We start from the raw sequence: 57,671 nt of genomic DNA, 5'->3' as shown, positions 1-57,671 counted from the left end.
ACATTTCCTGGCAACGAAATACGGTAAAGTCGCAGTCGTAGAGATGAGTGTTAAAGCCAATGCCTTCAGCCGCATTCAGGACATTGCCGAAGGGGGGCAGGGAGGGACTAGCCGAACGTTTGAGCTGAACGGCATAGATTTCTGGCGACAAACCTCCAGGGGCGAAGTGATCCGAGTGCTCGGAGGGTGCTATGAAGCGGTCGTGCTGGATTTGGGAGCCTACCGGGATAGCGAGCGGCTGGAGGAGTTTCTTCGCGCGGATTTGCCGATCGTAATCGGCTCGGGGGCGGAGTGGAGGCAGCATGACTTAGTGACCTTGGCCCGGATGCTGTCCAGACATCCTCAGCCGCATCGGATCTACGCGCTGCCGCTTGCAGGTGAGGATTCCGTTTATCGGGTGAAGCGTGCGCTCGAAACGGAGAAGGTGGTCGCGCTTCCGCTACAGCTGGACCCTTTCGAAATGCTGGAGGATAGCGAGCGTACATACGCCGGAATTTGCCGGGATTTTATACCAACAACCGGGCGGAAACGCAAATTTCTCTTCCGCAAGAAATGACCGGATTATCGAGAAGGAGATGAAGCAATGCCGATAATTAGACGGCGCAGCCGTAAGCTGATCGCAGCGGGACTGGCGGGGGCGGCTGTGATGGGGGCGGTAGGTGGCGGCACTATGATGTATTTTGTAGAAGACATGAAAGAGAAGCAGGGTATGGAGCGCTCCAAATACGAGCAGCGGATCACCGAGCTCGAACAGTCCCAGCTGCTGCATTTGAACACGATGAAGACGGCTTGGGTTCCACTGAAGGATATCCCGCCCGGACATCGGATTGAAGCGAAGGACCTAAAGGAGGTTCGCCTTCCAGCCGACGCTGCACCAGCGAATTTAGCGTCGCTTAAGGATGAGGTCGAAGGCAAGGGAGCCAAGATCGGCCTGCTGAAAGGAACACCCATTACCCGATCGATGCTGTTCGAAGAAGCGCCGACGCCGGACGATCTCAGACACCGCGAGATGAAAGCCGTGTACCTGCCAAGCAATTTAATCAAAGGGGACGTTGTTGATATCAGGGTCCAATTCCCGACGGGCCAGGATTACATTGTTTTATCCAAGAAGAAAATTGATAAGCTGCAGACTCCTGCCTTCTGGACGACCTTGAGCGAGCAAGAGATTCTACTTCTATCGAGCGCGCTGGTGGATGCATACCTGCACCAGGCCACCATCTATGCGCTGACTTATGTCGAGCCTGAGCTGCAGGCGAAGGCAATTCCGACCTATCCACCGAATGAGGAGGTGGCGAAGCTGATCGCAAGCGACCCGAATATCGTCCAGAGGGCCGAGAAGCAGCTGGAGACAGCGGTACGGAGATTACTAGAGGAGGATTTACGCGAAAGGAATACGGAACAGCAGGTTCAAATGAGCGAGATTCACGATGTACCGGCTTTGGCCGGAACGGCGAGGAGTCCTGATTCCTGGAGCCCAGCAAGCAGCGGCGGGCAGACCACTAGCGACAGGAGCACTGGATCTTTTCCAGCCGGCGGGAGCGAGGAGGTGAATGAGCCTCGTGTCGAGAGGGACGTTGAGGCCGAGCAAATATTGGGAGGCTATGGATTGGAGACTTCCGCATCGACAGCGGCTGAAGGCACCCAAGATGATGAGCTGATATTTTCCTCTCCGTAATCTGGTGGAGTGAACGAGTAATATGAAGGGGGCAGCATGCGTGAAAAAGTGGATATTTACGGGGATATGCGACAAAAGCGACCTGCTATTGTATATGTGCAAAATACTAACTCATGGCGACAAAAGGGTTCTGCTTGTGGATGCCGCGCTGGATGCAAAGTATAGGTACTGTATCGGATACCAGCACCCGCAGCTTCCTGTTACGGAGTTCGCCGGGTTCGACGTGGCCGGAGGGTTCGCTACACTTTCCAGTCTTGAGCAACATTTGCTCAATGAGGACGAAAAGGACTACGACTACATCCTTATGGATGTGGAGAGAGCCGATTTTCTACATCCTGGCGATTGGCTGGACGCCGATGCTTGTATCTGGGTTAGCGGATTCGATCTGACGGGTCTGAAGAGAAGCGCGTCTCTGCTGGAGGAATTAAGTGGACAGTGGTCGGATCAAGTCTCCCCCTCGTTTCACCGTGTGTATTTGAATGTGATCGAGGATATGACGGATGAAGCCTATATTGAAGGCTATCTGAATCCGGGCAGGATGGCCTGGCTGGGCCAGCCGGTAAAAATGCCGTGGGACGAGCTGTTCTTTGGCTTGAAAATTCAAAATGAGCATGCGGGGAGATTGGTTCTGAAGCCTCTGTCCAGGCATTACAAGCGCTCCTTGATCGAGCTGATTCTTCAACTGTCCGAATGGGATCGCAGGCATGTTCGACGAGCCATGAGGCATGCGGAGAGGAGACGCGCATGAGTCTAGTTGCTGTTTGGAGTCCGTTGAATGGCGGTACCGGGAGCACAATGCTGGCCGCCGCGCTGCCAATCGTGCTAGCAATGGAATATCAGACGCGAGTCCTGCTGACCCATGGCGGACATGCCGGCGAACGGGTCGAGTTGGCATTTTCCGATCGTAAGGAAATGATGGACAATGCGCTTTCGTTCCACGATAACGGCATGGATGCTCTGGAGCGTCTTAGCACAAGCGGCAGACTGAATCCGGAAAATGTTCGTAATTATTCGGTTCCGCTTATCGCCGGGCGTCTGGATCTGCTGGGTGGGTCCCGGGTATTGAGGACAGACTTAAGTGCGAATGAGCAGGGGGCTACCTTGATGTCGAGGGTTCTGGAGGCATCCCGGCATAGCCATGATGTTACGGTAGCCGACGCAGGCAATGGTGCTCCAGGCGCTGCCGACCGGGCAATCTTAAATGCCGCCGACCTTGTTGTCATCGGTATGAATCAGAACCTGCATCTATTGGAGACGGTTCTTTCCAAGGGAGGATTGCCGGATGAAGTTAAGGAGAAGCCTTGCTTCTACAGCATCGGCCGATATGACCGGGAATGCAGTGCAACCTTGCAGAATATCAAGCGGCGTTTTGGCCTGAAAGGATATGCGGCTGGGGTGCCTTACTGCTCCGGAATGACGGATGCGTGGAATACGAGAAACGTATTAATGTACATGCAGCGCAGCCGCGGAGGATACGGACGAAAAAGATGGAATTCACTGTACTTGGCCATGCAGGGATTGGCACAAGGGATTGCGGAGGAGTGCGGACTCCCAGCCGTTCCGGCGAAAGCGAGGGCTATGCATGCTCTTGGGTAGCGCGATGAATATGGTGTGGATCATCGTTATCCTCCTATTTTTGCTGCTGCTGGTCTATTTGCGGTATCTGGAGAGAAAAGGGGCTCCTTCAGCGGTAGTCCATGACACCGATCCATACTCTATACCGGCGATGACAGCATTCGTGAAAGAAACGCTCCATCAGCTGACCCACAGTCAATTATCCGACCTGGGCTTGCATGAGGAGGAATACCGCCGGAGGTTGAATAAGCGAAGCGAGCTGCGGCGGGCGCTTAAGGGATGCGTAACCGGGGACGTGCTGGATAAAGCCTACGTGAAGGATTTCATGAAGGAGCTGCTCGTGAACAATCTGGGCGTGAACGAAACCAATATCGATCAGGCAATCCCTTTTGAGCACCCAGCCATCCTAACTCCGCAGGACCAGTTTGAGATTATCCTGTATTTGTATAAACAGAATCATGGGCAGGACGCTTTGTCCATGCTGCTCGAGACCTATGATCTTGCACGCCCGCGTGTATTGCCTGGCTATGGCAACGACAGTGTCTATGCCGTCACAGCCGATGATATTGCCTATATCTATGAGTCGGAGCAGCGCCCGCTTCGGTTTCAGGAGAAGCTGGACATTGTGGTGCAGCGTATTTACCAGGAGTATAAGGGCTTTTCCGTCATCGATGAACTCCGGGACCAGCGCATAGACGGGGTCAGCGGAGGGGTCAGCGGCGTACTCGAAGACAGCCGTATGGAAGCATTTCCTTACGGGCACGATGGGTTCGGATGGGGGAGGGGGAACTTGGAACAGGAACAGCAGGCCACCGGCTGTGAAAGCGTCTGGGTGTTCTACCGCGGGATTTCCTTGCATTTATCCTTCCTGTCTTTCGGGAGCATGTTGGAGCTGAAACGGGTCTGCCAAAATATTTATAAATATAACCATCCCGGCCAATTATCGGAGGCAAGCGGGTATAAGGTGAACGAAATGAAGGACGGATCGAGGGTTGTGGTGGTTAGACCTCCTTTTGCAGAATCGTGGGCTTTTTTTGTCCGTAAATTCGATCTGCCCAAAGCCTCGCTGGATCAGCTGATAACAGGAGACGGGTCGGAGCTCGCGGTCGGACTGCTTCAATATTTAATGAAGGGAAGCCGGATCACAGCGATTACAGGTGCGCAAGGCTCCGGCAAAACGACCCTTCTAATGGCAATGGTTGGGCATATCTATGCTACCTACACCCTTCGGGTTCAAGAGATGGCATTTGAGCTTCATTTGCGCAAAATTTACAGCAGACGGAACATTCTCAGCTTTAGGGAAACGGAGCATATAACCGGGCAAGCAGGTCTTGATCTCCAGAAAAAAACGGACGGAACGGTCAATATCCTGGGGGAAGTCGCCAGTGATGAGGTTGCGGCATGGATGATCCAGATGTCGCAGGTAGCCAGCCTATTCACCGTATTTACCCATCATGCCAAGACTTTCAAAGACCTGGTTCAATCTCTTCGCAACTCGCTATTGAAGAGCGGGGTGTTTAGGCAGGAACGAATTGCTGAGGAACAAGTTGCCGGTGTCATAAACTTTGATATTCATCTTAAGCGCGATGCTTTCGGCAATCGATATATCGAACGGATTACCGAGTGCATTCCTCTGGATCGGGGGATTCATCGTAGCGGTCGCCTCACCGCTTCCCTCGATATCGAACAGGAAACGATGGAAGGTCAGCCGGAACCTGAGCTTCAGCTTGATGATGCGGGGGCTTGTTATATATCGCGCAACGTGATCGAGTATCGAAACGGGGCTTACGTACCAGCTGCGCGCTTGACGGATCGCAGCATTCGCGAAATGACCGAGCAGATGCAGTCGGAGGATGCAAGCCGGTTCAGAGCGTTCCTTGCGGCAGGTTGGGGGGAGTCAGTTGGCACTTAAACCTATTTTGATGATTGTGTTCTTGCTGTCGCTGGCCTGCTTCGCAATTGCTTTTGGGATATCGGCTTGGATCAGCCGCAGTAAGCGGCGATCACAGATTGGCCCTTCCAATACAAGCAAGGGCGAAGGCAAAACGCTGCGCGAGTTGTATCGGCAGTGGGCACAGCTTGCCTATCAATACGGGATAAAATTGCCGTTCATCAAATCTTACATCCAGCGCATCCGGCAGCGGATCGTCCTTATCCATCCATATGATGAAATTGCACTTCGCTACGAGACCATGAAGCTGACCTTGGCAATTACAGGAACGATCGGTTTGACGGCGCTGCTGCTTATATGGAGCCGTCCGGATTGGAGCTTTATCGTCATTGTCTTGATGGCTGCGGTCGTTATCAGCAATATGCTGGTTGAAATGTTTATCCTAAGGCTTGAACGGAAACTGTTAGGACAGGCCGTCGAATTGTTTTCTGTCGTCCGCCATCATTACCAGCAGCACGGCATGGTAGAAGAGGCACTGTACGAAGCGGCTGAGAGCGCCGGGCATGAAATCTCCCTGCATGCCAACCGGATCTACAATGCTCTAGTATCGCAAGATCCTGACGACGCGCTTGAGCGTTATTATGAAATTGCTCCGAACCGGTATCTGAAAGCATTTGCCGGGATCTCCCATCTTGTGATGGAGTTCGGAGATCAGGCACGAAAACAAGGCTCGATCTATTTGCAGGGATTGAGCGGATTGTCCAAGGAAATTCAGCTCGATATCTTGAGAAGGGATAAGCTCGACTACCTGATGAAGGGATTGCATGTTATTGCCCTGGCACCGGTTTTTTTTACCAAGCCGATTGAACGGTGGGCGAGAAGCAGCTTCCCCTCCATGGATGAATTTTATATGAGCAAGCTCGGCTTTGTGACGAAGATATCCATTTACGTCATTATCGTAATTTCCTATATCCTGCTCCAGAAGCTTCAGCAGCACCGGGAGACGGACTATCGTGCCGGATTGGAACGCCCTTCCTGGGAGGAGCGGTTATATCGAGTTCCTATTGTCAGAGCCCTTGTCCGCATGGCGGCCCCGGGAATCGGGACAAGCATCTTTCACCGCCAGCTGCGCTTATTGAAGGAAAGCAATGCGCGAATCAAATTCGAATGGCTGTATGTGAGGAGATTGATGCTGTTCTTTATGGTTTTCATCCTATCGTTGAGCTTGGCCATTGGTCTGCATGTGCAAGCAAGGCATCATTTGCTCTATACCCCGGTCCCTCCCCATCCATCTTTGTTTGGTCAGATGAACGAAGTGGAGCGCGTTCAAGCAGAGAAGACAGCAGAACAGGATCGGAACGTGATGAGAAGGATAGGCATGTCTCCTGATGCGACCCCTGAACAAGTACGGAATGGGATCAGCCAATCCGGACATACGGGATTATCCGCAGAGCAGATGGATGCCGCGGTGAAGCGCATATTGTCCAAGATTAGCCGATATGAAGGAGAGTATCTAAGATGGTGGGAGCTGCTGTTTTCACTGTGCTTGGGCTGGCTCGCCTATTGCTCGCCGCTGTGGCTGCTGTATTTTCACCGCAAAGTGCGCAATATGGAGATGCGGCATGAAGTATATCAATTCCAGACGGTTATTTCGATCCTTCGCGGAATGGAGCGTATCTCGGTTGAAGGAATCCTCGAATGGATCAACCGTTTTGCTGTCATATTTAAGGTTCCGATCCAGAAATGCCTGCTTCATTATGAGCATGGTGCCCAGATGGCGCTGGAGGAGTTGAAGGAGGACGTATGGTTTCCCGAATTTCAACGATTGGTGGACAAGCTTCTGCTCGCCATGGACAAAGTGCCGATCAAAGACGTGTTTGATGATCTTGAGGGGGAGATGATCTTCAGCTTTGAGCAGCGCAAGCAGCAATATGAGGCCATGATCGACACCAAGGCTGCATGGGCAAGGATGATCGGTTTTACCCCGATGTATGCTCTGATCTTTATGTATCTCGTCATTCCATTAATCGGGATGAGCTTCACCCAGATGGAAGTTTATTATGAACAGATTCAACGGCTTTGAACGAGGGATGGAACGGAGCTCGCAAATGGCTGTCTCAACAAAAGTATAAAAATATGTAAAGAAATGAGGAGAATCAAATGAATAACGCTTCGTCTGCTTTAAAAGTCGCTGCCGGAATTTTTCTGACCATTGCCTTGATCACGATCGTAGTCATCCTGTTTATTTCTGCACAAGAAGCTACCAAAACGGCGCAAAACAACTTCTCGGACATTCAGACCGAGCTGTCGCAAGCCGCATTCACCGTATATGACGGCACGACGATTAGCGGCTCGCAAGTGACAAACGCGCTGCGCAAGTATAAGGATAAAGATCAATTCGGCATATTTATCGCTACTGGCAAGAATAGAGCGGGACAATGGTACGGGAATGTGCTGGATAACAGCGGGATGATTCTGAATCCGGATTCGAGGCAGGGCAATATCAGCTTGACCATGAACGAGAAGAGCGCGGAGTATGTAAATCCAAGCGGGAAGTTTCAGGCGAGTATCGTAAAGGATGATTCCAACGTGATCCGGGGGATCAAATTTATTCAGTAGATTGGGATAGAGGGTGATAGGATTGCGCGAGCAAACGATCCGTGCGATAGAGCTCGCAGCCGGGCTGGGTCTTTTTTTGAGCGCCTGCTTGTATGCCATGACCATGCTGTCCGTACTTGACTCCGGATTGACGGCGGCAGCCGCGATGACGGAGGAGCAAAATGTCGGGGTATCTTCGTTTTCAGCCGTATCTGAATCAATTGAACCATATTTTACGGGCAGTGAGGTGCTGTTTACGCTTCGCGAAGTACAGTCAGGGCAGCTTGAAGCGGTTATAGACGGGTTGCGGTTCGCTCCAGGGACCGAGCTCGAATCGATGGATCTCTCGGTTATCGATTTGGATGGCCGTTATGCGGCGGACTACCACCGGGAAAGCAACGGGGCGGTGGACTTAATTCGGTTTGTTAAAGTGAGGTAGGGCGAAGTGTCGAACTCGGTATCGAAATGGTTTGCAGCTTTTCTCGCACTGCTGCTTTTGTACATCGTCCCTGCAGGGGAGCTGGCCAGAAGGCAGGATGACCTATCTCGGATCGTCGTTTACCAGGCGGTGACCAAATTTGTGGATAGTGTCCGTACGAAAGGGTATATCACGCCGACCATGTATCAGGATTTTCTACAAGAGCTTGCAGCGACAGGCAATGAATATGACGTCCAGATGGAGCATCGCCATAAGAAATACCAGCCGGAGTATGCGGATCCCGCCGACCCGGACACATTTCTTAACCGGTATGTCGTTGTATATGATGCTTACTATCAGGAAGACCTCGCAGCCTATCTGTTTCCGCAGACGGATATGCCAAGGGATGACGAACGGCGGGTGTATCGTCTGACAGCCGGGGACTTGTTTCAAGTCCGGGTACAGAGCCTAAACAGAACGCCGGGGATGCTGATCATGGATGCGTTAACCGGGACGGATTCGAGTGGAAAAGCAGCCATCGTTTTTCCTTACGGAGGGCTTGTGCTTAATGAAGATTACTGACCTGGCGATCGTGTTCACAGCCATATTCTTTCCGCTTCTTCTCATCCTTGGCTTCCGTTACGAAAGCCTGGAGGATATCCGCTATGTTGAAATGAAATATACCGCCGCACTGCGATCCGCTGTGCAGGACGGCAGTACAAATTTAAACAGGAACGAAACCCAGTCTTTCGAAGCAGCCTATGATTCGAAGAAATTCATGCGGGCAGATAAAGATCAGGCAATGAAGGCGTTTGCCCAAACATTGTACATGAATATGGGCATAGAAGACGGCGATTCGGCGTCACAGGCTGCTCTATGGTGGTATATCCCCGCTCTCGTCGTATTGGACTATGACGGGTATTTCATCTACGCCTTACAGAGCTATACCAATGCAACCGGTGAAGAGGAGATGCGCCACCAATGGACTCCGAAGCTGCCGTATGCATGGTCGGATGGCGAGGGCAATAGCGTGCAGTTCACTTTGGATTCGTTTGTTCGCGTCTATGAATCAAGCTCTTCCCGCTGGTACGCCGGGTGGCGGCATGAATTGGCCGGTCAATCGGGCGTGTCCCTGCTCCAGAATGAGGAGACGTTTGAACATATTCGGCGAATCACGATCGTGAACGCCGTTCAGGATCGGCTGGCGTATTACATACAGCGTCATAATGAATCGGCTCTGCGCAACGGCATGACCTACATCTTTACGCTACCCGTCATCTCGCAGGAGGAGTGGGTGAATACGATCGATGATGTCGGCATGCTGGCCTTTGTTCAGGGAATTCCGCTGGGGGATCGCTATTATAACAACTATGCAATTGGCGGGGCAAGACTGGTTAAGTCCCCGGTATATTTCGGTGGTGTTGACGAGCGGGGGCTGAAATATTATTTCCGGGATGACTGTTCGTTTCCTTTCCAGGTAGAAGAGACGTTTTCCCATCCGAAAGAGGCGGCCGCAGCAGGTTATCGAGAGCGGAGCTGCCGTAATCCGGGGGTTCTGGCCCCCTGAAAGTTGTAGTTTCAGGGGAGAGGCTTGGTGTGATACAATAAATTCTTGACTGTGTACTTTTCGCTAACTACCAAGAAAGAATTTCATATTATACAGACAGGAGTTACTATAGCCATGAGTTTATTGACTGTAGAGAACGTATCGCATAACTTCGGGGACAGGACTCTTTTCAAAAATGTGTCCTTCCGCTTGCTGGCTGGAGAGCATGTCGGTCTTGTCGGAGCCAACGGGGTTGGCAAATCGACATTGATGAATATTTTAACCGGACAGCTGTTAAAGGACAGCGGCAAGGTAGAGTGGACGCCAAAGGTGCGCTACGGCTATCTGGACCAGCATACGAAGCTTACGCCGGGCAAGACCGTGCGTGATGTTCTTAAGGATGCGTTTCTTCCTCTGCTAGAGCTGGAGAAGGAAATGATGGAAATTACGAACAAGATGGCTGATGCCTCTCCCGAGGAGCTTGAACTGCTGCTTGAGCAAATGGGCGAGATTCAGGAGCAGCTGGATATGGGGGATTTTTATCTGCTGGACGTGAAGGTAGAAGAGATGGCCAATGGACTGGGCCTGTCTGCCATTGGACTCGACCGCGACGTCGCGACGCTGAGCGGCGGACAGCGGACGAAGGTGCTGCTCGCGAAGCTATTGCTGGAGAAGCCGAATGTGCTTCTGTTAGACGAACCGACGAACTATTTGGATGTGGAGCATATTGAGTGGCTGACGCAATATTTAAAGCAGTATCCCTATGCTTTCATCCTGATTTCACACGATACGGAATTTATGAATCAAGTCGTGGATGTCATCTATCATTTGGAATTTGCTAAATTGACCCGTTATACCGCCAACTATGAGAAATTTCTCGAGATGGCGGATATTAACAAGAACCAGCATATCGATGCGTACGAGAAGCAGCAGGAGTTTATTAAGAAGCAAGAGGATTTCATTCAACGGAACAAAGCCCGGTATTCCACTTCAGGGCGGGCCAAAAGCCGGGAGAAGCAGCTTGAGCGTCTTGAGCGGATTGACCGGCCGGAGGAAGCGGCCAAACCGGTCTTCAATTTCAAAGAGGCTCGTGCCAGCGGCAAAACCGTATTCGAAGGAATCGAGTTTGAGATTGGCTATGACCGCCCGCTGCTGCCAAAAATGAGCATGACCATTGAGCGCGGAGAGAAAATTGCGATCGTGGGCTGCAACGGCGTCGGTAAATCGACCCTGCTGAAAACGATTTTGGGCAAGCTTGAGCCTTTCAGCGGCAAAACGTATCAAGGGGATTTCCTGTATCCGGCTTATTTCGAGCAGGAGGTGCGCCCAGGCAACTTGACGCCGATCGATGACGTTTGGAACGAGTTCCCGCATTTGAACCAGCACGAGGTACGAGCCCATCTTGCGCGCTGCGGCCTGAAGAATGAGCATATTACCCGTCCGTTAAAGGCGCTCAGCGGCGGCGAGCAGGCCAAGGTGCGTTTGTGCAAGCTGCTGATGCGTGAAAGCAATTGGATATTGTTTGACGAACCGACAAACCACCTGGACGTAGCTGCAAAGGATGAGCTGAAGCGGGCTTTGAAGGAGTATAAGGGAACGATCCTGCTCGTCTCCCACGAGCCGGACTTTTACGAGGATTGGGTCACGAAAATCTGGAACGTCGAGGACTGGTCCAACCAGCAGGCTTAATCACCGCGTTCTTACATGAAACATTCAGGAGCGTAAAATTGCCGATCTTGAGAGGGAAAATCCCCAATGGGGTGTCTCGCTTGAAGGATGGACCAGTAGATTAACAATCCATGATTTCAACATAGAAGTAGGCGGTGCTAAGGATCTCGATGTCCCTGCACCGCTTTTTCTTGTTCTCATTATTAATGAGCAAGTGTTTGATCCGATGAAATCGCTGAGATTAATGTGTGATGGATCATGTCGTACCTTCACGCAGTTTGTGATATGCTAAAGTCAATTTAACGAAGAACGGAGGGATCGTGCATGGAAGAGTTGGATCCATGTTGGGGGCTGTCATCATTATGGGGGGTTCCGCATTACTAGCCCCTGCCAGACCGTGCGGATATCCCCGCCGAAAGGGGAATGACCTTGGAATCGAATAAGAATGGAAATGATGGAGAGAACGTCCTCCTTTCCGAGGAGAAGTCGGTGGTCCTTCGCGGTGGCGTGGTCTACCGGCCGGCGGGTCCGTGGACACCCAGTATACATGCCTTGCTAAGGTATTTGCGGGCGGCGGGCTTCGAATCGCTGCCGACTGTCATTGGTGCCGGCACCAATGAGGAAGGACAAGAAATGGTAAGCTATATTGAAGGAGAATTCATCCATCCCGGACCTTGGAGCGATGATGCGATCGTGGAGGTGGGCCGAATGGTTCGAAGGCTCCATGATGCTTCGGCTTCATGGAGCCCGGGTCCGCATGCGTTGTGGAAGCCCTGGTTTCTAAGGAGACTCGGGGGATCCAACCTGGTCTACAGCCATGGGGATATTGCACCGTGGAACATGGTAACGAAGGATAGTCTGCCTGCCGCCTTGATCGATTGGGAATACGCGGGGCCGGTCGATCCGCTGGTTGAGCTTGCCCGCGTGTGCTGGCTGTTTCCGCAGCTGCATGACGATGACGTCGCTATGATGAACGGACTGCCTTCACCGGAAGCGCGTGCAAGACAGGTTCGGCTGCTCGTGGACGCTTACGGTCTGGAGCCTGACGGTAGAGCGGCTTTGCTTGATATGATCGTTGCCGTCGTCGTCACGGAAACGGCAGAGGAAGCGATTGAAATGAAGGTCACGCCCGATAGTCTGGGGCCTCTTTGGGGGCTGGCTTGGAGAGCGAGAAGCGCAGCCTGGATATTGCGTCATCGCCGTTTGATCGAGCAAGCGCTCGAGTCAGGCGGATAAGCTCGGAACAGTCGAATGGAATCTACGGTTTAGGGATGCTTGAGAAATTGCAGGAGGGGTCTACTTGAACGGTGCGGATGAGAACAACGGAACAGTTCAGAGCAGCAAGGATATAGAGGTGGAGGGCGAAAAAGACAAGGAATATCCGGGTTCGGATCACAGCCAGCGGTATTCAAGGCAGGAACGGTTTGCTCCTTTCGGCAGAGAGGGGCAGAAGCAGCTCCTAGCCAGCCATGTTCTGGTCGTTGGAGCAGGAGCCCTTGGCAGCGCCGTGTCGGAAACGCTCGTTCGTGCGGGTGTGGGACGCGTTACGATCGCCGATCGCGATTATGTGGAGTGGAGCAATCTGCAGCGTCAGCAGCTGTTTACCGAGCAGGATGCCGAGGAACGCCTGCCTAAAGCTATCGCGGCACAAAGGCGTCTTTCCCGGATCAACTCCGGTGTCGAGGTGATCGGGAAGGTAACCGACGTTCGGGCTCAGGAATTATCGGAGCTTTCCCAAGGTGTTCATGTGATCATGGATGCTACCGATAACTTTGAGACACGGCTGATCATAAACGACATCGCTTATAAACGCGGAATCCCATGGATCTATGGCGGCTGTGTGGGAAGCTCCGGCATGAGCTTTACATTCTTGCCGGAGGAGACACCTTGCTTGAACTGCCTGCTCGGAACGATTCCAATGGGTGGCGATACATGCGACGTTCATGGCGTTCTTCCACAAGCGGTCCAGATGGTAGCTGCACATCAGACGATGGAGGCGATGAAGCTGCTGGCCGGGCAGCGTCACGTCCTCCGAAAAAAGATGCTCTCTTTTGACGTGTGGCGCAACGAGCGCGTGGAATTCGGTGTGGAGCGGGCAAGGAGGACGGATTGTCCCACTTGCGGCGAGCAACCGGAATATCCGTATTTGTCGGCAGCCAATGTTGAAAAAAGCGAAGTGTTGTGCGGGAGAGATACCGTTCAAATCCGGCCGGCCAGACCGAAGCGGCTTGCCCTTCGACAGCTGGCGGAGCGGCTGAACAGTCTTCGGGAAGGCAACGCGACAGCGACTCCTTATATGGTCATGTATCGGGTTAACGGGCACCGCCTAGTTATTTTTGAAGACGGGCGAACCTTAATACACGGCACATCCGATATAGCCGCAGCCAGAACGCTGTACAATAAATATGTCGGAGGCTAAGGGCCGGCAGGGGTTTGCTTGCAGAAAGGTGCAACAGTCGGGTGTAGTGGCAAGTTTGCTGGCAGAACAGTGGAACAGTCGGATGTGGTGGTAAGCTAGCTTGCGGAACAGTGCAACAGTTGGGTGTAGCGGTAGGTTTGCTTGTGGCGTTTTGGCATATCGCATGTGTTGAGGATACATGTCGTCGCTGCGACCGCATGCAGAACAGTGCAACGGTCGAGTGTAGTGGTCGTGGTAAGTTTGCCTTCAAAAGGGTCAAGAGCCGCGTGTACCAGTAATCTGCTGAATAGAATTGCTGCGCATACGTATCCTAGGCCTATGATTGATAAGGAAGTGGAGTGTTCAAGGTCGTTGGACCTTTGGGCACTCCTTTTTCGTTTTGGGTGAAATTAAAGCCGCCTCAACGCCATGCCATAGAGTAGAGAGCCTGGCAGCATAGCCATTCATGAGTGAAAACGGCGGAAATCAGACATACTTACTGTATGAAGCAGGGAACGAGTGGGAGGAGGAATTGTGGAAATATTGATCCTTATTGCGGCAGATCCATCGGATCGCTCCCGGGCGGTGTCCGGAATGCTTGAAGAGGCGGGATACCAGATCGCATTCGCTCATCATTATTCCGAAGTGGTCTCTGCCATCGAGCGCATGGACCCGGACATTCTGCTAATCGACAGCAAGCTGCCGGGGATGAGCCGGTTTAATCTGGTGGAACGGTTGACGGGGAATGGGAAGGCTGTTCCGATTATGGTGTTAGGGAATGACGGACCGGAAGAGGCGGTGCAAGCACTGGAGGCCGGCGCCCATGATTACATCCCGCAAGAATGGGATCCAAAAGAGATGCTCGCGCGCATCGCGAATTTGCTCCGCATCTTCCAGCCGGTTCAACGCGAAAATAACGAGGCAATCCAGATCGGCGATCTTGCAATCGACCCGTTAAAAAGGAGCGTTGTCCGGGGAGAGGAGCCCGTCGAGCTGACGCAGCGCGAATTCGACCTGCTGCTTTTTTTGGCTAAGCGGGCGGGACAGGTCTGTACACGTGAAGATATTTTGCGGTATGTTTGGGACTATGATTTCCATACCGGAACGAATGTGGTAGATGTATATATTCTCCATTTAAGAGAAAAGGTCGACAAAGGAAGGAAATTAAAACTGCTGCGAACGATTCGGGGCGCAGGCTATAAGCTGATGGCTCAGGATGAGATTGAAGAGACCGCAAAAAACCGCCTTCCTTGATTAGGAAGACGGTCGGTCGCTTGCTATTCAGCTATATTAAAGTACGCGGCGTGCTTTCAGGTAAGTCTTCTTCCAGTTGCCCGAGTTCAGGTTAGAAATCGTAACGCCCGGCTTGCCATAGGTGTGCAGGATTTTACCATTGCCCATGTATACGGCCACATGCGTTACGTTTCTGCCGTTAGCGCGGCTTCCGCTGGAGAAGAATACCAAATCGCCGGCTTTCAGGTTGGACTTGGAAACAGCTTTACCTACTTTGGACTGTGCAGCAGATGTCCGCGGCAGATTTACGCCATACTTCTTAAAGATATGCTTCATGAAAGAAGAGCAGTCAAACACTCTTGTTGTGGATGTGGATGCGCCGAATTTGTAAGGTGTTCCCATATATTGTTTGCCGTAGTTGACGACATGACTTCCCTTGCTGACGGATGCGGCTTCTACAGGAGCCGGTGGAGCAACGGTAAGCACCGCCCCTACGCCCAAAGTTGCGCTCAAGCTAACGACTACAGCTTTCTTAATCCAATTCTGTCGATTCATGTTGTATAGTACCTCCATGCGTTTTTGTTTTTTGCGATGAACCGAGTATAGCAGATTTGAAACCGACTAAAATGTGGATAATCGGCGCAATCGCTTGGTGCGCATGGAATGAAAGCGAATTATTAAAAAACGATTAAAAGTTACAAAAAATTAAGAAATAGCAGTTGGGCCAAGCTGAAAAATTAAGAAAAACCCTTGCGGGGCAAGGGTTTTATCGATTGTTACGAATGGGTTAAATCCACCGAATAAAGATGACAAAAAAGTAACGATTACTGATCTTTGCTCTGGATGATGAGAAGCAGCCCGCCTTCGATATGCACGATGCCTTTTTCCTGGGACAGCCGGTTGCTGACCCCGAGTGATTGTCCCATGCGAAGCGAAGCGTTATGAAGCGGATATTCAAAGCCTTCCAGTTCGATGCCTGTGACCTCGGTGGTGAGGGGGAGCAGAGAGACGTACTTAAACCCGCGATCCTCCACAACGCAGCTTGAGCCTGTTAAGGTGATGTAATTGTTCTTATCTAATATGGAGCATGGAATGTGGTGCTGCAGCCCGCGGATCAGCATATGGATGTTAGCCAACGTATGATCCAGCCGGGTGCCGCTTGCTCCCATGATCAAGATGGATTCAGGCGACTGTTCGAGCGCCAGGTCAAAGGCAAGTTCGGTATCGGTTAGGTTTTTATCGATCGGATCGCATTCGATGATTTTTCCGCTCATCGCTTGAACCTTCGCCATTTCTTCGGGGGTGATGGAATCGAAATCCCCGACCGACAAATCCGGTTTGATCCCGTGCTCGATTAAAAACAAAGCGCCGCGATCTGCGCCGATAATGAAATCCCCGCTTCGGATCTCCTCTAAAAATTGTGCAGACAACTCCCCTCCGGTAAAGATCAGAGCGCGTGCAGGCAACATGTCATTTCCTCCTTTATTAAGAGAATTGCCATTTCATCTAGTATATAGCAGGATTCATACTTGCACAATTTAATAGGCGTGACTACAATGTAGTAGGTAATTTTTCGCGGAGCGGGGGAATCGGGAATTGTGGACATGCATGTGTTTGATGTATTCAGTATTATTGGGACGATAGCGTTCGCCATGTCCGGAGCCGTTGTGGCAATGGAAGAGGATTATGATATTCTGGGAGTTGTGGTCCTTGGTCTCGTAACCGCCTTCGGCGGAGGCATCATTAGAAACGTGCTGATCGGGGTTCCCGTGACGACCCTGTGGGGCCAAAGCGATCTGATTATACTGGCCTTGATTTCGGTATTTTGCGCGTTCGTGCTTCCTCTCGGATGGCTCCACCATTGGAAGAGAACCGAAGCGTTATTCGATGCGATCGGATTGTCCGCCTTCGCGATTCAAGGGGCGCTCTATGCGACGCAAATGAATCACCCGCTAAGCGCAGTTCTTGTCGCAGCCGTGCTGACAGGAAGCGGGGGCGGCATGGTTCGCGATCTGCTTGCCGGGCGCAAGCCGCTTGTCCTGCGGGACGAGATCTATGCAGTCTGGGCGATGGCGGCAGGAGCGGCCGTCGGTCTCGGCGCTGCGACGACGACGTGGCAGTTGTTGACGTTGTTCGTGGTCGTCATTGTATTCCGAATGCTGTCCGTTCATTATAAATGGAGACTGCCCAGAAGATCGCTTTCGCATGGAGGCGCATCGGGCGGCGGCATGAGTGCCGGCAGCTGAGAATCACTCGGGTGACAACTTTGGAGAATGATCGAATATCATCCGTTTAAACGATGTTTTTAAGGTATGATTGATGACGAGGAGGTGGAAGCGATGGTATCCGTCTTGTTTGTATGCTTGGGCAATATTTGCCGCTCGCCGATGGCGGAAGCGGTGCTTCGACACAAGATCGCTGCAAAGGGCTTGCAGGATAAAGTTAAGGTGGATTCGGCAGGCACCGGAGACTGGCATGTCGGCAAAATCCCCCATGAAGGGACACGCAAGCTGCTGGACAGCTGGAACATCAGCTATGAGGGGATGACGGCACGGCAGGTGATGAGCAAGGACTTGGAGGCGTTCGATTACGTGATCGGGATGGACGACTCCAATGTAGCTAATATGCGGAAGCTGCCAGGCGGCGGTGATGCAAGCATCATGAAGTTTATGGATTTGCTGCCTGACGAAAAGCTGAGAGAGGTGCCGGATCCTTATTTCACAGGGAATTTCGAAGAAGTGTACCGTCTCATCGATGCCGGATGCGACATCCTGCTGGACAAGATCATCCAAGAAAAGCTATAATCGATTCGAATAAAGCGGTCTGTTTTCTAAGCCGCTTATTCAACGAACCGGATTGAAAGCGTAACCAAGAAGGATGTTCCATAAGATGAACAATGCACATTCCATAATAATGCGCGGTTGTTCATCTTTTTTTACAGACGAAAGCGAGGGTAAGATGCGGCAGGACCTCCCTAAATTTTTTGCCGGAATGAATCAGTCACAACAGCCATGCAGAACGTAAAATGGCCCGACTCCCTGTAGAAGGGATCAGGCCATAGCCGCAAAGCGTAACGAATCCTTATGGATAGTCTGTACCTCTTAAGGAACGACCATCATGTCAGCCCGAATTAGCCCAAAAAGTACATAAGGGCAGCAGGCAGCTCTTTTTGCCAGAAGCCCCAAAGGTGACGCCCGTCTTTCTCATAATAGGCTACTTTAGCCCCGCGATCTTCGAGCAAAGCCTTGGTCTGGCGATTCAATTCTACGAAATTGTAGACGCCCGTATCGGTAGCGTAATTGTCTTCTTGCAGACCTACGATCATATAGATGTCGAGCCATGACAAATCCTGCTCCTGCTTGATGATGCTCTGGGACATCTCGTAGAAGGCACCGGACAAGCTGATCACTCGCGTGAACAGATGCGGGTAGCGGAGCGCCAGATGCACGGATACGCTGCCGCCAAGGGAGTCGCCTGCAAGCAGCCGCTCGCCAGCTTCTCTTCGAACAGGATAATTCTGTTCAATGAAGGGAATAATCTCTTCGGCGAAGCAGGATACGTAGGCATCGAACCGGTTGCCGAACGGTGCGTATTCTTCGGTACGGACTTTGGTATTCACTTCGACTCCGACGATAATAAAAGGTTCAACCCCTTCGTCAAGGATCAGCTGGTTAGCCCAGGTTGCAATCCGGCCGAAGTTGAAAAATTCCTCGCCGTCCTGGCAGTAGACAACAGGATAGCTGAGAATTTCGTTATAGCCGGGTGGAAGGTAGATGCGCAGCGTCCGTGATTCTTGAAGAAACCGGCTTTCAATCGTTTCCTTCACAATGGTTCGCTTCAATAGTCGTTCATTCGTCATCACTCGTCACCTTTTTCGGGTTAGTTTTTGAAATGGAGTACACAATAAGTTAAAATTACCCTATTCGTACATTCCTGTCTGCTGTACTATGATGTTTGTCATACTGTTATAGTGTTATACACCCGCTGTTATACATACAAACGTTAAGAAATCTGAAATTTTATGAGGTATTTCTTTGACGAATGGAGTAAAACAGGTGTATAATAATTCTATAACAGCGGAACTTGATATTCAAATATTTATTGAGGTGAAAAAAATGACCAAGGTTCCTTATGAAGTATATACCGAGGAAGTGGATACTCTATCTGTACTTTCCCCGGATGGCGAAATCGTAAACCAGGATCTTCTGCCAGAACTGTCGGACGATCAACTGAAAGAAATTATGTACCGCATGGTGTTTACCCGTACTTGGGACGATCGTGCCGTTAACCTCGGCCGCCAAGGTCGCCTCGGCTTCTACGCGCCGGTTTCCGGTCAAGAAGCAACGATGGTCGGCAGTGAATTTGCAATCGAGAAAGACGATTTCATCTGCCCGGGCTACCGTGATATGCCGCAGATCGTATGGCATGGTCTTCCGCTTTACCAAGCGTTCTTGTATTCCCGTGGACATCAGCATGGCGGACAAATTCCGGAAGGCGTTAACGTCCTGATGCCGCAAATCATCATCGGTGCGCAAATTTTGCACGCGATGGGTATTGCTATGGGTTATAAATTGAAGAAGCAAAAGCAAGTTGTTATTACTTACACCGGTGATGGCGGTTCGTCCGAAGGTGATTTCTATGAAGGCTTGAACTTCGCTGGCGTTTACAAGCTGCCTGTCATCTTCTTCGTACAGAACAACGGCTACGCGATTACGACTCCGTTCTCCAAGCAAACAGCAGCGCTGTCCATCGCGCACAAAGCGGTAGCTGCCGGCATCAAGGGCGTTAGAATTGACGGCATGGACGTGTTCGCGGTTATCAAAGCGGTTCGTGACGCTGCTGAGCGCGCTCGCAACGGCGAAGGCGCAACGCTGATTGAAGCCGTAACCTACCGTTTCCGTCCGCATTCCCTTTCCGACGATGCAACCAAATACCGCACGAAGGAAGAAGAGGGCGAATGGAGCGAGAAGGATCCGATCGCGCGTCTTGCGAAATATCTGGAGAAGAAGGGTCTTTGGACAGAAGAAGATACGGCTCGCGTGAAAGAAGAAGCGAAAGCGAAAGTCAACGAGCAGATCAAGAAAGCAGAACAAACGGAGAAAATGACGGTCCCAGGATTGATCGACAGCATGTTCGAGCAAACTCCGAAGCATCTTGAAGAGCAAAAAGCCGATTTCCAATAAGGAAGCTTAACCGATAATTGTTCACGGCCAATGAACGGACAATTATTCGGTTTTGTCATGGGTGCAAAGGATCAGGGATTGAATATAGCGTAAACGGCGCCTAAGTCGCTGGAATAGTGAACTGTAACACTTAAGGAGGAAATCAAGCAATGGCACAAATGAACATGAAAGAAGCGATTCGCGACGCCATGCGCGTTGAATTGAGCCGCGATCCGAACGTTGTCATCTTCGGTGAAGACGTGGGTAATGTCGGCGGTGTGTTCCGGGTAACAGAAGGCCTTCAGAAGGAGTTTGGCGAGGAACGCGTATTTGATACGCCGCTTGCCGAATCCGCGATCGGCGGTCTTGCGGTAGGTCTGGGTATTCAAGGCTTCCGTCCGATTGCCGAGATTCAATTCGTCGGTTTTATTTTCGAAGCGCTGGACCAAATCGCCGTACAGGCTGCCCGTATGCGTTACCGTTCCGGCGGACGCTACAATTCTCCAATCGTATTCCGCACACCGTTCGGCGGCGGGGTTAAAGCGGCTGAGCTGCATACCGACGCTTTGGAAGGTTTGCTTGCACAAACACCGGGTATTAAAGTTGTAGTTCCTTCCAATCCTTATGATGCAAAAGGACTTATGATCGCAGCGATCCGCGACAACGATCCTGTATTCTTCATGGAGCACTTGAACCTGTATCATGCGTTCCGCGCTGAAGTTCCGGAAGGCGAGTATACGGTCGAGCTCGGTAAAGCGAATGTGGTTCGCGAAGGCTCCGACGTAACGATTATTGCGTACGGTTTGATGGTTCACACCGCAACGAAGGCGGCTGAAGAGCTCGAGAAGAACGGAATCAAAGCGGAAATCATCGACCTGCGCACCATCGCGCCGATCGACATCGACACGGTGATTGCTTCGGTTAAGAAGACCAACCGCGCGATCGTCGTGCAGGAAGCTCAAAAATCCGCCGGCGTGGCAGCAGAAGTCATTGCACAGATCAATGAAAAGGCAATTTTGCACCTGGAAGCTCCAGTTCTGCGTGTAGCACCTCCGGACACCGTGTATCCGTTCGCTCAGATCGAGGATGCTTGGCTCCCTACCCCTGCGCGGATTGTAGATGCCGTTAATAAAGTCATGAATTTCTAATTGCAGCAAATATTTAGGGAGGTTTTTCAGTTGGCAAAATTTGAATATCGTTTTCCAGAGCTGGGCGAAGGTTTGCATGAAGGTGAAATCATCAAAATGCATATCAAGCCGGGCGACAAAGTAACAGACGACGACATCATCATGGAAGTGCAGAACGACAAAGCGGTCGTAGAAGTTCCTTGTCCCGTGAACGGTACGGTTCAAGAAGTTTTTGCCAAGGACGGCCAGGTTTGCCGCGTCGGTGAAGTGGTTGCGATCATCGATGCCGAAGGCGACATTCCTGAGCAAGCAGGCGGCCATGCGGAAGAGCAGTCCGCTCAAGAAGCTGATGCTGCAAAAGGAAGCGCGGATACCACTTCCTCGCCTGCACAAGACGCTCCGGCTGATGCGAAGCAGGGCGGAAACGGCAGCGCTAGCGCGCCTGCAGCTCCGAACCGCGAAGTGCTTGCAACGCCTAGCGTGCGCAAGTTCGCTCGTGAGCAAGGTGTGGATATTACACAAGTGCAAGGCTCCGGCAACAATGGCAAAGTGACCCGCGAAGATGTGGAAGCCTTCAAGAACGGCGGCGGTCAAGCGGCAGCAGCTCCTGCACAAGAAGCGGCTTCCGAGACGAAAGCAGCTCCTGCAGCAGCATCCGCAGCAGTGGATCCACGTGCCGAAGAAGAGCGCGTACCATTTAAAGGCATCCGCAAAGCGATCTCGAATGCCATGGTTAAATCGGCTTACACTGCTCCGCACGTAACAATCATGGACGAAGTGGACGTAACCGAGCTTGTGGCATTCCGTACCCGCATGAAGCCGATTGCCGAGAAGAAAGGCACGAAAGTTACGTATCTGCCGTTCATCGTGAAGGCTCTTGTTGCGGCTTGCCGCCAGTTCCCTGCCTTGAACGCGATGATCGACGAAGAAGCGAACGAAATTGTGTACAAAAAGTACTACAACATCGGTATTGCAACCGACACCGATAACGGCTTGATCGTACCGGTTATCAAGGATGCCGACCGTAAGAGCATCTGGATGATCGCCGACAGCATCCGTGATCTGGCGGCACGCGGCCGCGAAGGCAAGCTGGCTCCTAACGAAATGAAAGGCAGCACGATTTCCATCACGAACATCGGTTCCGCAGGCGGCATGTTCTTTACGCCGATCATCAACTTCCCAGAAGTTGCGATCCTCGGTACCGGCCGCATCAGCGAAAAAGCGGTCGTGAAGAACGGTGAAATTGTAGCGGCACCTGTCATGGCGCTGTCCCTCAGCTTTGACCACCGCATCATCGACGGCGCTACGGCTCAAAACTTTATGAACTATATTAAACAACTGCTCGCTAACCCTGAGCTGCTTGTTATGGAGGTGTAACTAATGGTAGTTGGAGATGCTTCTTTGGATATTGATACATTAGTCATTGGTGCAGGACCTGGCGGTTACGTGGCGGCGATTCGCGCCGCCCAGCTGGGCCAGAAAGTTCTGATCGTGGATAAGTCCGAGCTCGGCGGCGTCTGCTTGAACCGCGGCTGTATCCCTTCGAAAGCGCTGATCTCTGCTGCTCATCAGTATGAGGCTGCCAAGCATGCCGATGCATTCGGTATTTCCGTGGAGAACGTAAAGGTTGACTTCGCGAAAACCCAAGAGTTCAAAAACGGCGTCGTTAAAAAAATGACCGGCGGCGTTGCCGGCTTGCTGAAAGGCAACAAGGTCGAAGTATTTAACGGCGAGTGCATGTTCATCAACGAGAACGAAGCGCGAGTATTCAACGATCATGAATCTCCGCGTTACCGTTTCAAAAACTGCATCATCGCTACCGGCTCCCGTCCGATCGAGCTGAAGCCATTCCCATTCGGCGGCCGCATCCTGTCGTCCACCGAAGCGCTGAACCTGCAAGAAGTGCCTAAGAGCCTGATCGTTATCGGCGGCGGCTACATCGGCGCAGAGCTTGGCCAAATGTACTCCAAATTCGGTGCGAAGGTAACGATTATCGAAGGTATGGACAGCGTCCTTGCCGGATTCGATAAGGATATGACGAGCCTCGTAACGAAAAACATGAAGAAAACCGGCATTGAGATCATCACCGGTGCAAAAGCTGAAAGTGCGGAGCAAAACGATAAAGAAGTTACCGTTAAATACTCCGTAAACGGCGAAACCAAAGAAGTAACGGCTGAGTACCTGCTCGTAACGGTTGGACGTCGTCCAAACACCGATGGCGAGCTTGGTCTTGACCTCATCGGACTTGAGCTTGACGAGCGCGGCTTCGTGAAAGTTGACCATCAAGGCCGCACCAGCATTCCGCATATCTTCGCAATCGGCGATATTGTTGCCGGACCTGCGCTTGCCCACAAAGCTTCCTATGAAGGCAAAGTGGCTGCCGAAGTTATCTCCGGAATGCCATCGGTTGTCGATTACAAGTGCATCCCTGCCGTTGTATTTACGGATCCTGAGTGCTCCAGCGTAGGTTACACCGAAGCCCAAGCGAAGGAAAAAGGCCACAAAGTGAAGGCCGGTAAATTCCCTTACGCTGGCAACGGACGTTCCGTATCCCTGAACCACCCTGAAGGCTTCGTGAAGATCGTTGCCGAAGAAGGAACAGGACTTGTACTCGGCGCGCAAATCGTAGGTCTGGAAGCTTCCAACCTGATTGCCGAGCTTGGCCTTGCGATCGAGATGGGTGCTACGCTTGAGGATCTGGCATTGACGATCCATGCACACCCAACGCTTGGCGAAATCGTAATGGAAGCTGCGGAAGTTGTTATGGGTCATCCGATCCACATTATCTCCCGCTAATCCGTTCGAATTTTAACGGGTCATCATATATTTGCCAAGGAGGCAGAGAACGCTATAAAGGCGCGATCTGCCTCCTTTTTTAGATAACAGAAAGTATAAACCTCGGAGGAGCGGGAGGAATTTTCGTCTGCCCAACCTGCCATGAACATGATAGACTATGCATATGAGATACCAGAGAGGTGAGTTTGAAGATGAAGCAATATTTGGAGCTGCTGCAGGACATTCTGGAGCATGGAGTAGAAAAGGAAGACCGGACGGGAACAGGGACGTTGTCCGTCTTTGGAAGGCAGCTGAGGTTCGACCTGTCGCAGGGCTTTCCTCTCGTCACAACGAAACGGATCCATCTAAAATCGGTCATTCACGAGCTGCTGTGGTTTTTGAGCGGCGAAACGAATATCCGGTATTTAAAAGAAAACGGCGTGCGGATCTGGGACGAATGGGCGGATGAGAACGGTGATTTGGGTCCGGTATACGGCTCGCAATGGCGTGCGTGGAAAGCGCCGGATGGCCGCCGAATCGATCAGATCGCGAACGTCATCGAATCAATCAAGACGAATCCGGATTCGCGCCGGCATATCGTCAACGCCTGGAATGTGGCGGAAATCGACAACATGAAGCTGCCGCCGTGCCACTTCGTATTTCAATTTTACGTGGCGGGAGGCAAGCTCTCCTGCATGCTGACGATGCGCTCGGTAGACAGCTTCCTCGGCCTGCCGTTCAATATTGCGAGCTATGCGCTGCTCACGCATATGGTAGCCCAGCAGTGTGACTTGGAGCCAGGCGAATTCATCTGGTCCGGCGGGGACGTCCATATTTATTCGAATCATTTGGAGCAGGTTAAAACCCAGCTGCAGCGGGAGCCGTACGATCTTCCGAAGCTGATTATCAAACGCAAACCGGAGAGCATCTTCGACTATACCTTCGATGATTTCGAATTTGAAGGCTACCGGCATCATCCAACGATTAAAGCGACGGTTGCGGTCTAGTGGATTAGCCGGGCATCCAGTTGCCGGAAATGCAGGACAGACCGGAGGAATGGACAGTATTGCATCGGAGGGGGCAAGCATTGGGCCCCCGAAGAAAGGGGGATGGCTGACATGATTTCGATGATATGGGCCATGGGCAAGGATCAGGTGATCGGACGCAATGGAACGATGCCTTGGCATTTACCGAGGGACCTTGCCTTTTTCAAGGAGAAGACGCTTGGCAAGCCGATCGTTATGGGAAGGAAAACATGGGATTCATTCGGAAGCAAGCCGCTTCCGAAACGAACGAATATCGTACTGACCCGGGATGAGAGCTTCGCGCTTCCGCCGGAGCAGGGGATCGTCATTCACGATCTGCAGGACGCGTTGCCCTATGCCCGGGAGCAGGAGCTGATGGTGATCGGGGGCTCCCAGATATACGAGCAGATGCTGCCGCTGGCCGATCGCTTATACTGTACTTTTATCGACGAAGAGTTTGAAGGCGACACCTTTTTCCCGGAAATTGACTGGGAGCAGTGGCAGGTTGTTGAGGAAACGCCGGGAATTACGGATGAGAAGAACCCGTACGCGTACCGATTCGTCATTTATGACCGTAAGCGATAAGCGATAATCGATCATATAGATATCCTATTCTCTCCCATCTATTACCCTTGTTCGATTATGGCAGGATAGTACAAATGATCATGCATATAATCCATTTAATTGGCGAAAAGCGAAATGCTACTATATTTTTAATGTTTGTAGGTACAATTGCTTGAATTGCCTTATACTGCGCGGATTTCGGAACTGATACAAACTTTTATTAAGGATAATAAAAAAGATGAATCAGGAAAAGTGCCGTTTCTAGGCAGATTTGACGCTCGTTAGTATGCGATTATGATATGATATTTTGTGCATGGAAATCAGAATAGATAGAACGGATGGGGGAAAAGCAGGATGTCTACACCAACAGGCTTTATGGAATATCAGCGTCAGCTTCCGGCAGACCGGGACCCGGCAGAACGAGTAAAGGACTGGGAAGAGTTTCATAAACATCTAGAAGAAGAAGAGCTCCAAACCCAAGGAGCGCGCTGTATGGATTGCGGCACGCCATACTGCCATACGGGAATTGACATGATCGGGGGCACCTCGGGCTGTCCGATCCACAATCTGATCCCTGAATGGAACAACCTGGTGTATCGCGGACTGTGGAGAGAGGCCTTGGAACGTCTTCACAAAACGAATAATTTCCCTGAATTTACAGGCCGGGTATGTCCGGCGCCATGCGAAGGCTCTTGTACGGTCGGACTGATCGGCGAGCCGGTTACGATAAAATCGATTGAGCAGGCGATCATCGACAAGGGCTTCGAGGAGGGCTGGGTCGTACCTGAGCCGCCCGAGAAGCGCACAGGGCGACGGGTAGCGGTTGTAGGCTCTGGTCCTGCCGGTCTTGCGGCTGCTGCCCAGCTCAACAAGGCAGGGCATAGCGTAACCGTATACGAGCGTGCAGACCGGATTGGCGGGCTGCTGACGTATGGCATTCCCTCGATGAAGCTCGATAAGGGAGTCGTTCAGCGACGCGTTGACTTGCTGCGGGCCGAGGGGATCGAATTTGTGGTAAACACCGAAATCGGTAAAGACATTCCGGCGCAGAAGCTCACTCAGGACTACGACGCCGTCGTATTATGCGGAGGGGCGACGAAGCCTCGCGAATTCAACATCGAGGGCAGCGATCTGAAGGGCGTCCATTATGCGATGGACTACCTCAACGGAACGATTAAGAGCTATCTTGATTCCGGTCTTGCCGACGGCAACTATATCTCTGCAAAAGACAAGGACGTTATCGTCATTGGCGGAGGCGACACCGGCTCCGACTGCGTGGCCACAGCCCTCCGCCACGGCTGCAGAAGCGTGACCCAATTCGGTACGCATAAGCGGGCGCCGCTTACACGGGATCCGATCGCGAATCCTTGGCCGCAGTTCCCGAATGTGTATACGCTTGACTATGCGCATGAAGAAGCCAAAGCGCTGTTCGGCAGCGATCCGCGTGAATTTTCCATCATGACCACGAAATTTGTCGGTGATGAGGAAGGCAATTTGAAGGAGCTCCATACCGTTCAAATCGAGCGGATTGTCGACGAAACCGGTCGCAAAATCTACCAGCCGATCCCGGGAACCGAGAAGGTGTTTCCTGCCCAAATGGCACTGATTGCCATCGGATTTGACGGACCGGAGCAGACGCTTGTGCAGCAGCTCGGTCTGGAAACGGATCGCCGCTCCAACGTAAAGGCTCCGTATGGCAAATATACGACGAATGTGGATAAGGTCTTTGCAGCCGGCGATATGCGCCGCGGTCAAAGCTTGGTCGTATGGGCCATCAACGAAGGCCGCGAGGTTGCCCGCGAAGTGGATAAATATTTGATGGGTGCAACCGTTCTGGTTTAAAAACATTCTTAAATATGCTATAGTTTGTATTAGAAGAAGGACTTCGCAGCCGCGAAGTCCTTTTTGGAGTTAGCGGCCTATAGCATATTGCTGCGAACTCGGCCGGGAGGAGAATGTCAGATGAAAACACTGGTCATTGCCGAAAAGCCGGATATGGGACGGAATATCGCGGCGGTGATCGAGCCACGGGCGAAGAATCACCGCACCTATCTGGAGGGCGAGCAGTATATTATCACTTGGGCAATCGGACATCTCGTAGGTCTGGCGGAGCCGGATGCCTATGATCCGAAATACAAGCGATGGAATTTAAGAGATTTGCCAATCATACCGGAGCAATTCAAAATCGTTCCGAATCCGAAAACGAAGGATCAGCTGAAGGTCATCGGGGAAGTGGCCAAGCGTTGCAGTCACATCGTCAATGCATGCGATGCGGGGCGCGAAGGACAGTATATCTTTGCTCTGATCCAGCAGCAGCTGAAGTTAAGACAGCCTGTCAAGCGGCTGTGGATATCGGACTTAACGCCGGAAAGCATCGCTAAAGGCTTCGCCGAGCTGAAGGACGGGGCGGAATTCGAGGATTTGACGCAAGCGGCGCGTGCCCGCAGCGAGGCGGATTGGCTGATCGGCATGAACGCATCCCGTGCGTTCACCACACGCCATCAGACCCTATTATCCGTCGGACGGGTGCAGACGCCGGTGCTGGCTTTGATCTATGACCGGCAGAAGGAGATCGAGGCATTCGAGTCCCAGACCTTCTATGAAGTCAAAGCCTTGTTTCGTCAGGAAAAGCTTGAATATACGGGAACATGGCAGGGGGAACGGCTAACCTCGAAGGAGAAGTCGGACGCGATCGCTGCAAAGGTTCAAGGCAAGCAAGGGGCGGTCGCCAAATATGAAGTCAAGGAAACGAAGGAATACCCGTTCAAGCTGTATGATCTGACCTTGCTTCAGCGCGAGGCCAATGCGAAGTATGGCTATTCGGCCAAGAAGACGCTGGACCTCGCACAAGCGCTGTACGAGCGGCATAAGGTGATTTCTTATCCGCGTACCAATTCCAACTATGTGAACGAGCAAAATATCGAAGGCATGCACAAGGCGCTCCATATGCTGAAATCGACCTCCTACGGACAGATGGCGGAAGGAGCGGATCCAAAGCGTGTCCATATCAATAACAAGGCGGTTTGTAATCCGCAGCGGGTAGAGGATCACCATGCAATCCTGCCGACGCTGAAGCGGCCCGGCAATCTGAGCAAGGAAGAAGCGCATATTTACGACCTGATCATCATCCGCTTTCTTTCGCACTTTTATCCGCCTGCATTGTACAAGCAGCATACGGTGTTGACCGAGGTTGAAGGCGAAACGTTCAAGACCGGGATCAAGGAGCTGCTGTCATTAGGCTGGAAGGTGCTTATCGAGAAGGATAAGGAACAGAAGAAGTCGAAGGGATCGTCCCGCAAAGGTAAAGACGAGGAGGAGGACGAAACCCAGGAATGGAACGACCGTTCATTTGATATCGCACCGGACCGTCCGGTGTTTTGCCGGAAATCGGAAGTAAAGGAGAAGGCCACACAGCCGCCGAAGAGCTATACCGAAGGAACCTTGCTTAAAGCGATGGAGAGTGCCGGCAAGTCCATTGAGGACGATGAGCTGAGGGATGCAATGAAGGACAGCGGCCTCGGAACGCCGGCCACCCGAGCGGCAACGATCGAACGGCTGAAGAAGGTCGGTTATATTACGATGCAGGGCAAGAAAATCACGGTTACGCAGAAAGGGAGGACTGCCGTCGAGCTGATCCGCCACGCCGGCGTCGAGCTTCTTGCTTCGCCGGAAATGACCGGGCAGTGGGAGCGGAGGCTTCACCAAATATCCAAGGGAGAGGCGTCTGCAGAAACGTTCATGCAGAATGTCCAGAAGTTTACGGTTTCCATAATCAATAAAGTGTCTTCGCAGCCGCCGGCACCGCCCTCCCTGTTTGGCGGAGATGAGGACAAGCCGAAGGGAAAAGGCAGGGGAAGAAGCAGTAAGGCGGCCGCCGGGAATCCTTCGGCGGCTCGAAAGCGTCCGGAGCGGTCGCCGAATAAGCCGGATACTCCGGTTCCGTCCATTCGCGAGCCTCTTGGCCGTTGTCCAAGGCCTGGCTGCGGCGGTCAAATTATTGAGGGCCGGAAAGGATACGGCTGCGCCAACTTCAAGTCCGGATGCTCATTCGTCATCTGGAAGGAGTTTGCCGGCAAATCGATATCCCAGGCCATGCTGAAATCACTGCTCGAGCAGGGCAGAACGAAGCTGCTGGCATTTAAACGCGAGGACGGAAGCACGTATAAAGCCCGAATGGTGTTGTCATCCGGAGGCGACGGCAAGCTGTCCCTCGAAACCGAGGCGGGGACAGCGGTTCGACAGTAATAATAGCATCGATGTTAGTATAGGGATAGAATCGACTTTTAAAATAATGAAAAAAAAGGGGTACCCTGCTTAAGGTTTGTAACAACCTTCAGGGTACCCCGATTGAATTTACATGAAATGATGATGAATGACATCCGGGACTTCGGTCAGCGCGGACACCGTATACAGAACGTTATGAGGCTCTTGCTTCAGCTCTACGAGATTGTATTCCCATTCCCGCTGCTGCTTGAGATAGATGCTGTTGATGCCGGCGGTAAGTGCAGGCACGACATCGGTGCGAAGGGAATTGCCGATCATCCAGGTATGGGAGCGGTCAAAGCTTCCGGCACTGACTATTTCCTCAAGGGCTTCTATATTTTTATGCCGGCGGATGTAGATCCGGTCTCCGAAATAGTCGGCGAGCTTCATCTGCTCGATTTTACGCTGCTGAATGCGTGCTTCCCCGCCGGTATACAAGTACAGTCGATGCCCGTCGGCTTGAAGCCGCTCCAGCGTTTCCACCATACCGGGATAAGGTTCAACCTCCTGATCATAGACGCTCATGCCGAGAACGAATAGCTGCTCTTCCTCGATAGTCGACAGAGTCCGTCCGTGAGCTTCGCAGTAATGCCGATAAGTGGCGATCAAGGATTGCGGGAAGTTCGTACTGGCGAAGCCGAGCTGTTTCGTTCCGGCAATATCGATTTCGATTTGCTTGCTCCGGACCTCCTCGGTCGTCAAGCCAAAGGGTGAAAACCAATCGGTCATCCATTCGAAAAAATCCCCGAGTATCAAATCGAAGTATTTATTGCAGTGGATCAAGGTATCATCCATATCGAAGATGATATGCTGTGGTGTTATGCTCATGGTTGTCTCCTTCTTGCGGTTATTTCATGTACATCGTCGTCCGCGTCACCTTACGCGGGATCACGTCAAACGGATATAATCCTCCAGGAACATCTGAAGCTCGGAGGCTCCATCCGGACGCAGGCTGAACCGCTCGTTGTTCTCGGATTTCAAGTGGGAGCGCAGCAGCCCCGCCGCCCGAAGAATCATCAGATGATGCATCAGCTCTTCGTAAGGCTGGTTCAGATCAGCAGCCATCTCCGACACGGCCTTCGGCTCATCGGCGATGTAGCGGAGCAGGCGCAGACGCTCCGGATCGGCCAACGCTTCGGTCATGCGCAGCAGGACGACAGGCGGCTCGTCCTCATCCTCTTCCGGAATATCGATCGGATACTGAAGCAGCAGCGTATTTTCATAGAAGCAATATGTATTGATCGGGCGGAAATGGGTGCCGGGGAACAAAACGACGTTCTCTTGTGGCACCTGATCCAGAATAACGCCGCTCGTCGCGTATTCGATCAGATGCTCATCGTCCATCTTTGGAAGCAGCGTTTGTTTCTCTTCGGCATCCTCCTCAAGCAGCTGACGCAGCTCGTTCTCGACGGAGGAGAAGTAATGCGTATGCCAGAGCTTCATTAGCGGTATATAGCTTTCGCGGATTCTTGCGATTTCATCCCGGGACAAGGACGGAAGATGAGGATACAGCAGCTCGCCTAATGCATCGATTGAAGAGTTTTCGATCCAGTCCAGGAAATCGGGGATCTCCTGATGATCACCCCGGAGCATGACCAGCGCATACAGCACGTCGTAATCGGATAAAGGCCACTGCCGGGCCGCGATGAACCGCACCCTTGCATCCTCCGGCATGCGCTCGTCCATTTCGGTGATGAGCCGCTTGCCGATGTCCAGGTTATCGGTCCATTTTCTCGTTGCATATATCATGAAGCTGCCCAGCAGCTCGTATACCATGGATACATCGATACGCACTTTATATTTCATTTACAGATACCCTCCCAATTGATGGCATTGTTATTATTATGGCTTGTATCGATTGGGCTTGTCCACTATAATGTTCATTTGGCTGTTTAAATTCATTGTTTTTTCTACATAGAGGAGGCCTTGTTTTACGTGACAGAAGCTGCACAACCCCGTCAAGGGAGAACTCATTATTTCATATTAATTGCCGTCGTTGTAGCGGCGGGCCTGAGCCAGGGACTGCTGCTGCCCGTGCTGGCGATATTTCTAGAACGAATGGGGATATCATCCTCGATGAACGGCTTGAACGCCGCTGCGCTGTACGTCGGCTCTTTCGCGATGACGCTGGTTGCGGAGAGGTTGCTGGGCTTGATCGGCTTTAAAAAGCTGATCGCGTCCGGACTTGTTTTGGTGATGCTGTCGCTGCTTGCGTTCCCGCTGATCCCAAGCGTTGCGTTTTGGTTTGTGCTTAGATTGCTAGTCGGAATCGGTGACAGCGCTCTGCATTATGCAGCCCAGCTATGGGTGCTGATGATGTCAACGTCTAAGAACCGGGGCAGGAGCATCTCCTTCTACGGCATGTCTTACGGGCTAGGCTTCAGCATCGGCCCGCTTGGGATTCCGCTCCTCAAATACGGAGAGGCCGTTCCATTCGTGGTCCTTGCGGTGCAGTTTCTGTTCATACTGATCATTGTGCTGGTCAAGCTGCCGAACATCAAGCCTGAAAAAGTCGAAGGCGGCGATCAGACGTCATCCGGAAGATATATGAGAAGCTACCGTTTGGCATGGTACGCTTTGCTGCCGGCATTCCTGTACGGGTATATGGAAGCCGGTATGAACAGCAATTTTCCCGTTTACGGGTTAAGAAGCGGGTTTACGCTGGACGAAATATCGATGCTGCTGCCTTTTGTCGGGATCGGAGGGCTGCTGCTCCAGCTCCCGCTCGGCATATGGAGCGATAAGTTCGGCCGCAAGCGCGTACTGGTGATCGCAGGGATCTCCGGCGGACTGTGTTTCGCGCTCATTCCGCTGGCAGGAACGAATTTTTGGGCAACTCTCATATTGTTAACGGCTGCCGGAGGCCTCGTCGGCTCCTTCTTTTCGCTAGGACTTGCTTACGCGGCTGATATATTGCCGAAGCTGCTCCTTCCGGCAGCGAACGTCGTCGCCTCTTTTCACTTTAATGTCGGGAGCATTGCGGGCCCTAATGCGGGCGGAGCATTAATGGAGACCGGGTGGAATGGCGGCATATTTTTCCTGCTCGGAGGACTGTACATTCTATTTGGATGTGCGGGTGCGCTGTTTAAACCTGCTGCCGATTCAAAGCTGTAAATGCGAATGTTTGTTCTCATGGCAATTGCCCTCGCTTTCTTCTAAACTAGAGAGTAGGAATACGCACTTGACGGGAGAGACGATAACATGATTAAAGTGGATCGGCTGAAGAAAACGATAGGTCCTGACCGCACGCCGGTGCTGAAGGATATCACCTTTCAGATGGAGCGCGGGGAAATGATCGGACTCATCGGTGCGAGCGGAAGCGGAAAAAGCTTGATGATGAGCTGCCTGTCCATGCAGGAAAAATGGGACGGCGGCAAATTGACGATTGACGGCGAAGATATGATGAATCCCGCGGGTAAACGTAAAATTCGCCGGGAATGGGCGTATCTCGAGCAAAACCCTTCCTTAAACGTCAATCGCACTGCACTTAAAAACGTGCTGATCGGACAATCGAGCCAGACGCCATGGTGGCGGATGCTTACCGGCATGGTCCGCTCGGATGATTATATGGGAGCCATGGATACGATCGAGCATTTGGGGCTTTTGGACAAGGCCCACCGCAAAGCAGGGGAGCTAAGCGGGGGAGAAAGACAGCGGATCGCAATCGCCCGGGCGCTTGTGCACGGAGCGAAGGTGATTCTTGCGGACGAGCCCGTCACGGGCCTGGATCCGGGATCGGCCGAGCACGTGCTCAAAACGTTAAAGACCCTATGTGATGAAGAAAGGCTTACGGTCGTTACGGTGATCCCGCTGGAGCTGGCGGAAAAATACTGCACCCGCGTGATGGGGCTCGCCGGCGGAGAGCTTGTCGTCGACGTGACGGGACGGCGTTTAACTCATGGCGAGAAGTCAAGACTGTAATTATCTGTAGGTTTTATAAATGAGGCTATGGAATAGAAATGAGATGATCTGGATTGAAATATAGAGTGATACAAGCCTTGCTGTCCGGCTTGCTGCTGTTTCTGCTTAGCGGCTGCACGTTTATTCAGGATCCGGTCTCGCTGATGAAGAAGCCGGAACTGCCTGCGGATAAAGCGACGCTGCACGGCGCGATCCAGACAGCCCTTCAGAAACGGAAGACCGATACCGGGGCAATCATCAGACCAAGGAGCGACGTGGACAGCAGCTCGATCCGCATTCAGGATCTGGACAATGACGGTGTGCTGGAAGCGGTCGTCTTCTATCAGACGCCGGATGAAGAAGTGAAGATCCACGGCATGATCATGCAGCAGCAGGGAGATGCCTGGGTCAAGCTGCTGGATTTTGACGGGGAAGGGACCGTGCTGGAATCGTTTGATTTCGTAGATTTCACGAATGACGGCAAGGTCGATATCGTTGCAGGCTTCTCCCGCGGCGAGGAGAATCTTCAGAACCTGTTGATCGTCTATTCGTTCTCGGGCAACTCGCTCGAGAAGGTAGCTCCGCTGCCTTATACCCACTTTAATATCGGGGATTTGAACGGCGACAAGATCAAGGATATTACCGTCGTTTATCTCCAGCAGAAAGAGCTGTCGTACGTCAGCACGTATCAATATGACAAGTTCGAGGAAGCCTTCGTTGAGCTGGATAAGCTGGATCTCGGACCGAATATTGAAAGTTATTACAATGTTGTCGCAGGGAAAGTGGCTAAAAATAAAGAAGGTATAATTCTCGATGCTTCGGTTATATCCAATTCCTCCTATTCGAAGCTGATCATCATGGAGGATAATAAGTTTGTCGATATCCTGCAGGATGAGCTGCTGACCTTCAAAGAGCTGCCGATCGAGAGCGAAGACGTGAACGATGACGGCACTCTGGAGATTGGATTGCTGGAAAGACCGGCAGGCTGGGAGGACCGGCTCTTCGAGGAAATCCCTTACTTTACCACCTATTATCAGTGGGACGGAGAAATTCGCGAAGTGAATGAAAATGAAGGACTGCAATTCGTGCTTCAAAGATACTATGATATCAATAACCACTTCTATTTGGATTTCCCGGCCGACCTGTACAACCAGATTACGATTACCCCGGAATCCAACAAAGATTCCTATCTGAATTTCGTGATGATCGATTCTGGTGAATCAGTGGCGGAGATTAAATTTTTCACGATGGCCCAGTGGGCGGAGGCTGAGTCCGATTGGGAGATTTTAGTGAAGGAAAAAAGCCGCGTTATCGCGTACCGAAGCCACGGCGATCTAAAGCTTAGCAAAAAAGAGAACAAGCCAAGCAACAATGTGGCTCCTATCGAAAGAAAGGGGAACTAGATCTTGAGTAAAGTACTCATATTGGAAGACGAAGAATCCATTCGCAGTTTTATCGTGATCAATCTTAAACGCAACGGGTTTGAAGTTCTCGAGACCGGAGACGGTAACGAAGCGCTGCGCCTGTTGCAGTCGACGCCAGACATCGATATCGCATTGCTGGACGTCATGGTTCCCGGGATCGACGGGTTCGAGGTGTGCCGGAGAATTCGGGAGACGAATGAGCGAATCGGCATTATCTTTCTGACCGCCAAGGTTCAGGAGCAGGACAAGGTATATGCGCTGTCCGTCGGTGCCGACGACCATGTCAGCAAGCCGTTCAGTCCGACGGAGCTGATTGCAAGGCTTCAGTCCCTGCTGCGCCGGGTCAACGTTCAGCGAGCCGGAGCCGCTAAGGTATCGTTCCAGTCCGGTCCGTTCACGCTTGACCTGATATCCAAGCAATTCAAGAAGAACGGCCAGTCCGTCGAGCTGACACCGACCGAGTTTTCGCTGGTGCAGTTTTTCCTGGAAAAAGAAAATACGCCGCTTAGCCGTGATGTCCTGCTGGACCATGTTTGGGGCAAAGAATATATGGGCGACCCCAAAATCGTGGACGTCAATATTCGGAGACTGCGCCAAAAAATCGAGAGCAATCCTTCCGAGCCGGAATATCTCCAAACGGTATGGGGACACGGCTATAAATGGAAGGGTCAGGGCTAATGATCAAAAAAGGCATTCGGCGGCAAATCGTGCTGCACTACTTCCTGGTAGTGTTCATCGCCTTGCTGCTGGTTGAAGTAATCTTTCTAATCGCAATCCGAACCTATTATTACGATACGGTGTATAACCATGTCAGCAACCATATCCGCCTCTCGAACGAGTTCTATCAGCCGTTCCGGGTCACGTCGTCGGATAATGTGAATCAGCTGAGCGAGATGGTTCGGCATTTTGAGCTCTACAATACCGAGTTGCAAATTTTGAACACGTCCGGGCAGGTGCTGACGACATCGGCCGGCTTCGATCTGGAGCAAACGATCAAGACAAGTGACGTGACGCAGGCGCTCGCGGGCGACACCAGCCGTTGGGTCGGCAAACAGCCCGGTACCGGACAAATCGTAATGGCTGTTTCCCAGTCGATTCAGAACGGCTTCGATCAAACGTATATCCTTCGTTACGTAACGTCGCTGGATCTCATTAACGATCGACTGCTCAAGCTGACGTTATTCGCCGTCAGCATCGGGGCAGCGGTGCTTGCGATCGTGCTGGCGTTCAGCATCGGTCTGGCCAACTCGATCGTGAAGCCGATCAATAATATTACGACGGTATCCACCCAGATGGCCAAGGGCAAATTTAATGTCCGCATCAAGGGGGATTACAAATACGAGCTTGGCGAGCTGTCGTCTACCCTGAACTACATGGCCCAGGAAATCGTGCGGAGCAACCAGGTCAAGGATGATTTTATCTCCTCGATCTCCCATGAGCTCCGGACCCCGCTCACCAGCATCAAGGGCTGGAGCGAAACACTCGACTCGGGCGGCTATGATCCGGAGGAAACAAAGATCGGGATGCAGATTATTGCCAAGGAGACCGACCGCTTGATCGGGCTTGTGGAAGAGCTGCTGGACTTCTCCAAGCTCCAGCAGAATGAAATGAAGCTGGTGAAGGGGATCGTCAATCTGCGGGAGCTGCTGCAGGAGATCATTTTGAATCTGTGGGCGAAGGCCGAGAAGAAGGGCGTCACCATCAAGCTGGAGTCGGAAGAGAAGCCGATCATATACGGCGATGCCAACCGGCTGAAGCAGGTGTTCCTCAATATTGTGGACAATGCGGTGAAATTCTCGCATGAGAACGGCGTCATCAACCTGTACTTTACGATGGAGGAGAAGTTCGTCACGGTGACGGTCAGGGATTATGGGATCGGCATTTCGGAGGAGCATCTGCGCAGGGTGAAGGATCGCTTCTTCCAGGTCAATCCGCTCAACGGCGGCACCGGTCTTGGCCTTGCGATCACACAGCAGCTCGTTGAGCTGCATGGCGGTACGATGGAGATGGAGAGCGAGCTCGGGCATGGAACATCCGTCATTGTCAAGCTGCCGCTTCCGGAAGGGAAAATTCCGGTGGCCGGCGGGCTGGAAAACGGGGAGGAAGGCATGCCCGGCCCGACCGTATAAGGCTTTGCCGAAACGATTCGGCAAAGCCTTTTTTTTTAGATGACTATGAGAACGGGGGAGTATAGGATGTCGAATAAGGCATTGAGGATTTTTACCACGGCAAAAGGCAGCTTTCAGCTCGGGATGGCTGTGCAGGAGGACGCCGGCGATATGCTGTCCATGCTGCGGGAGACAGCCGGGCTGATGGTGAAGCAGGGGCTTGGGCAATGGACGCCATCCCTGTTCACGATGGAGCTTATGCAGCAGTATTTGAAGGAGCGCGAGGTTTTTCTGCTGCGGCAAGATGGTGAAGCGGCCGGGATGTTCACCCTTCAATACGGTGATCCCTCGTATTGGGGGGAGCGGGATGACCCGTCGTTCGGTTATTTGCATCGATTGACCGTTCGGCCGCAATTCCGGGGATTATCCCTCGGAGCAGGCATGCTGTCGTTCGCGGAGGAGAAGCTGCGCGCAGAGGGCAGGGCAGGCTTTCGCCTGGACTGCGTGTCCCATCTCCCGGGGCTGAACCAGTTCTATGTGGGGCAGGGATTTCAATTTGTGGCCGAGCAGGATATGGGCGGCCGAATCGTGAATTTGTACGAAAAGGTGTTTGTCTGATCACGGGCTGCATGTTTAGGTACAACAGGAAGCGGCATTGAGCTGAGCTGAAAGCACTGGGGCAATTGCGCGAAATCGGCGAAAGTATGTTTAACATCAAAAAAAGCGATCCGGCCGGATCGCTTTTTGATTATTATGGCTGGCTGCATCGATCGTCCATGGGAAACGATACGATGTTAGGAAGAAGAGACGTTGGCCCGCAGCCGTCCCTTTTCGTATACATCCTGCAAAAGGCGGCTTGGCTGGGTCCGGATCGTCGGCTTTGGAAGCACGGTTTCGTAAGGGCCGACAACCACGACGTTGCCCGGCGAGCCTTTGACGACGGCGCCATCTCTGATTACGGCTCCTTCGCCAACGATGGCATGCTCAATATGGACGCCCTTTCCCACTCTGGCATTCGGCATAATGACGCTGTCCTTGACGATGGAATATTTGCCGATTTCCGCGCCGCAGAATACGACCGAATTCTTCGCCTTGCCTTCGAACGAGCAGTGCTCGTGTATAAGGCAGTCGGCGTACTCGTGATTACGGGTGCGGGTCGTGGAAGGCTTCGACAACCACGGGCGGGTGTACATTGGCCAATCGGTTCGTTCCAGCACGAGTTCGCTGGCGCGCAGCACATCCATATGGGCTTCCCACAGGCTTTCGACCGTGCCGACATCGCGCCAATAGCCCTGGAAACGGAAGGCCAGCAAGGATTCATGGCCGGACAGCATTTTAGGGATGACGTCTTTCCCGAAGTCATGGCTGGAGTTCGGGTCGGCGGCATCCTCGAGCAGGTGCTGCTTCAGATAGTCCCAACGGAACAAATAAATTCCCATCGAAGCCAGATTGCTTTGCGGCTCTGCCGGCTTCTCCGCAAATTCGATAATATTCAGATTGTCGTCCACACTCATGACGCCGAACCGGCTTGCTTCTTCCCATGGAACCTCCATCACAGAGATCGTTGCAGGCGCTCCCTGCCGCTTATGGGCCTCCAGCATCTCGCGGTAATCCATCTGATAAATGTGGTCCCCGGACAAGATCAGCACATGCTCCGGATCCTGCTCGTCAATGAATGGTATGTTTTTATATATGGCATCTGCAGTCCCTAGATATTCCTGAGTTTCCGTGTTGTGCGAAGGAAGGAGCGCAATGCCATTTGCGTTTGTACGGGCCATGCCCCAAGGCTCGCCTTCTCCGATATGCTCGTGCAGCGATTCTGCCTCGTACTGCGTCAAAACTCCGACAGTGTCAATACCGGAATTGGCGCAATTGCTGAGAGGAAAATCGATTATGCGGTAGCGGCCGCCAAATGGAACAGCGGGTTTTGCCAGCTTCGAAGTCAGAGGAGCCAATCGTTTGCCCTCACCTCCGGCTAAAAGCATAGCAATACAGTCTTTTTTCTTCATCACGTTTCCCTCCCAATGTATTTTCGAGCGTTGTACATACATAAACGTCATTTCCGGGGTTTGAAACGATTATATTGAAATGTGAAATTGAAAATTACAAAATTATTTTTCAAGGACATTTTTTATTTTCAACATGGTTAGAATGGGGTAATAGCATTAATAATCTATGGATTTTTATGACAAAGCAGGTGAAGAGTATTGAGCCAAGCAATTAGGGAAGGAAACATGACTCCGGAACAAGTGTACTTGTTTCATGAAGGAACCTGGTTCCACAGCTACCGATGCATGGGAGCGCACCCCACCCGGGAAGAAGGGGAGGAGGGCGTCCGGTTTACCGTGTGGGCTCCGCACGCTAAGCAAGTCGGGCTTGCCGGTGATTGGAACGGTTGGGACGGCAGCAAAGACACGTTATATAGGATACCCGATTCGGGAATTTGGAGTCGTTTTTTCCCCGGCATGCAAGCTGGAACTTTTTACAAATACCAGCTTATGGGCCCTTATGGGGAAACATTCCTGAAGGCCGATCCTTACGCATTCCAAGCCGAAGTCAGGCCGGCAACGGCTTCGGTGGTCACGGATTTGTCCGGTTACCAATGGAATGATGGGGCGTGGCGCCGCAGGGGTAAGTCCCCGTTTAACAAGCCATTGAACATCTATGAGATGCATATGGGCACATGGCGGCAAAAGGACGACGGCTCTTTTTATACATACCGGGAAATGGCAGAGCTTTTAATCCCTTATTTGCTGGAAATGAGCTACACCCATGTGGAATTCATGCCGCTTGCAGAGCATCCGTATGATCTTTCATGGGGGTATCAAGGCACCGGCTTTTACGCGCTGACCAGCCGGTACGGATCGCCTCACGATTTCATGTATCTGGTCGACAAGCTGCATCAGGCCGGAATCGGCGTGCTGCTGGATTGGGTGCCGGCCCATTTCGCCAAGGATGCTCACGGTCTTCGCCAATTTGACGGGACGCCGCTGTACGAATACGAGGACCCTCAGAAAGCGGAGAAGCCCGGATGGGGAACATTGTCTTTCGATTATGCCAAGCCGGAAGTCATTTCATACTTGATTTCCAATGCATTATTCTGGATGGATATGTATCACATCGACGGGCTGCGCGTGGATGCGGTGACAAGCATGATCCGGCTTGATTTCGAAAAGCCCGCAGGCCAGTACAGCATGAATGCGCAAGGGGGCTTGGAAAATCTGGAGGCGATCTCGTTTTTGCAGCAGCTGAACAAAACGGTGTTTCACTATTACCCGAATGCGCTCATGATGGCGGAGGAATCAAGCGCATGGCCGGGCGTCACCGCCCCCGTGCACGAAGGCGGACTAGGCTTCAACTATAAGTGGAACATGGGCTGGATGAACGATACCCTCTCCTACATCGAGCACGATTTTGATCAGCGGCCTTCGAAGCATAACTTGCTGACTTTTCCGATGATGTACGCCTACTCCGAAAATTTTACGCTGCCGCTTTCCCACGATGAGGTAGTGCATGGCAAAAGATCGCTGCTGAACAAAATGCCGGGGAGCTACGAGCAAAAATTTGCCGGACTTCGGATCTTGCTCGGATATCTCATGACCCACCCGGGCAAAAAGCTGCTGTTCATGGGCGGCGAGTTCGGCCAGTTCATCGAATGGAAGGATGAGGAGCAGCTGGATTGGCTGCTGCTGGATTATGAAAGCCATCGGAAGCATATGTATTACACAGCAGCTTTAAACCGGTTATACGTTAATGAGAAAGCGCTGTGGGAAATGGATCATGACATTCACGGATTCGAGTGGCTGAGTGCGGACGATGACAGTCAAAGCGTGATTTCCTTTATGCGAAAAGGGAAGAAGCCGGGCGATACCCTGCTCGTTGTCATCAACTTTCAGCCGCGTTCCTATGCAGCCTACCGCATCGGTGCCCCGCGTCCGGGGCAGTACATCGAAATCTTTAACTCGGATCATGCCGATTTCGGAGGAGAGGGTCTGCTGAATGTCGGAGAGATCAAAACGGAGAAGCTGGCGTGGCATCAGCAGGCGCAAAGCCTGGAGATTAAGCTGCCGCCGCTCGGCATGGTGATCTTGAAGAAGAAGCCGCCTAAGACGCGCAGGATGAAGGAGACGAAAGAGGCGAAAGAGACGAAAGCAGTTAAAACAGCTAAAGCAGCCAACACTGCGGTAACCGCAAGGGCGGGAGCTAAGGTAAAGCCGTCCGGACGGCTAATAACAAACAAGAACAGCAAGAGGGGGGAGCAGGCATGAAGCTATTATACGCCGCTTCGGAATGCGGACCATTCATCAAGACCGGAGGCTTGGCGGACGTCATCGCCGCCCTGCCGAAGGCATTGCGCAGCCTCGGCACCGAAATTCGGGTCGTGCTCCCGAAATACAAGGATATCCCCGCAGAATACCGGGAACGCATGACCCATCTCGGGGAGACCCGGGTACAGGTCGGCTGGAGACAGCAATACTGCGGGATCGAGTCTTTGGTGGAGGACGGAGTCACGATTTATTTCATCGACAATGAGTATTATTTCGGACGGGACGGCATTTACGGTTATATGGACGATGGCGAACGGTTTGCGTATTTCAACCGGGCGGTGCTCGATATGCTGCCGGTTATCGACTACCAGCCCGATGTGCTCCACTGTCATGATTGGCACACGGCGATGATCCCGCTCTTACTCGAGGACGTTTACCGCCATGACCCGTTTTACTCGGGCATTAAGACCGTCTTCACGATCCATAATTTGCTGTATCAAGGTGTGTTTCCTTATGAGGTGCTTGTGGATCTGCTGGGCATTCACAGCCGTTATTTCACGGCGGACGGCGTGGAATACTATGGGAACCTGAACTTCATGAAAGCCGGGATCATTTATTCCGATCATGTAACCACGGTGAGCCCGACCTACGCATCCGAGATCCAAACCGGATATTACGGCTACGGGCTTGACGGGCTTCTATCGGCACAAGGTGCCCGGCTCAGCGGCATCGTGAACGGGATCGATACGAAAAGCTACAATCCGGCAAACGATCCCCATCTGGCCGTCAAGTACCGGAGCGATTTGCAGAAGAAAACCCAAAATAAAATCGAGCTCCAGCAGGAGCTCGGCCTGCCGGTGGCTCCGCATGTACCGATGATATCTATGGTGACCCGCCTCGTGGATTCCAAGGGGCTCGATCTGGTGATCCGGATCCTTGATGAGCTTTTATATTACGACGAGGTTCAGTTCATCGTCCTGGGAACCGGCGATCCTTCCTATGAGCATTGGTTCCGGGAGGCGGCGAACCGCTATCCGAACAAAATGTCGGCCCAGATCCGCTTCAACGAGCCGTTATCCCGGCGGTTTTATGCCGGCAGCGATCTGTTTCTTATGCCCTCCAAATTCGAGCCTTGCGGCATCAGCCAGCTGATTGCGATGCGGTACGGCAGCGTGCCGATCGTTAGGGAAACGGGCGGGTTGAACGATACGGTCCAGTCATATAACGAGTTTACGGGAGAAGGCAACGGTTTCTCCTTCAAGAATTATAATGCGCATGATATGATGCATACGATCCGCCGCGCGGTATCCTTGTACCGTCAGCCGGAGCACTGGCGCAAAGTGACGAAGAATGCCTTGAGCGGCGATTACAGCTGGAGCGCTTCGGCCAAGCAGTATATGGATATTTATGAGCGGATCATAACCGGTTAAGTAGGCTGTACGAGCAAATCGAAAGGGACTGAATGAACAGGCGGTTGATGGCAACCTGCCTGCGATTCAGTCCCTTTCTTTTTGTTAAAATGGGGTGGATCAGTTTAGTTCTTCAGCTTTCTTCGTATAATCCGGAATCCGAACGGCTCAAGCTCGATATGCATGGTTCCTTTCTCAGGCTTGACCGGCTCTTCCGTCAAGGCATCCACCCAATCCGTCGTGACGATGGGATGGGAGAGGGTACGCGGACGGTCGCTGTTGTTCATCCAAATGATGAAGTGCATCTTATCATCCGCACGCTCATAAACGATGCTCGGGTCATGGTGCCGTGCTTGAAGGAATCGGAAGCGTCCTTGCCGCAGGGCGGGGTGTTTTTTTCGCAGAGCGATCATGCTCCCGTAGAACTCATACAGATCCCGGTCCTGCTTGTCCGGATCCCACTCCATGCATTTGCGGCAGTCCGGATCCCCGTCTCCGGTCAAACCGATCTCGTCCCCATAGAAGATGCAAGGCGTTCCCATGAACGTGAACAAAAATGCCACCGTCAGCTTCATCCGGCGTGTATCCCCGCCTACGCGGGTTAGCAGCCTCGGCGTGTCGTGACTGCAGAGCAGGTTGAAGACGACTTCGTTCGTTTGCTGAGGGTACCTCATCAGCAGCGCTCCGATCCGGTTCGCGAAGGTAAGGCCGTCCATTTGTCCGTTGAAGAACTCAAGCACCTTGTCGGCAAACGGATAATTCATGACGGAATCGAACTGATCCCCGATCAGCCACAGCAGGGAGTCGGACCATACCTCGCCTACGATGTAGGCATCCGGGTTGGCCTTTTTTACCACCTGTCTGAAATCTCTCCAGAAATGATGATCAATTTCGTTGGCCACATCCAGGCGCCAGCCGTCCAGCTTGATCTCCTTGATCCAATATTCCGCCACATCGAGCAGATACGCCTTCACCTCGGGGTTAGCGGTATTGAACTTAGGCATATTGCCGAAAAATCCGAAGGTGTCATAAGTCGGTATGCCGTCCCGGATTTCACACGGGAAATCATTCACATGAAACCACTCTGCATATCTGGATTTTTCGCCATTCTTCAGCACGTCCTGAAACGGCGGGAATTGGTCGCTGCAATGGTTGAACACCGCATCAAGCATGACACGGATCCCCTTGGCATGGCAGGTGTCGACGACCTTTTTAAGCAGCTCATTATCCCCGAAATGCGGATCAACTTGTTTGTAATCAACGGTATCGTATTTATGATTGGAAGGGGAGCGGAAGAGCGGGGTGAAGTAAATCGCATTGACTCCGAGGTGAACGAGATCATCCAGATGATCCAGCACCCCCTGCAGATCGCCGCCAAAAAAATTGTCAACCTTCGGCTGGCCTCCCCAAGGCTCCGTTCCTTCCGGGTCATTGCCGGGATCCCCGTTGGCGAAGCGTTCGGTCATAATTTGGTAAAATACCGCTTCCTTCGCCCATTCCGGTACCTTGAATACATCGATTTCATGTATGTAAGGGAACTCGAAATAACCAGCCGGGGGATGAGGATAATCCCAGCCGATGCCGCTGTCGACCATATAAACCGTTTCATCGCCGGCATGAATGCGGAAGCCGTAGGATAATCGTTTATACTTAGGTTTGACGTGACATTCGTAATAATCAAACATATCGTCGGAGGCGGACTTCTCCATGGTGATTTCGAAGTACGTCCGGTCCCAATCGTATTTGTCTCCGGTCATGGCCACAACCGAATCGATATCGTTTTTCTTGGTTCGCACCCTTAAATGGATGGTATGAGGATCATAGGCATAAGCCCATTTATCCCTTGGAACGTGATACAGCGCTTCTAACAGCATGGCTACACCTCCTTGAATTTAGCTATTAAATAACCATTCGACCAATAAAATGAAACAAAGTAGGAAAGCGCGGCTGTGCCGGTGCTGCTGCATCCCGGTGCTGCTGTCAAGAAGCTCAAGCACCCATGCGGTGCTCGTCCAACATGCGGATCCACCCTTCATGCGAAGCGGCTTACCGATCGAACGATTATAAGATGAAGCACGCCAGGGCAGATTATGCATCAAGATACTGATGCTTAAGAGACCGTGCGTTAAACGAGCGGATGCAGGATCGTTGTGCTGATGATTCAGGACATGACTCAAGAACTAGTCCTTGCTGCTTGACAAGAAAACAGTTTTCAGAAACTAAATCATCGTCCTGCTCTAATTTATCTGTGAATATATGGAATTAAATAAATGTTCTGCCTGTGCTGCTTGTCTCAAAAATGATTTATGTTAGCACAATATCTTTAATGGTATATGTACCAGCCTAAATTACATATTAACCGTTGTATGATAATTTTGCGGTATGAAGCGCGTTTGAAAACATAGCAGCTATGGAAAAATCCATGAATTTTCATTGCATATTCATGCATCGTGTTTTATAATGTCTCAGTCGCAGGTTTAAGGAAGGGAATTATGAATTGGATCAGTTAGGGGAGAAAGCACTCAAATGAAACGTAAATTTATAGCTTGGATGACCCTGTGCATGGCGGTTGTGCTTGCTTTCGGAAGCATCGTGCATGCAGAGGGCGAGAAGAAGACCATCATTCTCGGCACCAGTGCCGACTATGCGCCTTATGAATTCCACAAAACGATCGACGGCGTAGATACCATCGTCGGATTTGATATCGAAATCGCGAAGGAAATCGCCAAGGATCTTGGCGCAGAGCTCATCATCAAGGATACGTCCTTTGATGCGCTGCTGCCGGAGCTGACAAGCGGCCGGGTCGATTTCGTGATCTCGGGCATGAACCCGACGGAGGAACGGCGCAAGAGCATCGATTTTTCCGATCCGTATTATGCTGCCGAGCAGTCGGTCGTTGTCCGCAAGGGAGACGAGCAGAAATACAACACCGTTGAGAGCCTGGCAGGCGCACGAATCGGCGTTCAGAAGAGCTCGATCCAGGAAACGATCGCGAAAGAGATTCCGAATGCGCAGGTCGTCTCCCTGGATAAAATACCGGATCTGATGCTCCAGCTGGACTCGGAGCGCGTGGACGTCGTGTTGGCGGAGTATCCGATCGCCCTTACGAACATGAATGTCGAGACGATGGCGATTACAGACGCTAAACCGACGACGGAGAATGACGAGTATGCCATCGGCGTCCGCAAAGGCAACCAAGAGCTTCTGGACAGCATTAACGCAACGCTCAAAAGGCTGAAGGAGAATAACCAGATCCAGAAGTTCGTGGACGAGGCCAGTGATCTTGCCGCCGGACGTACGAAGGAGAACCTCAATACCTTCGAATTTTTCTGGAAATACCGCGACTATTATGCGCAAGGCATTCAATTTACGCTGCTCATATCGGCTCTTGGCGTATTCTTCGGATTTATTCTCGGTCTCGTGATCGCGCTGATGCGCATGTCCGGGGTCGGTATCCTGAAGTTCTTAGCTACAGCCTATATTGAAATTATGCGCGGCACGCCGATGCTCGTTCAGCTGTTTATTATCCATTACAGCCTCGCCGCGTTTGACATCAAATTTACGCCGATTCAGTCCGGGATTCTGACGCTGTCGCTGAACAGTGCGGCGTACTTGGCCGAAATTTTCCGGGCAGGTATTCAAGGCGTCGACCGCGGACAGCTGGAAGCGGCCCGTTCGCTCGGGATGACCAAGGGCAAGGCAATGCGTCATATCATTCTGCCGCAGGCATTGAAAGGGGTACTCCCTGCGATCGGCAACGAGTTCGTGGTCATTATCAAGGAATCGTCCATTGTCTCGTTCATCGGGGTATTCGATATCATGTACCAGGCTCAGATTTTGCGCGGGATGACGTATGCCGCACTGAATCCGCTGCTTGTTGCCGCATTGATTTACTTTATACTGACATTCGTTCTTTCGAAGCTTCTGGGTGTCTGGGAAAGGAAGTTGAGTGCAAGTGATAACCGTTAAGGGACTTCATAAATCGTTTGGCAAGCTGGAAATTTTAAAAGGCATCGACGTTGAAATCGCAAAAGGGGAGGTCGTCGTGGTCATCGGCCCCAGCGGCTCCGGCAAAAGCACGTTCCTTCGCTGCCTGAATCTGCTCGAGGTGCCGACCAGCGGCGAAATATCGTTCGAGGGCGAGCTGATTACGGCCAAGAACCACAATATTAACGCAACCCGCGAAAAAATGGGCATGGTATTCCAGCAGTTCAATCTGTTCCCGCACAAAACAGTGCTGCAAAACATCACGCTGGCTCCAATGCAAGTAAAGGGCGTCTCCGCCAAAGAAGCTGAAGCTACCGCCGACGAGCTTCTAAAATCTGTGGGGCTGCTGGACAAGAAAAAGGCATATCCTGCCCAGCTGTCCGGCGGACAGAAGCAGCGGATCGCGATCGCAAGGGCACTCGCCATGCAGCCGCATGTCATGTTGTTCGATGAGCCGACCTCAGCGCTTGATCCGGAAATGGTCGGCGAGGTGCTTGAGGTCATGAAGAAGCTGGCAGAGGGCGGGATGACCATGGTCATCGTCACGCATGAGATGGGCTTTGCACGCGAAGTCGGCGATCGGATTTTATTCATGGACGGCGGAAAAATCATCGAAGAGGGAACGCCGGAGCAATTGTTCGGCCAGCCTTCCCATCCGCGCACGAAGGAGTTTCTAAGCAAGGTTTTGTAACTTTTTTTAATGAATCGAAAATTTCGATAACAGCGTCATACCTGAATTATTGAGGTATTGACGCTGTTTTTTTGTGCCTGTTGGTAACAATTGCATGCGCTATTGGTTACAAAATTGTGATATATTCAGTTCCGTCAGATTAACCATCGAAATTGCTTGATTCATACATAGGAGGCATCGACAAATGACACCATTGAAACAACGACCATTTAAAAAAGCACAACATGATAAGATTACCCGATTCGCCGGAAAAACGGCAAAGTGGTTCACTATGACCGCACTGGCGATTGGACTGACATTCAGCGGCGGTATGCTGCAAGCCCATGCAAGCTCTGTTCATGTCGCTAAGCAAGGAGACACCTTCTACTTCCTGTCGAAGCAGTACGGCGTGAAGCTGGACAAGCTGATGAACGCGAATCCGACCATCAAAGCGACGAATATCTACCCGGGCCTCAAGATCAAAATACCGGGCACCGTATCCGCTAAATCGGTTGCTTCGGCAGCTCCGGTGACAGGGTTCTCGCCAACCCTGAACGTATTCCATGAGAAAAACATCGTCGAAGCTTGGGGCAAGACCTTCAACTACAGCAAGACCTTGTCCGTAAAGGCTACCGCATACTCCGCAGCAGCCAGCGAGAACGGCGGATGGGGAGCAGTGGATTACTTCGGCAACAAGCTGGAGATCGGTACGATCGCCGTTGACCCGAAGGTCATCCCGCTCGGCACGAAGGTGCTCGTCACCGGTCATGAGCATCCTGGGCTTCCGAAAAAAGCATTTGTCGCGGAAGCGAGCGATATCGGCGGAGCCATTAAAGGAAACAAGATTGATATCTTTATTCCAGGCTCGCAGTCTTTCGTCAGCAAATTCGGCATTCAGGATATCAAATTGTACATTATCGAATAGAGGTTTAACCTGTTGAATAGGGGATTGTAAATGAACATGATAAAGGCGGCGCTGCAGGGAGATCTCTGCAGCGCCGCCTTTTTATGCGATAGGGCGCTCGGAAATCGTGGCAGGCTGGTGTCCATGATTCCAAGTGTCTCTTGATCTGTTCTATGCTTGTCGCTTGCGAACCAGAGCGGAAGCATTGCGATACCAGAGGCTTTCTAATGCTTGAAGCTCTCAGGCAATCCGAGCATTTCAGGGAGGGTGACGAAGGTATACCCCTTGCTTCGGAGCTCTTTAATGATACCGGGGAGCGCCTCGATCGTTCCGGTCAGATCGGAGCCGACTCCGCCCCCTGCGTGCTGCAGAACGATCGAGCCCGGCCCGACCGTGGATAGAATATTGCTCATGACCTCATCCTTCCCAAGACCCTTCCAATCCAATGAATCCACGTTCCAGTTTACGACTTTGAAGCCGTTCTTCCGGGCCCATTGGAGCTGCTCCTCGTTAATTTCGCCATATGGCGGACGGATAAGCCTTGGCTCGATTCCTGTAATTGATTTGATGACTTGATTGGTCCGCTCGATCTGATCCTTGAATTTATGGAGGCTCAGCTTGTTAAGCTGTGCATGGTTATAGGAATGGTTCCCGATGGCATGCCCTTCTTGATGCATGCGTTTGACCAGACCCGGATGTTTCTTGGCCCGCTCGCCGACGGCAAAGAAAGTAGCTTTAACATGATGTTCCTTCAGAACATCCAGCACTTTTCCGGTAAATCTGGGATCGGGGACGTCATCGAACGTCAAGGCGATTTTTTTTACGCGGGGCCCGCTGGTCCGGAAGGTATCCGGGTATTTTTTCATTAATTGGCTTAGCGACAGGGGTTCTCTTGAACCGCCGCCAGCGCGTTTCGCATGGTCTTCGATGGATGTGCGGGATTCGGACATGACGGAGGAAGTTTCATCCGGCTGCGAAGTCAGTCCGTTCAAAGCCGCGGCATGTCCAGGGAGAGCCGGCATGGCGAGCAGGATGCAAATCATCCCAAGGATGCGAAACCCTGCATGAATTCGGTTGAACATCTCGATCAGCCCCCTATAGCATTTTCTGTATGGTATTCCCAACCACCCTCAACTTTATCCATGCAGGCCTTTCGGGGCCCCTTTTTAGTTTTTGGGCGAAAAAGGTGTATAATAACGGTTGAGTGTTCATCACATATTTGGATTCGGAAGGGAGATGTTCGATTGGCAGACTTATTTACACCCTATAACTTTAAAAATTTGACGCTTAAGAACCGGATCGTGATGCCACCGATGTGTCAATATTCCGTGAAAGCGGAGGACGGAATCCCGAACGACTGGCATTTCGTCCACTATGTCAGCCGCGCCGTAGGCGGTACCGGCCTGATCATTGTTGAGATGACAGGGGTCCATCCTGACGGACGCATAACGAACCAGGATACAGGCATTTGGAGCGATGAACATATTCCCGCCTATCGCCGGCTCGTTGAAGCCGTGCACTCCTACGGCACGAAGATCGGCATTCAGCTCGGCCATGCCGGAAGAAAAGCGCAGGATGCGGAGCCGTCGGTAGCACCGTCGGCCATCGCGTTCAGCTCCCAATATAAAATACCGAAGGCGCTGTCGGCCTCCGAGATCGAAGAGCTGATCCAGGCGTTTAAGGACGCGGCCCGCCGGGCGGTTGAAGCCGGATTCGACACCGTTGAGATCCATGGAGCCCACGGCTATTTAATTCACCAATTCCATTCCCCGCTGACCAATCAGCGAAGCGATGAATATGGACAAGATCTTCCCCTGTTCGGCGAACGGGTCGTTCAGGCTGTGAAGGAAGTGGTTCCGGAAGGCATGCCGGTCATCATGCGCGTGTCCGCGAAGGAGTATGTCGACGGAGGCTATGACGTGGAATACTGCGCCGAGGTTTGCCGGAGATACAAGGACGCCGGGGTGGACATCTTTCATATTTCCTCAGGCGGCGAGGGCCCGATCGGATCAAGCGGAGGGCCGGAGGCAGCGCCGGGATATCAAGTGGACTTGGCTGCGGATTTCAAGCGATTGCTGAAGGTACCCGTCATTGCCGTCGGACTGCTGGATGATTATGAAGTCGCCCAAGATGTAATTTTGTCAGGCAAAGCGGATTTGGTTGCGATCGGCAGAGGCATGCTGAGAGATCCATATTGGGCCGTGCATGCTGCGAAGGCGCTCGGCGGGGAGCAGAAGGTTCCGAAGCAATATCAAAGAGGTTACTAAAAAATTTTTGAAACGTTTTGACGCGGACGGCGTAAATAATAACCATACAGCGATTATTAATGTAAAAGCGGGAGGAAGAATAAGATGTCCATATTTAAACGATTGCGCGATTTGACCATGTCCAATATTAACGCCATTATCGACAAGGCCGAAGACCCGATCAAAATGACGGATCAATATATTCGGGATATGACGGAAGACCTTGAGGATGCGGAGAAGGCCGTCGCCGCTCAGATTGCGATCGAGAAGCGCTTCAAGGCGCTATACGAAGAGCAGGCAGCTCTTGTCGAGAAGCGTACGCAGCAAGCGCATACGGCCGCCCAGGCCCAGAACGTGGAGCTTGCCCGCCGGGCGCTTGAAGAGAAGAAAGCGGCTGAAGCCAAGCGCGACGAATACAAGGCCAGCTACGATCAGAATAAACTCGCGGCAGACAACCTGCGCTCCAAGCTGGAGGAAATGCGCAAGCAGCTGACGGCTATGAAGAATAAGCGCGAAACGCTGGTTGCCCGTTACAATGCAGCCAAAGCGCAAACCGAAATCAACAAGGCGATGAACGGCTTTGGCTCCGATACGGCAGCTGCCGGCCTTAAGCGAATGGAAGAGAAGATGCTGGCAATGGAAGCAAGAGCGGAAGCGAGCAATGAAATGTCCCAGCGCGAAAAGTCCCTGGATGAAGAGTTTGAAAACCTCGGCAAAGACAAAGCGGTTGAAGATGAGCTCGCCGCTTTGATGAAGCAGTACGAGAATAAGCAATAACACATTCCGGGCAACGACATTGGAATGACTAGGCGGGGGAGGAAGAGCTAAAGCTTGAAACAGCTTGGCTCCTCCTTCGTTTTTGTTTTCGAGATGTCGTTATCGATGAATGATCATGTGGAGGTTTGGGCGATGGATTTTGAGATGATCTTGAGCGTTCTGGTTTGGACCGCTGTTGGCGCTCTGCTGCTGTTCGTACTGATGTTCGTGGATTCCCTGTTTACGAAGTACAATGATCTGGAAGAGGTCAAGGCCGGCAACATGGCCGTAACGACCCGATTGGTCCTAAAGCTTGCGGCTCAGGGATATATATTGTCCGTGTCCATCGGAACATCCTACCATCTGCTTGAGGCGATCATGGTATCTGTGGTTTCTTTTGTCATTTTATTCGTGCTTGAGGCCTTGACGGAAAGGCTGCTGCGCCACTTTGCCAACCTCAACCTGGATAAGGGGACTCGTGATGGAAAAACGGGATACGGCTTGTTTGCAGGTTCGCTTCATGTGGTAGGCGCGTTAATCATTACCGCTTGCTTATAGAACGCATAATGGAGATTGGAGACAGGAAAGATGAGTGTGTGGAAACGAATCAGCAACTTATTTGCGAAACCTGAACCGCCCAAAGCTGAGAAAAGCATGCTGCAGCTGGCGCCGGGGGATATATGCGAAGTATCTTTGGTAACGTACGAAGTAACGGGCCGGGTACATAACCGGGGCCGGAATGCGGTTGTCCTGACGCTTCAGGATGGCGCCCGTATCGCGTATTTGCACATTGAAGAACGGGAAACGGTGCAATACGCGCTATATACGCCGATTGACGGACGCCTTGACTCTCCGGATGAAGTACCGTCCATCATTGACCTGGACGATCATGTCTTCCATCTGGAGGAGGAATACGGCGGACATGTCTCCATTGCGGGGCGAACCCCTTTCATGCAGGGCGGTGAGCAGCATGTGTGGCAATACCAATCCGATGACTACAAGCTCTTGCGAATCGAATGGCAGAACGGAAGATTTATGCTGTATGAAGGAGAGAAAGTGATCCCGGGGGATGTACGAGTCATCCGGGCGACGTAGGGAGTGGTGACATGAAGGAACGCTCTTTTTTAACGATCAAGGTGCTGCTGGTGGTCAGCCTGTTCGTATCCTTGCTCAGCGGATGCGGAGCGCCGAATGTTACGGATACGTATCCGCTCGAATCCGTGAACCGGGATGGGAACGCGACATCCTACGTGTACCGTGCGGCGGATAAGAGCGTACCGGAGGTTGCTGACGAGCTTATGTCCGCAGGCACGCCGGACCAGTCTTCACCCGTTGACAATGAGCGAATGTTTCTCGTCTACGGGGATGAGTATTACCATCTGCAGCAGGATCCGCAAAAGCCTGAGGATACGCTGATTGAAATCGATTCCAAGGAATATGTGCAGCGTAATTATGATTCAAGCTTTCTACAGGGCTACTTAACGGCGGTCCTGATCGGCAATTTGTTTGATACGTTCGGCGGCGGGAGCTACCGCGGGTATACGAGCAAAGACGTGTATAAACCGAGGGAAGGCAATTACCGCAAGCCGACGAGTCAGGACAAGAAGGCAGCGCCTCCGCTTACGGTTGACCGCAGCGGGAAGATTACCCGCAGGGGTCAGGACAAGGTCGGGACGGGAGGCGGCTTGTTTCAGCGAACTCCGGACAACGGGGGCACCCGAGGTTCGATTGAGCGAGGCGAGCGGGGAGGCGGTTTGTTCGACTCTCCTAAACGATCCTACAAAAAACCGAAAACGCGAACCGGCTCGGGCAAGATATACAGGCGGGGCCGAAGATGAATAAATAAAGAAAGCGTACGGCAGGTTGTCCGTGCGCTTTTTTTTCGTCACTGATCGTGATATGCTGCCTTGTCAGAATGAGATGACTGTCCGGTTCAGATTTAGGAAAACCTGCTCAGGTTTTTCGGATATCGAAACACCGATTAGCTGCAACTTCCGTCGTTCACGGTTTCGTTGTTTGCCACGGATACGTGGTTCGCGTTATAACTGAATGGAGAAGTTCGTTTGCAAGCTAACAGGAAAGCGAGGTTTTTTACATGTCGGAGCATAACGCGATAGACGACTTGAGCCATCGTCGTAAATTCAAGCGCCGGCCAATGCAAGTGGCGGATGCCCAAGAGCTAGCGGTTTCCTATGCAGCTACAGGATTGACGGAGCATATCCGGCTTCAGGAAAGCGACGGACGCGTGCTGGCTGCCGATATGATCGCCCCGCATCCGTTCCCGGCGTTTGCCCGGTCGGGGATGGACGGGTATGCGATCCGTTCGGCGGATACGAGCCGGTGTGAGCTTGGAGAGACCGTCTGGCTGAAAGTGGTAGATGAAATTCCATGCGGATACGTATCTTCCATTCCGATTGAATCCGGTACCGCTTCGCGAATCATGACAGGCGCTCAGGTACCCGAAGGAGCGGATGCCGTTGTGATGCTGGAAGCGACGGAGATTCGGCACGAGGGTTCCGAGACAATGGTCGGGATCAAGCGGCCGCTTGCCCCAGGCAAAAATATTACCCCAATGGGCTTCGAGCTGCAGGAAGGCGATCTCATCCTGCGCAAGGGAACGAAGATCGGCGCCGGGGAAATCTCGGTCTTGGCTACTTTTGGACTTCACCAGGTTGAGGTATACCGCAAGCCCGTTGTCGGAATTTTCTCTACAGGGACGGAGCTGCTGGATATCGAATCGCCGCTGGAGCCCGGCAAAATCCGCAACAGCAACACGTATATGCTGGCTTCGCAAATCAGGGAGGCTGGCGGGGTGCCGGTGATCATGGAGGCGATTCCGGATCGCATCGAGCTCGCGAAGCAGAGGGTCGAGGAAGCGCTGGCCGAATATGATCTCGTCGTAACGACAGGCGGCGTCTCTGTCGGCGATTACGACATTATGGGGGAGCTTGTGACCTCCGGCAGTATGGAGATGCTGTTTAACAAGGTGACGATGAGGCCAGGAAGCGTGACAACCGCTGCGGTGAAAGACGGAAAGCTGTTGTTTGCCCTCTCCGGCAATCCGGGCGCGTGTTACGTCGGATTCCTGCTGTTCGTCCGGCCAGCAATTCGAAAAATGCTTGGCATGGAGCAGTTTTACTTGAAGGAATGGACGGCTGAGCTTGGAGCCGACTATGCCAAGGTGAACAACTTCACCCGGTTTGTCCGGGGACGGCTCGAGGTGCAGGGCGGGAAGCTGATAGCGACACCGGCGCTGCTGGATGAATCGAGCGTGATGATCACGATAAAGGACAGCGATTGTTTGATCGTCATTCCGCCGGAGCTGAAGGGTGCTGCGAAGGGACAAGCCGTGCAGGTTCTTGTGCTTCCGGGGGCATGGACATGAACGTTGTTCAAATATGCGGGTATAAAAACAGCGGAAAGACAACGCTGATTGCCGCCCTGCTGCCGCTCCTGAAGGAGCAGGGATTACGGGTCGCGGTGATTAAGCATGACAGCCACGGCTTTGACATCGATCATAAAGGGACGGATACCTTTCGGTTCCGCGAAGCGGGAGCGGAAGGGGTAGCGATCGCTTCGCCTGGCAGAACCGCTATCATGAAGGAGTCCGAGGCGAAACTGGAAGACCTGCTGGCCAGCTATGACGATTTCGATCTGGTTCTGATCGAGGGGTATAAGCGAGAGGGTTACCCGAAGCTGGTGCTGCTTCGGAATGCGGATGACTTGGCACTGCTGGATGAGACGGTGGCGGTACAAGCCGTCATCGTTCGCCCGGCCATGCTGAAAGAACCGTCCGTTCTGCCGAAGATCCGGCAGCGGCAGACGGTTCCTGTTCTAACCTGGGACGATACTTCGCAGATCGCTGCAATGATAATGAAGCTGTGCTGATCGCCCGTATTTTACAATTCACCGGAGCGGCGTTCAATGGCCTCGGACATCGTTTTGTCCGTCAGATGGGCGTATACTTCCGTCGTCTCCGTTGAAGCATGGCCAAGCTGCTCCTTGGTCTTGTAAATATCATTTTGCAAATAATAGTCGGTAGCAAAGGAATGCCGCAGCTTATGAACCGTCAGGGAAGGCTTGCCAAAGCGTTTGGCGTATTTGATGATCATGGCCTGAATCGCACGCTTGGTCATCCGCTGGCCTTCCTGCTGCCCGTTGCGGAGCGCGACGAACAGCGCTTTTTCCTTCTTGGGCACCTTATATCGCGATTGCCGGAGCTGCAGGTAGCATTCCAGATCGTCCTTGGCCTGCGCCCGGAAGTAGACGGGCGTTTTAAAGGTCTCGTCATTGTTGCCTTTGCGGAACACATGGAGCAGCTTGTTGCTCAGATCGATATCCGACAAATTCAAATTGACGACCTCGGACACGCGAAGTCCCGAGTTCAGGATCAAGCTGGCAATGCATGCGTCCCTGACCTTATTCTGTTCATGGGCGTAGAGCGCTTGCTTGTTGTTCGCGACATCCTGACCATAACCTTCGTGAATATACGTGATAAAGTCCTGGAGCTCTTCCTCCTCGAGAATTTTGCCCTTCAGCTTGGCGGCCGTATCCTTTGGCTTATGAATGCGTTTAATTTCCACCTTGGCCATGATGTTGCGCTTCAGCAGCGGATAGAAATCCTCATCCTCGGCAATCTGACTTAGGTAATGAAACAGAGACCGCAGGGAGGAAAGCTTGCGGGATACGGTAATTCTGGAATTGGCCCCTTCCCTGCGCGTGGTAAGGTACAGCCGATAACCCGTAATGCTGTCCATTCGCAGACGTTCCAGCTCGGCCAAGGTCACCTCGGCATTGGAAGCGGCTTCCGATAAACCTTCCGAACGCAGCCAATTGAAGAAGGTTTCATAGTCCCGCACGTATTCAAGCAGGGTTGAGGGGGACAGGTCCGGCAGCTTGTAGTCGATGAATTGCTGTACATACCAGGGCATGGTTGGAGATTTTTCATCCAGCTTCGCCCGGTCCATATCTTTTTGTATATTCATATGAGCCACCTCGATTTTGAATCATTGTTGTGTTGATTCCTATTATACGATTATACGTTCTAGTGTAACATATGGAAAATTCCTAGTCTCATAACCTCCTGCCGCGCGCTAATGTGATTTACGATTGCATTGCCTCCTTGATTGAAATGCCGTTCATCGCATAAGATGGATATGCATGGCAGTCGGCACATAATACATAACAAAATGCTTGGGAGGCGGCAGCGTGATATCCATCCAATCGGAGCGGAAAGGGATCGAACTGGTCCCAAGAAGGAAGCAAGCCGTAATCGAAAATTTGATGCAGCTGTACCTGTATGACTTTACCAAATATTTGGATATTTCCGTGAATGATAAAGGATTGTTTCCGCCCTATCCGGATTTGGATGAATTCTGGAAAAAGCGGGACAGGAAATTTCCGTTCTTGATTAAATATGACGGCAGACCCGCGGGATTCGCTCTGATAGAGCGGGTGACGGATGATCCGAAAGCGGATTATTATATGACGGAATTTTTCATCATGCAGAAATACCGGCGAAGCCGGCTCGGCACATGGGCTGCAACCCGGCTGTTCGAGCACTTCCAGGGGCGCTGGAAGGTGACGCAGGTGAGCATTAATTTTCCAGCCCAGGCTTTCTGGAGAAAGGTGATCGAGGCATATACAGGCGGAAAATACGAGGAAGTCATCGAGTCGCCGCATAATAACCCGAGCCAGTATTTTCAATCCAAGCGTTACTAGATTTGTCTAACGTTATAACCGTGCACACAATCGATCCAATTTACAACCGGGAAACAGCAAACGGAGGGATAGTTGATGTATTTACCAAGCTTCAATCTTGAGGGGAAGAGAGCCTTTGTTACGGGTGCCGGACGCGGAATCGGGCGCGCGATTGCCATCGGGCTGGCGGAGGCCGGCTGCGTTGTCGGGCTGATGTCCAGAACCCGAAGCGATTTGGAGGAGACGGCTGCGATCATTCAGAGCTTGAATAAAGGTGGAAGCATCGTGCTGCCGGGAGATTTAACGAAGCGAACGGAGATGGAAGGGGCCATCGCGGAATTCGTTTCGCAAGCCGGCGGGATCGATATTCTGGTCAATAAT

53 protein-coding genes (2 of these 53 cut by a window edge) are annotated in these 57,671 nt (G+C 52.1%); 44 read left to right on the top strand and 9 right to left on the bottom strand.

The annotated features are described in order from the left end of the window. The 14 genes from MKX76_RS11175 to MKX76_RS11110 form a co-directional block, all read left to right on the top strand. Nucleotides 1–556, top strand: partial view of a serine/threonine protein kinase gene (locus MKX76_RS11175; RefSeq protein ID WP_028403537.1) — the 3' end only. The gene continues 908 nt to the left of window position 1, outside the view; only the last 556 of its 1,464 coding nucleotides appear in the window; the start codon falls outside the window, past its left edge; its stop codon occupies nucleotides 554–556. A 27-nt stretch (nucleotides 557–583) separates the two neighbouring features. Then, nucleotides 584–1,675 carry an SAF domain-containing protein gene (locus MKX76_RS11170; RefSeq protein ID WP_028403536.1) on the top strand — a complete coding sequence of 364 codons (1,092 nt, stop codon included), beginning with the start codon at nucleotides 584–586 and terminating at the stop codon, nucleotides 1,673–1,675. Nucleotides 1,676–1,715: 40 nt separating this feature from the next. Continuing rightward, nucleotides 1,716–2,423 (top strand): hypothetical protein, encoded by a 708-nt coding sequence (locus tag MKX76_RS11165; protein WP_341033767.1) that lies wholly within the window; start codon nucleotides 1,716–1,718, stop codon nucleotides 2,421–2,423. After that, complete coding sequence (locus tag MKX76_RS11160) at nucleotides 2,420–3,271, top strand: hypothetical protein (protein ID WP_007129986.1); 852 nt, start codon at nucleotides 2,420–2,422, stop codon at nucleotides 3,269–3,271. The genes MKX76_RS11165 and MKX76_RS11160 overlap by 4 nt, the downstream gene beginning before the upstream one ends. Then, nucleotides 3,258–5,162, top strand: a complete 1,905-nt coding sequence (locus MKX76_RS11155; RefSeq protein ID WP_028403533.1) for an ATPase, T2SS/T4P/T4SS family — start codon at nucleotides 3,258–3,260, stop codon at nucleotides 5,160–5,162. The genes MKX76_RS11160 and MKX76_RS11155 overlap by 14 nt, the downstream gene beginning before the upstream one ends. Further along, nucleotides 5,152–7,224 carry a hypothetical protein gene (locus MKX76_RS11150; protein ID WP_028403532.1) on the top strand — a complete coding sequence of 691 codons (2,073 nt, stop codon included), beginning with the start codon at nucleotides 5,152–5,154 and terminating at the stop codon, nucleotides 7,222–7,224. The genes MKX76_RS11155 and MKX76_RS11150 overlap by 11 nt, the downstream gene beginning before the upstream one ends. A 77-nt stretch (nucleotides 7,225–7,301) precedes the next feature. Continuing rightward, nucleotides 7,302–7,760, top strand: a complete 459-nt coding sequence (locus tag MKX76_RS11145) for a hypothetical protein (RefSeq protein ID WP_007129989.1) — start codon at nucleotides 7,302–7,304, stop codon at nucleotides 7,758–7,760. A 22-nt stretch (nucleotides 7,761–7,782) separates the two neighbouring features. Next, a complete protein-coding gene (locus tag MKX76_RS11140; RefSeq protein WP_028403531.1) occupies nucleotides 7,783–8,178 on the top strand; it encodes a hypothetical protein in 396 nt (131 codons plus the stop codon). A gap of 6 nt (nucleotides 8,179–8,184) precedes the next feature. After that, nucleotides 8,185–8,739 (top strand): hypothetical protein, encoded by a 555-nt coding sequence (locus tag MKX76_RS11135; RefSeq protein ID WP_007129991.1) that lies wholly within the window; start codon nucleotides 8,185–8,187, stop codon nucleotides 8,737–8,739. After that, on the top strand, nucleotides 8,726–9,724 hold the full coding sequence (locus MKX76_RS11130; RefSeq protein ID WP_007129992.1) for a hypothetical protein: 999 nt from the start codon (nucleotides 8,726–8,728) through the stop codon (nucleotides 9,722–9,724). Before MKX76_RS11135 ends, MKX76_RS11130 begins: the two co-directional genes overlap by 14 nt. A gap of 114 nt (nucleotides 9,725–9,838) precedes the next feature. Continuing rightward, nucleotides 9,839–11,392 (top strand): ABC-F family ATP-binding cassette domain-containing protein, encoded by a 1,554-nt coding sequence (locus MKX76_RS11125; protein ID WP_007129993.1) that lies wholly within the window; start codon nucleotides 9,839–9,841, stop codon nucleotides 11,390–11,392. 402 nt (nucleotides 11,393–11,794) lie between these two features. Then, a complete protein-coding gene (locus MKX76_RS11120) occupies nucleotides 11,795–12,607 on the top strand; it encodes a phosphotransferase (protein ID WP_028403529.1) in 813 nt (270 codons plus the stop codon). A 118-nt stretch (nucleotides 12,608–12,725) separates the two neighbouring features. Further along, nucleotides 12,726–13,790, top strand: coding sequence for a ThiF family adenylyltransferase (locus MKX76_RS11115; protein ID WP_341035039.1), 1,065 nt, complete (start codon nucleotides 12,726–12,728; stop codon nucleotides 13,788–13,790). A 513-nt stretch (nucleotides 13,791–14,303) separates the two neighbouring features. Beyond that, the gene (locus tag MKX76_RS11110; RefSeq protein ID WP_007129998.1) at nucleotides 14,304–15,023 is read left to right on the top strand and encodes a response regulator transcription factor; all 720 of its coding nucleotides are present in this window, start codon (nucleotides 14,304–14,306) and stop codon (nucleotides 15,021–15,023) included. A 36-nt stretch (nucleotides 15,024–15,059) separates the two neighbouring features. Here the strand turns inward: MKX76_RS11110 and MKX76_RS11105 are convergent, their stop codons facing one another. Together MKX76_RS11105 and MKX76_RS11100 are read right to left on the bottom strand one after the other, a co-directional pair. Further along, nucleotides 15,060–15,557 (bottom strand): C40 family peptidase, encoded by a 498-nt coding sequence (locus MKX76_RS11105; RefSeq protein WP_341033765.1) that lies wholly within the window; start codon nucleotides 15,555–15,557, stop codon nucleotides 15,060–15,062. A gap of 269 nt (nucleotides 15,558–15,826) precedes the next feature. Further along, nucleotides 15,827–16,471, bottom strand: a complete 645-nt coding sequence (locus tag MKX76_RS11100) for a thiamine diphosphokinase (RefSeq protein ID WP_341033764.1) — start codon at nucleotides 16,469–16,471, stop codon at nucleotides 15,827–15,829. A 135-nt stretch (nucleotides 16,472–16,606) separates the two neighbouring features. Between MKX76_RS11100 and MKX76_RS11095 the strand changes: the two genes are divergently transcribed. Both MKX76_RS11095 and MKX76_RS11090 read left to right on the top strand, forming a co-directional pair. Then, entirely contained in the window at nucleotides 16,607–17,248 is a 642-nt protein-coding gene (locus MKX76_RS11095) for a trimeric intracellular cation channel family protein (protein ID WP_007130001.1), read from the top strand. Nucleotides 17,249–17,341: 93 nt separating this feature from the next. Then, nucleotides 17,342–17,806, top strand: coding sequence for a low molecular weight protein-tyrosine-phosphatase (locus MKX76_RS11090; protein ID WP_007130002.1), 465 nt, complete (start codon nucleotides 17,342–17,344; stop codon nucleotides 17,804–17,806). Nucleotides 17,807–18,132: 326 nt separating this feature from the next. On the opposite strand, the gene MKX76_RS11085 is transcribed toward MKX76_RS11090, so the two are convergent. Further along, the gene (locus MKX76_RS11085) at nucleotides 18,133–18,861 is read right to left on the bottom strand and encodes an alpha/beta hydrolase (RefSeq protein ID WP_007130003.1); all 729 of its coding nucleotides are present in this window, start codon (nucleotides 18,859–18,861) and stop codon (nucleotides 18,133–18,135) included. A gap of 256 nt (nucleotides 18,862–19,117) precedes the next feature. Between MKX76_RS11085 and pdhA the strand changes: the two genes are divergently transcribed. The 8 genes from pdhA to MKX76_RS11045 all read left to right on the top strand — a co-directional run bounded on the left by pdhA (nucleotide 19,118) and on the right by MKX76_RS11045 (nucleotide 29,900). After that, nucleotides 19,118–20,185, top strand: coding sequence for a pyruvate dehydrogenase (acetyl-transferring) E1 component subunit alpha (gene pdhA / locus MKX76_RS11080; protein WP_028403525.1), 1,068 nt, complete (start codon nucleotides 19,118–19,120; stop codon nucleotides 20,183–20,185). A 149-nt stretch (nucleotides 20,186–20,334) separates the two neighbouring features. Next, complete coding sequence (locus MKX76_RS11075; protein WP_007130005.1) at nucleotides 20,335–21,312, top strand: alpha-ketoacid dehydrogenase subunit beta; 978 nt, start codon at nucleotides 20,335–20,337, stop codon at nucleotides 21,310–21,312. 30 nt (nucleotides 21,313–21,342) lie between these two features. After that, a complete protein-coding gene (locus MKX76_RS11070; protein ID WP_007130006.1) occupies nucleotides 21,343–22,668 on the top strand; it encodes a dihydrolipoamide acetyltransferase family protein in 1,326 nt (441 codons plus the stop codon). Nucleotides 22,669–22,671: 3 nt separating this feature from the next. Next, entirely contained in the window at nucleotides 22,672–24,087 is a 1,416-nt protein-coding gene (gene lpdA, locus MKX76_RS11065) for a dihydrolipoyl dehydrogenase (RefSeq protein WP_007130007.1), read from the top strand. A gap of 191 nt (nucleotides 24,088–24,278) precedes the next feature. Next, nucleotides 24,279–25,073 carry a thymidylate synthase gene (thyA, locus tag MKX76_RS11060; RefSeq protein ID WP_040738612.1) on the top strand — a complete coding sequence of 265 codons (795 nt, stop codon included), beginning with the start codon at nucleotides 24,279–24,281 and terminating at the stop codon, nucleotides 25,071–25,073. Nucleotides 25,074–25,184: 111 nt separating this feature from the next. Further along, entirely contained in the window at nucleotides 25,185–25,676 is a 492-nt protein-coding gene (locus MKX76_RS11055; protein ID WP_210094601.1) for a dihydrofolate reductase, read from the top strand. A gap of 333 nt (nucleotides 25,677–26,009) precedes the next feature. Beyond that, nucleotides 26,010–27,497, top strand: coding sequence for a glutamate synthase subunit beta (locus MKX76_RS11050; RefSeq protein ID WP_007130010.1), 1,488 nt, complete (start codon nucleotides 26,010–26,012; stop codon nucleotides 27,495–27,497). A 120-nt stretch (nucleotides 27,498–27,617) separates the two neighbouring features. Continuing rightward, the gene (locus MKX76_RS11045; protein ID WP_028403521.1) at nucleotides 27,618–29,900 is read left to right on the top strand and encodes a type IA DNA topoisomerase; all 2,283 of its coding nucleotides are present in this window, start codon (nucleotides 27,618–27,620) and stop codon (nucleotides 29,898–29,900) included. A gap of 108 nt (nucleotides 29,901–30,008) precedes the next feature. Here the strand turns inward: MKX76_RS11045 and MKX76_RS11040 are convergent, their stop codons facing one another. Both MKX76_RS11040 and MKX76_RS11035 read right to left on the bottom strand, forming a co-directional pair. Further along, nucleotides 30,009–30,746, bottom strand: coding sequence for an HAD family hydrolase (locus MKX76_RS11040; RefSeq protein ID WP_028403520.1), 738 nt, complete (start codon nucleotides 30,744–30,746; stop codon nucleotides 30,009–30,011). 60 nt (nucleotides 30,747–30,806) lie between these two features. Then, complete coding sequence (locus MKX76_RS11035; protein ID WP_028403519.1) at nucleotides 30,807–31,724, bottom strand: ArsR/SmtB family transcription factor; 918 nt, start codon at nucleotides 31,722–31,724, stop codon at nucleotides 30,807–30,809. A gap of 129 nt (nucleotides 31,725–31,853) precedes the next feature. On the opposite strand from MKX76_RS11035, the gene MKX76_RS11030 reads away from it, so the two are divergent. The 6 genes from MKX76_RS11030 to MKX76_RS11005 all read left to right on the top strand — a co-directional run bounded on the left by MKX76_RS11030 (nucleotide 31,854) and on the right by MKX76_RS11005 (nucleotide 37,968). Then, the gene (locus MKX76_RS11030; protein WP_210094600.1) at nucleotides 31,854–33,032 is read left to right on the top strand and encodes an MFS transporter; all 1,179 of its coding nucleotides are present in this window, start codon (nucleotides 31,854–31,856) and stop codon (nucleotides 33,030–33,032) included. Nucleotides 33,033–33,119: 87 nt separating this feature from the next. Next, a complete protein-coding gene (locus tag MKX76_RS11025; RefSeq protein WP_007130015.1) occupies nucleotides 33,120–33,839 on the top strand; it encodes a phosphonate ABC transporter ATP-binding protein in 720 nt (239 codons plus the stop codon). Nucleotides 33,840–33,892: 53 nt separating this feature from the next. Then, nucleotides 33,893–35,221, top strand: coding sequence for a hypothetical protein (locus MKX76_RS11020; protein WP_210094599.1), 1,329 nt, complete (start codon nucleotides 33,893–33,895; stop codon nucleotides 35,219–35,221). Nucleotides 35,222–35,224: 3 nt separating this feature from the next. Continuing rightward, a complete protein-coding gene (locus MKX76_RS11015; protein ID WP_007130017.1) occupies nucleotides 35,225–35,920 on the top strand; it encodes a response regulator transcription factor in 696 nt (231 codons plus the stop codon). Then, a complete protein-coding gene (locus MKX76_RS11010) occupies nucleotides 35,920–37,371 on the top strand; it encodes a sensor histidine kinase (RefSeq protein WP_007130018.1) in 1,452 nt (483 codons plus the stop codon). The genes MKX76_RS11015 and MKX76_RS11010 overlap by 1 nt, the downstream gene beginning before the upstream one ends. 66 nt (nucleotides 37,372–37,437) lie before the next feature. Next, nucleotides 37,438–37,968 (top strand): GNAT family N-acetyltransferase, encoded by a 531-nt coding sequence (locus MKX76_RS11005; RefSeq protein ID WP_341033762.1) that lies wholly within the window; start codon nucleotides 37,438–37,440, stop codon nucleotides 37,966–37,968. 176 nt (nucleotides 37,969–38,144) lie between these two features. On the opposite strand, the gene MKX76_RS11000 is transcribed toward MKX76_RS11005, so the two are convergent. Then, nucleotides 38,145–39,359, bottom strand: a complete 1,215-nt coding sequence (locus tag MKX76_RS11000; RefSeq protein WP_341033760.1) for a glucose-1-phosphate adenylyltransferase — start codon at nucleotides 39,357–39,359, stop codon at nucleotides 38,145–38,147. A 225-nt stretch (nucleotides 39,360–39,584) separates the two neighbouring features. Between MKX76_RS11000 and glgB the strand changes: the two genes are divergently transcribed. Both glgB and glgA read left to right on the top strand, forming a co-directional pair. Next, entirely contained in the window at nucleotides 39,585–41,618 is a 2,034-nt protein-coding gene (gene glgB / locus MKX76_RS10995; RefSeq protein ID WP_341033758.1) for a 1,4-alpha-glucan branching protein GlgB, read from the top strand. Further along, complete coding sequence (glgA, locus tag MKX76_RS10990) at nucleotides 41,615–43,048, top strand: glycogen synthase GlgA (protein WP_210094598.1); 1,434 nt, start codon at nucleotides 41,615–41,617, stop codon at nucleotides 43,046–43,048. The genes glgB and glgA overlap by 4 nt, the downstream gene beginning before the upstream one ends. A gap of 104 nt (nucleotides 43,049–43,152) precedes the next feature. Here glgA and MKX76_RS10985 read toward each other — a convergent pair whose 3' ends face one another. Beyond that, entirely contained in the window at nucleotides 43,153–44,901 is a 1,749-nt protein-coding gene (locus MKX76_RS10985; protein ID WP_210094597.1) for an alpha-glycosidase, read from the bottom strand. 652 nt (nucleotides 44,902–45,553) lie between these two features. Here MKX76_RS10985 and MKX76_RS10980 point away from each other — a divergent pair. The 3 genes from MKX76_RS10980 to MKX76_RS10970 all read left to right on the top strand — a co-directional run bounded on the left by MKX76_RS10980 (nucleotide 45,554) and on the right by MKX76_RS10970 (nucleotide 48,609). Continuing rightward, nucleotides 45,554–46,996, top strand: coding sequence for an ABC transporter substrate-binding protein/permease (locus MKX76_RS10980; protein ID WP_341033757.1), 1,443 nt, complete (start codon nucleotides 45,554–45,556; stop codon nucleotides 46,994–46,996). Beyond that, nucleotides 46,983–47,705, top strand: a complete 723-nt coding sequence (locus MKX76_RS10975; RefSeq protein WP_341033755.1) for an amino acid ABC transporter ATP-binding protein — start codon at nucleotides 46,983–46,985, stop codon at nucleotides 47,703–47,705. The genes MKX76_RS10980 and MKX76_RS10975 overlap by 14 nt, the downstream gene beginning before the upstream one ends. A 184-nt stretch (nucleotides 47,706–47,889) precedes the next feature. Next, on the top strand, nucleotides 47,890–48,609 hold the full coding sequence (locus tag MKX76_RS10970) for a 3D domain-containing protein (protein WP_341033754.1): 720 nt from the start codon (nucleotides 47,890–47,892) through the stop codon (nucleotides 48,607–48,609). Nucleotides 48,610–48,812: 203 nt separating this feature from the next. Here MKX76_RS10970 and MKX76_RS10965 read toward each other — a convergent pair whose 3' ends face one another. Then, nucleotides 48,813–49,670 (bottom strand): polysaccharide deacetylase family protein, encoded by an 858-nt coding sequence (locus MKX76_RS10965; protein WP_213615060.1) that lies wholly within the window; start codon nucleotides 49,668–49,670, stop codon nucleotides 48,813–48,815. 162 nt (nucleotides 49,671–49,832) lie between these two features. On the opposite strand from MKX76_RS10965, the gene MKX76_RS10960 reads away from it, so the two are divergent. From MKX76_RS10960 to mobB, 7 genes are all read left to right on the top strand, one after another. Further along, nucleotides 49,833–50,855, top strand: coding sequence for an NADH:flavin oxidoreductase/NADH oxidase (locus MKX76_RS10960; RefSeq protein ID WP_144878232.1), 1,023 nt, complete (start codon nucleotides 49,833–49,835; stop codon nucleotides 50,853–50,855). A gap of 84 nt (nucleotides 50,856–50,939) precedes the next feature. Continuing rightward, entirely contained in the window at nucleotides 50,940–51,611 is a 672-nt protein-coding gene (locus MKX76_RS10955) for a PspA/IM30 family protein (RefSeq protein WP_007130029.1), read from the top strand. A 132-nt stretch (nucleotides 51,612–51,743) separates the two neighbouring features. After that, entirely contained in the window at nucleotides 51,744–52,148 is a 405-nt protein-coding gene (locus tag MKX76_RS10950; RefSeq protein ID WP_028403504.1) for a DUF350 domain-containing protein, read from the top strand. 30 nt (nucleotides 52,149–52,178) lie between these two features. Continuing rightward, nucleotides 52,179–52,685: a DUF4178 domain-containing protein gene (locus MKX76_RS10945; protein WP_007130031.1), complete on the top strand. Its 507-nt coding sequence runs from the start codon at nucleotides 52,179–52,181 to the stop codon at nucleotides 52,683–52,685. An 11-nt stretch (nucleotides 52,686–52,696) separates the two neighbouring features. Next, entirely contained in the window at nucleotides 52,697–53,428 is a 732-nt protein-coding gene (locus MKX76_RS10940; RefSeq protein WP_007130032.1) for a DUF4247 domain-containing protein, read from the top strand. Nucleotides 53,429–53,685: 257 nt separating this feature from the next. Next, on the top strand, nucleotides 53,686–54,975 hold the full coding sequence (locus MKX76_RS10935) for a molybdopterin molybdotransferase MoeA (RefSeq protein ID WP_341033753.1): 1,290 nt from the start codon (nucleotides 53,686–53,688) through the stop codon (nucleotides 54,973–54,975). Then, nucleotides 54,972–55,478 (top strand): molybdopterin-guanine dinucleotide biosynthesis protein B, encoded by a 507-nt coding sequence (mobB, locus tag MKX76_RS10930; protein WP_007130034.1) that lies wholly within the window; start codon nucleotides 54,972–54,974, stop codon nucleotides 55,476–55,478. The genes MKX76_RS10935 and mobB overlap by 4 nt, the downstream gene beginning before the upstream one ends. Nucleotides 55,479–55,489: 11 nt before the next feature. Here mobB and xerS read toward each other — a convergent pair whose 3' ends face one another. After that, entirely contained in the window at nucleotides 55,490–56,575 is a 1,086-nt protein-coding gene (gene xerS / locus MKX76_RS10925) for a tyrosine recombinase XerS (RefSeq protein WP_007130035.1), read from the bottom strand. A 223-nt stretch (nucleotides 56,576–56,798) separates the two neighbouring features. Here xerS and MKX76_RS10920 point away from each other — a divergent pair, with 223 nt between their 5' ends. Both MKX76_RS10920 and MKX76_RS10915 read left to right on the top strand, forming a co-directional pair. Next, entirely contained in the window at nucleotides 56,799–57,311 is a 513-nt protein-coding gene (locus tag MKX76_RS10920; protein WP_007130036.1) for a GNAT family N-acetyltransferase, read from the top strand. Nucleotides 57,312–57,386: 75 nt separating this feature from the next. Continuing rightward, nucleotides 57,387–57,671, top strand: the start of a protein-coding gene (locus MKX76_RS10915) for an SDR family NAD(P)-dependent oxidoreductase (RefSeq protein ID WP_007130037.1). Its footprint extends 489 nt past the window's final position; only the first 285 of its 774 coding nucleotides appear in the window; its start codon is at nucleotides 57,387–57,389; the stop codon falls past the right edge of the window.

Source organism: Paenibacillus sp. FSL R5-0810 (genome assembly GCF_038002285.1).
GTDB classification, from domain to species: domain Bacteria; phylum Bacillota; class Bacilli; order Paenibacillales; family Paenibacillaceae; genus Paenibacillus_AQ; species Paenibacillus_AQ lactis.
Note: the sequence above shows the minus strand (reverse complement) of the source record. Positions and strands in the feature narration are given on the sequence as shown.

Excerpts from the sequence above, each read along its gene's own strand:
- MKX76_RS11170 (WP_028403536.1), top strand. The coding sequence starts at position 584 with ATGCCGATAATTAGACGGCGCAGCCGTAAGCTGATCGCAGCGGGACTG.
- MKX76_RS11160 (WP_007129986.1), top strand. The coding sequence starts at position 2,420 with ATGAGTCTAGTTGCTGTTTGGAGTCCGTTGAATGGCGGTACCGGGAGC.
- MKX76_RS11155 (WP_028403533.1), top strand. The coding sequence starts at position 3,258 with ATGCTCTTGGGTAGCGCGATGAATATGGTGTGGATCATCGTTATCCTC.
- MKX76_RS11145 (WP_007129989.1), top strand. The coding sequence starts at position 7,302 with ATGAATAACGCTTCGTCTGCTTTAAAAGTCGCTGCCGGAATTTTTCTG.
- MKX76_RS11130 (WP_007129992.1), top strand. The coding sequence starts at position 8,726 with ATGAAGATTACTGACCTGGCGATCGTGTTCACAGCCATATTCTTTCCG.
- MKX76_RS11125 (WP_007129993.1), top strand. The coding sequence starts at position 9,839 with ATGAGTTTATTGACTGTAGAGAACGTATCGCATAACTTCGGGGACAGG.
- MKX76_RS11120 (WP_028403529.1), top strand. The coding sequence starts at position 11,795 with ATGACCTTGGAATCGAATAAGAATGGAAATGATGGAGAGAACGTCCTC.
- MKX76_RS11105 (WP_341033765.1), bottom strand. The coding sequence starts at position 15,557 with ATGAATCGACAGAATTGGATTAAGAAAGCTGTAGTCGTTAGCTTGAGC.
- MKX76_RS11100 (WP_341033764.1), bottom strand. The coding sequence starts at position 16,471 with ATGTTGCCTGCACGCGCTCTGATCTTTACCGGAGGGGAGTTGTCTGCA.
- MKX76_RS11095 (WP_007130001.1), top strand. The coding sequence starts at position 16,607 with ATGCATGTGTTTGATGTATTCAGTATTATTGGGACGATAGCGTTCGCC.
- MKX76_RS11090 (WP_007130002.1), top strand. The coding sequence starts at position 17,342 with ATGGTATCCGTCTTGTTTGTATGCTTGGGCAATATTTGCCGCTCGCCG.
- MKX76_RS11085 (WP_007130003.1), bottom strand. The coding sequence starts at position 18,861 with ATGACGAATGAACGACTATTGAAGCGAACCATTGTGAAGGAAACGATT.
- pdhA (WP_028403525.1), top strand. The coding sequence starts at position 19,118 with ATGACCAAGGTTCCTTATGAAGTATATACCGAGGAAGTGGATACTCTA.
- MKX76_RS11075 (WP_007130005.1), top strand. The coding sequence starts at position 20,335 with ATGGCACAAATGAACATGAAAGAAGCGATTCGCGACGCCATGCGCGTT.
- lpdA (WP_007130007.1), top strand. The coding sequence starts at position 22,672 with ATGGTAGTTGGAGATGCTTCTTTGGATATTGATACATTAGTCATTGGT.
- thyA (WP_040738612.1), top strand. The coding sequence starts at position 24,279 with ATGAAGCAATATTTGGAGCTGCTGCAGGACATTCTGGAGCATGGAGTA.
- MKX76_RS11055 (WP_210094601.1), top strand. The coding sequence starts at position 25,185 with ATGATTTCGATGATATGGGCCATGGGCAAGGATCAGGTGATCGGACGC.
- MKX76_RS11050 (WP_007130010.1), top strand. The coding sequence starts at position 26,010 with ATGTCTACACCAACAGGCTTTATGGAATATCAGCGTCAGCTTCCGGCA.
- MKX76_RS11045 (WP_028403521.1), top strand. The coding sequence starts at position 27,618 with ATGAAAACACTGGTCATTGCCGAAAAGCCGGATATGGGACGGAATATC.
- MKX76_RS11040 (WP_028403520.1), bottom strand. The coding sequence starts at position 30,746 with ATGAGCATAACACCACAGCATATCATCTTCGATATGGATGATACCTTG.
- MKX76_RS11035 (WP_028403519.1), bottom strand. The coding sequence starts at position 31,724 with ATGAAATATAAAGTGCGTATCGATGTATCCATGGTATACGAGCTGCTG.
- MKX76_RS11025 (WP_007130015.1), top strand. The coding sequence starts at position 33,120 with ATGATTAAAGTGGATCGGCTGAAGAAAACGATAGGTCCTGACCGCACG.
- MKX76_RS11010 (WP_007130018.1), top strand. The coding sequence starts at position 35,920 with ATGATCAAAAAAGGCATTCGGCGGCAAATCGTGCTGCACTACTTCCTG.
- MKX76_RS11005 (WP_341033762.1), top strand. The coding sequence starts at position 37,438 with ATGTCGAATAAGGCATTGAGGATTTTTACCACGGCAAAAGGCAGCTTT.
- MKX76_RS11000 (WP_341033760.1), bottom strand. The coding sequence starts at position 39,359 with ATGAAGAAAAAAGACTGTATTGCTATGCTTTTAGCCGGAGGTGAGGGC.
- glgB (WP_341033758.1), top strand. The coding sequence starts at position 39,585 with ATGACTCCGGAACAAGTGTACTTGTTTCATGAAGGAACCTGGTTCCAC.
- glgA (WP_210094598.1), top strand. The coding sequence starts at position 41,615 with ATGAAGCTATTATACGCCGCTTCGGAATGCGGACCATTCATCAAGACC.
- MKX76_RS10985 (WP_210094597.1), bottom strand. The coding sequence starts at position 44,901 with ATGCTGTTAGAAGCGCTGTATCACGTTCCAAGGGATAAATGGGCTTAT.
- MKX76_RS10980 (WP_341033757.1), top strand. The coding sequence starts at position 45,554 with ATGAAACGTAAATTTATAGCTTGGATGACCCTGTGCATGGCGGTTGTG.
- MKX76_RS10970 (WP_341033754.1), top strand. The coding sequence starts at position 47,890 with ATGACACCATTGAAACAACGACCATTTAAAAAAGCACAACATGATAAG.
- MKX76_RS10965 (WP_213615060.1), bottom strand. The coding sequence starts at position 49,670 with ATGTTCAACCGAATTCATGCAGGGTTTCGCATCCTTGGGATGATTTGC.
- MKX76_RS10955 (WP_007130029.1), top strand. The coding sequence starts at position 50,940 with ATGTCCATATTTAAACGATTGCGCGATTTGACCATGTCCAATATTAAC.
- MKX76_RS10950 (WP_028403504.1), top strand. The coding sequence starts at position 51,744 with ATGGATTTTGAGATGATCTTGAGCGTTCTGGTTTGGACCGCTGTTGGC.
- MKX76_RS10945 (WP_007130031.1), top strand. The coding sequence starts at position 52,179 with ATGAGTGTGTGGAAACGAATCAGCAACTTATTTGCGAAACCTGAACCG.
- MKX76_RS10940 (WP_007130032.1), top strand. The coding sequence starts at position 52,697 with ATGAAGGAACGCTCTTTTTTAACGATCAAGGTGCTGCTGGTGGTCAGC.
- MKX76_RS10935 (WP_341033753.1), top strand. The coding sequence starts at position 53,686 with ATGTCGGAGCATAACGCGATAGACGACTTGAGCCATCGTCGTAAATTC.
- mobB (WP_007130034.1), top strand. The coding sequence starts at position 54,972 with ATGAACGTTGTTCAAATATGCGGGTATAAAAACAGCGGAAAGACAACG.
- xerS (WP_007130035.1), bottom strand. The coding sequence starts at position 56,575 with ATGAATATACAAAAAGATATGGACCGGGCGAAGCTGGATGAAAAATCT.